This window comes from Natrialba hulunbeirensis JCM 10989 (genome assembly GCF_000337575.1).
GTDB lineage: Archaea > Halobacteriota > Halobacteria > Halobacteriales > Natrialbaceae > Natrialba > Natrialba hulunbeirensis.
The window spans coordinates 1-47,543 of the sequence record NZ_AOIM01000023.1; the positions used below are offsets into that span (position 1 = coordinate 1).

39 protein-coding genes are annotated in these 47,543 nt (G+C 62.6%); 26 read left to right on the top strand and 13 right to left on the bottom strand.

The window, feature by feature from the left end:
- Positions 1-371: 371 nt before the first annotated feature.
- Together C483_RS08405 and C483_RS08410 are read left to right on the top strand one after the other, a co-directional pair.
- Entirely contained in the window at positions 372-896 is a 525-nt protein-coding gene (locus C483_RS08405; RefSeq protein ID WP_006652927.1) for a GNAT family N-acetyltransferase, read from the top strand.
- 101 nt (positions 897-997) lie between these two features.
- Positions 998-2,362 carry an aspartate aminotransferase family protein gene (locus C483_RS08410; protein WP_006652928.1) on the top strand — a complete coding sequence of 455 codons (1,365 nt, stop codon included), beginning with the start codon at positions 998-1,000 and terminating at the stop codon, positions 2,360-2,362.
- Between the two features lie 133 nt (positions 2,363-2,495).
- On the opposite strand, the gene C483_RS08415 is transcribed toward C483_RS08410, so the two are convergent.
- Both C483_RS08415 and C483_RS08420 read right to left on the bottom strand, forming a co-directional pair.
- Positions 2,496-3,917 carry an MATE family efflux transporter gene (locus C483_RS08415; protein ID WP_006652929.1) on the bottom strand — a complete coding sequence of 474 codons (1,422 nt, stop codon included), beginning with the start codon at positions 3,915-3,917 and terminating at the stop codon, positions 2,496-2,498.
- A 150-nt stretch (positions 3,918-4,067) separates the two neighbouring features.
- Complete coding sequence (locus tag C483_RS08420) at positions 4,068-5,420, bottom strand: M28 family peptidase (protein ID WP_006652930.1); 1,353 nt, start codon at positions 5,418-5,420, stop codon at positions 4,068-4,070.
- Between the two features lie 171 nt (positions 5,421-5,591).
- Between C483_RS08420 and C483_RS08425 the strand changes: the two genes are divergently transcribed.
- The 7 genes from C483_RS08425 (at position 5,592) to C483_RS08455 (ending at position 16,279) form a co-directional block, all read left to right on the top strand.
- A complete protein-coding gene (locus C483_RS08425) occupies positions 5,592-7,514 on the top strand; it encodes a S9 family peptidase (RefSeq protein WP_049912513.1) in 1,923 nt (640 codons plus the stop codon).
- 329 nt (positions 7,515-7,843) lie between these two features.
- Entirely contained in the window at positions 7,844-9,067 is a 1,224-nt protein-coding gene (locus tag C483_RS08430) for a Zn-dependent hydrolase (protein ID WP_006652932.1), read from the top strand.
- Positions 9,068-9,380: 313 nt separating this feature from the next.
- A complete protein-coding gene (locus C483_RS08435) occupies positions 9,381-10,271 on the top strand; it encodes a DUF4129 domain-containing protein (protein ID WP_006652933.1) in 891 nt (296 codons plus the stop codon).
- Positions 10,264-12,471, top strand: a complete 2,208-nt coding sequence (locus C483_RS08440; RefSeq protein WP_006652934.1) for a DUF58 domain-containing protein — start codon at positions 10,264-10,266, stop codon at positions 12,469-12,471. The genes C483_RS08435 and C483_RS08440 overlap by 8 nt, the downstream gene beginning before the upstream one ends.
- Positions 12,471-13,031 carry a DUF7519 family protein gene (locus C483_RS08445; RefSeq protein WP_006652935.1) on the top strand — a complete coding sequence of 187 codons (561 nt, stop codon included), beginning with the start codon at positions 12,471-12,473 and terminating at the stop codon, positions 13,029-13,031. Before C483_RS08440 ends, C483_RS08445 begins: the two co-directional genes overlap by 1 nt.
- A gap of 326 nt (positions 13,032-13,357) precedes the next feature.
- Positions 13,358-14,236 (top strand): TAXI family TRAP transporter solute-binding subunit, encoded by an 879-nt coding sequence (locus C483_RS08450; protein WP_006652936.1) that lies wholly within the window; start codon positions 13,358-13,360, stop codon positions 14,234-14,236.
- A 30-nt stretch (positions 14,237-14,266) separates the two neighbouring features.
- A complete protein-coding gene (locus C483_RS08455; RefSeq protein ID WP_006652937.1) occupies positions 14,267-16,279 on the top strand; it encodes a TRAP transporter permease in 2,013 nt (670 codons plus the stop codon).
- Positions 16,280-16,608: 329 nt separating this feature from the next.
- Here the strand turns inward: C483_RS08455 and C483_RS08460 are convergent, their stop codons facing one another.
- Positions 16,609-17,637, bottom strand: a complete 1,029-nt coding sequence (locus C483_RS08460) for an ornithine cyclodeaminase family protein (protein ID WP_006652938.1) — start codon at positions 17,635-17,637, stop codon at positions 16,609-16,611.
- Positions 17,638-17,820: 183 nt separating this feature from the next.
- Between C483_RS08460 and C483_RS08465 the strand changes: the two genes are divergently transcribed.
- Complete coding sequence (locus C483_RS08465; protein WP_006652939.1) at positions 17,821-18,228, top strand: hypothetical protein; 408 nt, start codon at positions 17,821-17,823, stop codon at positions 18,226-18,228.
- Positions 18,229-18,263: 35 nt separating this feature from the next.
- On the opposite strand, the gene C483_RS08470 is transcribed toward C483_RS08465, so the two are convergent.
- A complete protein-coding gene (locus C483_RS08470; RefSeq protein WP_006652940.1) occupies positions 18,264-19,034 on the bottom strand; it encodes an IclR family transcriptional regulator in 771 nt (256 codons plus the stop codon).
- Positions 19,035-19,551: 517 nt separating this feature from the next.
- Here C483_RS08470 and C483_RS08475 point away from each other — a divergent pair.
- A complete protein-coding gene (locus tag C483_RS08475; RefSeq protein WP_006652941.1) occupies positions 19,552-20,775 on the top strand; it encodes an MFS transporter in 1,224 nt (407 codons plus the stop codon).
- Between the two features lie 93 nt (positions 20,776-20,868).
- Positions 20,869-22,071, top strand: a complete 1,203-nt coding sequence (locus tag C483_RS08480; RefSeq protein ID WP_006652942.1) for a CaiB/BaiF CoA transferase family protein — start codon at positions 20,869-20,871, stop codon at positions 22,069-22,071.
- Positions 22,072-22,122: 51 nt separating this feature from the next.
- On the opposite strand, the gene C483_RS08485 is transcribed toward C483_RS08480, so the two are convergent.
- From C483_RS08485 to C483_RS08495, 3 genes are all read right to left on the bottom strand, one after another.
- Positions 22,123-22,623, bottom strand: coding sequence for an Lrp/AsnC family transcriptional regulator (locus C483_RS08485; protein WP_006652943.1), 501 nt, complete (start codon positions 22,621-22,623; stop codon positions 22,123-22,125).
- Positions 22,624-22,712: 89 nt separating this feature from the next.
- The gene (locus C483_RS08490) at positions 22,713-23,945 is read right to left on the bottom strand and encodes a mandelate racemase/muconate lactonizing enzyme family protein (protein ID WP_006652944.1); all 1,233 of its coding nucleotides are present in this window, start codon (positions 23,943-23,945) and stop codon (positions 22,713-22,715) included.
- Between the two features lie 161 nt (positions 23,946-24,106).
- Entirely contained in the window at positions 24,107-25,504 is a 1,398-nt protein-coding gene (locus C483_RS08495; protein WP_006652945.1) for an FAD-binding oxidoreductase, read from the bottom strand.
- A 164-nt stretch (positions 25,505-25,668) separates the two neighbouring features.
- Between C483_RS08495 and C483_RS08500 the strand changes: the two genes are divergently transcribed.
- Positions 25,669-26,103 (top strand): universal stress protein, encoded by a 435-nt coding sequence (locus C483_RS08500; RefSeq protein WP_006652946.1) that lies wholly within the window; start codon positions 25,669-25,671, stop codon positions 26,101-26,103.
- On the opposite strand, the gene C483_RS08505 is transcribed toward C483_RS08500, so the two are convergent.
- The 4 genes from C483_RS08505 to C483_RS08520 all read right to left on the bottom strand — a co-directional run bounded on the left by C483_RS08505 (position 26,100) and on the right by C483_RS08520 (position 30,715).
- The gene (locus C483_RS08505) at positions 26,100-27,569 is read right to left on the bottom strand and encodes a M20/M25/M40 family metallo-hydrolase (RefSeq protein WP_006652947.1); all 1,470 of its coding nucleotides are present in this window, start codon (positions 27,567-27,569) and stop codon (positions 26,100-26,102) included. The two genes, C483_RS08500 and C483_RS08505, sit on opposite strands and share 4 nt — an antisense overlap.
- Positions 27,570-27,663: 94 nt before the next feature.
- Positions 27,664-28,074: a Zn-ribbon domain-containing OB-fold protein gene (locus C483_RS08510; protein WP_006652948.1), complete on the bottom strand. Its 411-nt coding sequence runs from the start codon at positions 28,072-28,074 to the stop codon at positions 27,664-27,666.
- A gap of 2 nt (positions 28,075-28,076) precedes the next feature.
- Complete coding sequence (locus C483_RS08515; protein WP_006652949.1) at positions 28,077-29,270, bottom strand: thiolase family protein; 1,194 nt, start codon at positions 29,268-29,270, stop codon at positions 28,077-28,079.
- Between the two features lie 269 nt (positions 29,271-29,539).
- Positions 29,540-30,715 carry an MFS transporter gene (locus C483_RS08520; protein ID WP_083860414.1) on the bottom strand — a complete coding sequence of 392 codons (1,176 nt, stop codon included), beginning with the start codon at positions 30,713-30,715 and terminating at the stop codon, positions 29,540-29,542.
- Between the two features lie 220 nt (positions 30,716-30,935).
- Here C483_RS08520 and C483_RS08525 point away from each other — a divergent pair, with 220 nt between their 5' ends.
- Entirely contained in the window at positions 30,936-32,096 is a 1,161-nt protein-coding gene (locus C483_RS08525; protein ID WP_006652951.1) for an NAD(P)/FAD-dependent oxidoreductase, read from the top strand.
- Between the two features lie 50 nt (positions 32,097-32,146).
- Here the strand turns inward: C483_RS08525 and C483_RS08530 are convergent, their stop codons facing one another.
- Entirely contained in the window at positions 32,147-33,433 is a 1,287-nt protein-coding gene (locus C483_RS08530) for an MFS transporter (RefSeq protein WP_006652952.1), read from the bottom strand.
- A gap of 250 nt (positions 33,434-33,683) precedes the next feature.
- Between C483_RS08530 and C483_RS08535 the strand changes: the two genes are divergently transcribed.
- From C483_RS08535 to C483_RS08570, 8 genes are all read left to right on the top strand, one after another.
- Complete coding sequence (locus C483_RS08535) at positions 33,684-34,223, top strand: GNAT family N-acetyltransferase (protein ID WP_006652953.1); 540 nt, start codon at positions 33,684-33,686, stop codon at positions 34,221-34,223.
- A 244-nt stretch (positions 34,224-34,467) separates the two neighbouring features.
- Positions 34,468-35,697, top strand: a complete 1,230-nt coding sequence (locus C483_RS08540) for an enolase C-terminal domain-like protein (protein ID WP_006652954.1) — start codon at positions 34,468-34,470, stop codon at positions 35,695-35,697.
- Between the two features lie 141 nt (positions 35,698-35,838).
- The gene (locus C483_RS08545; protein WP_006652955.1) at positions 35,839-37,005 is read left to right on the top strand and encodes an enolase C-terminal domain-like protein; all 1,167 of its coding nucleotides are present in this window, start codon (positions 35,839-35,841) and stop codon (positions 37,003-37,005) included.
- 186 nt (positions 37,006-37,191) lie between these two features.
- Entirely contained in the window at positions 37,192-37,989 is a 798-nt protein-coding gene (locus C483_RS08550; RefSeq protein WP_006652956.1) for an HpcH/HpaI aldolase family protein, read from the top strand.
- A 184-nt stretch (positions 37,990-38,173) separates the two neighbouring features.
- Complete coding sequence (locus C483_RS08555; protein ID WP_241431488.1) at positions 38,174-39,088, top strand: CoA transferase subunit A; 915 nt, start codon at positions 38,174-38,176, stop codon at positions 39,086-39,088.
- Positions 39,085-39,894 carry a CoA-transferase subunit beta gene (locus C483_RS08560; protein WP_006652958.1) on the top strand — a complete coding sequence of 270 codons (810 nt, stop codon included), beginning with the start codon at positions 39,085-39,087 and terminating at the stop codon, positions 39,892-39,894. Before C483_RS08555 ends, C483_RS08560 begins: the two co-directional genes overlap by 4 nt.
- 232 nt (positions 39,895-40,126) lie before the next feature.
- Complete coding sequence (locus C483_RS08565; protein WP_006652959.1) at positions 40,127-40,867, top strand: SDR family NAD(P)-dependent oxidoreductase; 741 nt, start codon at positions 40,127-40,129, stop codon at positions 40,865-40,867.
- A gap of 139 nt (positions 40,868-41,006) precedes the next feature.
- Entirely contained in the window at positions 41,007-42,071 is a 1,065-nt protein-coding gene (locus C483_RS08570) for a 3-hydroxyacyl-CoA dehydrogenase family protein (protein WP_006652960.1), read from the top strand.
- Positions 42,072-42,123: 52 nt separating this feature from the next.
- Here the strand turns inward: C483_RS08570 and C483_RS08575 are convergent, their stop codons facing one another.
- On the bottom strand, positions 42,124-43,689 hold the full coding sequence (locus tag C483_RS08575; protein WP_006652961.1) for a class I adenylate-forming enzyme family protein: 1,566 nt from the start codon (positions 43,687-43,689) through the stop codon (positions 42,124-42,126).
- Between the two features lie 224 nt (positions 43,690-43,913).
- Between C483_RS08575 and C483_RS08580 the strand changes: the two genes are divergently transcribed.
- The 4 genes from C483_RS08580 to C483_RS08595 all read left to right on the top strand — a co-directional run.
- Positions 43,914-45,068: an acyl-CoA dehydrogenase family protein gene (locus tag C483_RS08580; protein WP_006652962.1), complete on the top strand. Its 1,155-nt coding sequence runs from the start codon at positions 43,914-43,916 to the stop codon at positions 45,066-45,068.
- A gap of 84 nt (positions 45,069-45,152) precedes the next feature.
- The gene (locus C483_RS08585; RefSeq protein WP_006652963.1) at positions 45,153-45,878 is read left to right on the top strand and encodes a cyclase family protein; all 726 of its coding nucleotides are present in this window, start codon (positions 45,153-45,155) and stop codon (positions 45,876-45,878) included.
- A 77-nt stretch (positions 45,879-45,955) separates the two neighbouring features.
- Complete coding sequence (locus C483_RS08590) at positions 45,956-46,489, top strand: helix-turn-helix transcriptional regulator (protein WP_006652964.1); 534 nt, start codon at positions 45,956-45,958, stop codon at positions 46,487-46,489.
- A gap of 508 nt (positions 46,490-46,997) precedes the next feature.
- On the top strand, positions 46,998-47,543 hold a 546-nt coding region (locus C483_RS08595), incomplete at its 3' end, for a surface glycoprotein (RefSeq protein ID WP_006652965.1).

Sequence of the window (47,543 nt, forward strand, 5' to 3'; positions counted from 1 at the left end):
GTTGTTGTTGCGGTCCTAGGTTCACGTCTCTCCTCTCCTCTCCTCTCCTCTCCTCTCCGTGTCCCACCGCAGCGCTCGCCACCCACCTCCCGCTAACACACTAACTCACTACCTACCCACCACACCGACCGCCTCGATCTGCCCACCACAAACTGCCCTACTCGAGTAGCCCGACCCCGCACATTACAGCACTCCTGCTCGCACACCACAGCACTGTTACCCACACATCCAGCAGCTCCGCCCGCTCGCTCACAGCACCGCTGCCCACAGCGGGGTACACGCTCCGACACGTGTCTCCGCAGCGTCGCACCGCTTTGCCGTTCGTGTCGGCAAGTCGCGACGTTTTTGGCCGCCTGCGATGACGAATGGATATGGCTGATACCCCCGCGTGCGCCTCGCTTACGATCCGCCGCGTCGACCAGTCCGATGCGCCGGCGCTTGCATCCCTCTACCGTCGTGCATACCAGACCGCTGCCGACAACGGCTTTCCGTCGAGCATGGTCGATATCGAAGCCGAAACTGTCTCCTCGTGGCTCGAGCGTGACGCGACGACCATCCTCGCCGAAACCGCGGACGACGAACCGGCTGGGACCGCCCGCCTGCTCGAAGAACGCGACGTTCCCTACGCCGAACGCCTCGCAGTCCACCCCGACTGGCAGGGCCAGGGCGTCGGCAGCCACCTGATGGACCGACTCGAGTCCATCGCCAGCGAGCAGGGCTACGACCGCATCCAGCTCTCGACCTACACCGGTCATCCGTTCCTCCTCGAATGGTACCGTGATCGGGGCTACGAGCGGACGGGTACTCGAGAGATTACGGATCGACCGTACGATATGTGTTCGATGGAGAAGTCACTCTACGCACCTCGCAGGGAAGGTGTGAGCAGCAGTCGGTAAATCACGTTCAGTATCCAATCGATATACTAGCCAAAAGACTACGAACGCTCATTGGGGGAGATGTGAGTCAATTATATGTGCGGCGGTGCGAATACTCTGGTATGACCGTAGGACCAGCGATTGACGACCTTCACTTCAGTCAGGAACCCGACGTGGACGAGGTACCGGGGCCGAAATCGAACGAACTCCGCGAGCGCCAGCGAAACGTCGACAGCAACGCCGTTGCGTATCCCCGACGCGTTCCGATCGCTCTCGACGAAGCGCGGGGCGCGACGATTCGGGACGTCGACGGCAACACGTTTCTCGACTTCTTCGCAGGAATTGGCGTCCTGAACGTCGGCCACTCGAACCCGTACGTGCTCGACGCCGTCAAGTCACAGCTGGACGATGTTGCGCATACGATCGACTTCCCGACAGAGGCGCGAATCGACCTGATCGACAAGCTACGCGAGATCGCACCGGGTGGCCTCCAGGGTTCGAGTAACGTCGTCTTTGGCGGCCCGAGCGGGAGCGACGCGATTGAGGGCTCGATCAAGCTCGCAAAGCACAACACCGGTCGCCACGGTATGCTGGCGTTCGAAGGTGCGTACCACGGCACGACGGCCGGTGCGCTCAGCCTCACCGCCGGCAAGAAGTACAAAAAGAACTACAGCCCGCTGCTCGCGGATGCCGTCCACGTCCCGTATCCGGACCCGGAGGGAACTGAGGGCGGAATTTCCGTTGATCGCGCGCTCGACGCCGTCAAGCGGAAGTTCGAGGACCCCTACGGCGGCCACGAGTCGCCGGCGGGGATCTGGGTCGAGCCGATTCAGGGCGAGGGCGGCATCAACGTCCCGCCGCAGGGCTTCCTGCAGGGGCTGCGCGATATCGCAGACGACAACGACGCGCTGCTCGTCGTCGACGAGATTCAGACTGGTTTCGGCCGCACCGGTGAGTGGTTCGCCTCGGATCACTACGACGTAACGCCGGACGCGATCACGATGGCGAAGGCGCTCGGTGGCTCCGGACTCCCGATCGGCGGCATGCTCTACCACGAGAAGTTCGACACCTGGGGCCCCGGTGGCCACGTCGGGACCTTCCGCGGCAACGCACCCGCCATGGTCGGCGGCATCCGCGCGATCGACTACATCGAGTCGCACGACCTGCTCTCCCACGCGACCGAACTCGGCGAGTACATCCGCGGCCGCTTCGCCGAAGTCGCGGAAACGACGCCCGAAATCGCGGACGTTCGTGGCAAGGGACTGTTCGTCGGCGTCGAGTTCGTCGACGAGGACGGCGCACCGGCCGACGACCTCGTCGAGGAGATCCAGACGCGCTGTTACGAGAACGGCGTCCTCGTCTGGAGCGCCGGCCGCCACGGCAACGTCCTCCGTCTCATCCCGCCGCTCGTGCTCACCGAGCAGCAGGCCGAGATCGGGACTGACATCATCTGTGCGGCGATCGACTCGAGTACGAGTTCGAACTGATCCCGATTCGGTTCGGGTTCTCGAGTACTGATTTACTTTCTTGTCAGCCGGCAGGTCGGTGGCTGACCGGAGACTGGTGGGTAGCTGATCGCATGTTGGTCAGTAGCTGTCCAAGGCTGATCGGATTGGCTGGCTAGTCCTCGGCCGACTGCTCTTCGAAACTCCCTCGTTCTCGCATCATCGAGGTCCCCCGTTCGACCCAGCGGCGGCGATAGAAGACGACGCTGAGGTAGCTAACCCGGAACACGAAGTCGAGGACGACGGCGACGTACGCCGCAGCGACGCCGTATCCGAGGACGACGCCGAACACGTAGGTGAAGCCGAGCAGGAACACGAACGTCCCGATAACGCGGGAGACGAACGGAACGACCGTTTCACTCCCGCCCCGCAGAGAGCCTGCGAGCGTGAGATACGCCGCGATAAACAGCGCGGCGATCGCGTACGCCTGCGCGAAGCCGACCGCGTAGCCGATCGTCTCCGGTTCGCGCGTGAACACGAGGACGAACTGCTCGGCGAAGAAGAATAGCAGGCCGCAGAGTCCGCCGATGGTGAGCACGCTCAGCGACGTTGCGGCGATCCCGTTGTAGTAGGCGGTAGACGCCTCGTTGCGCCCGAGTGACTGGCCTACCATGATGTTCGCCGCGACGCCGTAACCCCGCGCTAGCGGTGAGGCGACCTGCTGGTACATCCGCCGCCCGATGTGGTAGGCGGCGTTGACCTCGGTGCCGAACGCGAGCAGAATGGCGTTGAACGGGAACTCGGCGATCATTTCCGTGATGCCCTCGGCGATTCGGGGCCAGCTGATGAGCACCAACTGCTTCGTGATGACGAGTTCGCGCGGGGCGACGAACTGGATTTCGCTGCGTGGCGACCAGAGTATCGCGAGGAAGGTCAGCGCGCCGAGCGTGTCGGCGATCGCGGTCGCGACGGCGATTCCGATGACGGTCAGCTCCGGCAGCGGGCCGAGGCCGAAGGCGAGGGTAACCGTAAGGGCGATATTCAGTGCGTTAACGGCACCGTTGACGTACATCGGCGTCTTGGTGTCGCCGGTCCCCTGGATCGACCGGGCGGCGATAAAGTTGGTGTGGATCGCCGGGGCCGAGATCATGATGATCATGAGGTAGGTGCTACCGTAGTTGATCACGGCCTCCATCGCGCTTTCTTCGGTGAGCGCCCCGAGTACGCCGATCGCGTACTCGTTGAGCAAGAGGCCGAACAGGATGAACGGGATGCCGCCGAGGAGCCCGATCAGCACCGCCTGCGAGACCGCCTGGTTTCGATTCGCCGTCGCGTCGGCGCTCGTGTCCTGACTCGAGAGGGCGATCGCTCCGTCGCCGATTCCGATCCCGAATCGGAGCGGGAATCGCGCGTAGATATCCGCGAGGCCGACGGCTGCGACCGCGGCGGGAGAGAAAAAGCCCGCGACGATCAGGTCCGTCGTCCGCATCAGCGTCCGCAACACCTGTTCGGCCATCACTGGCCACGAGAGGCTAAACACGCGCCGCCAGACGCGCCAGAACCGGCGTTCAGCCAGCGACAGCAGAACGATAAACACAGACCGATTTCCCACCTTCGGGAATTAAACGTTGAGTTGTCGGAAACGTGACCCGGATCGTCTGTATCTCGGGTGTCGGTCCGCTGCGTGTCTCGGTCGGTGAGCCCAGGGCCTGGGTCTGACCGGGTCGAGACGAGTGCCCTCCCGAGCCTATTCGTTGCCGTCGTCGTACGGCCACCGCCCGCCGATCTTCAGCTCCTGTACGTACCCATCGTCGATCATCGTTTTCGTCTCTTCTTGAGTTCGCTGTGGGAACTCGCGGTCAGCCTCCGCAGCCGTGAGCGCCGCTGAGGCGATAAGTACCGACAGCTCTCGCAGGTCGCGAACGTCTAGCTTGTCCAGCGTGTCGGCGTGCGTGTGTCCCCAGCCGCGGCCACTCGAGTCGGATGTCGACGACGTCATCGACGCTGGCACGCCCTCCTGGACGAACGCCCACTGGTCCCCGTGCGGGCTGATGGTGTCGCTCGTCGACAGCGGCACGTCGAACTCGTCCGCGATTTCCTCGAACAGCGTTTCAAGCGCACTGAACTCGTTGGCGTTGACCCGGAGATTCCGGGAGTTCCCGGCACCGTCGATGTTGATAACGCACTTGACGTTCGCGAGATCTTGCGTCGTCGCGGAGTGATAGGCACCCTGCAGTCCGATCTCCTCCGAGCCGAACGGGACGAACCGAACGCGGGTCTCGAGTTCGTCTTCGATCTGTGTGAGCAGCCGTGCGATCTCACAGACCAGCGCAGTGCCCGCGCCGTTGTCGTTGGCTCCCTCCGAGATGTCGTGGGCGTCGACGTGGGAGGTCACCATCACGACCTCCTCGGTGTCCGGCCCGGCTTCGCCGACGACGTTTACCGAGTCGGTTGGCTCGTTGCGGGCTTCGACATCGAGTTCGACGGTCAGCGGTTCCGACGCCGAATGGCGCAACAGTCGCTGGCCAACTTCTTTCGAGACGCCTACGGCCGGGATGGGTCCGGGACGGTTGTCGTAGCCGATTTCGCCGGTCGCCGGCAAGCAGCCCTCGACGTGATTGCGGAAGACGAAACCGACCGCGCCGCCCTCGACTGCACTGACGTACTTTTCCATTCGGTGAAGCCTGCGGCCGTAATCGCTGGGCGTCTCGCTCGAGGCCATCGCCACCTTCCCCTCGAGTTCGGCATCTTCGAAGTCTTCCGGATGTCCGTAGCCGACGTCGACGAGTTCTGCCGCCACCATATCGCTCGGCGTCCCCGGCAGGGAGAGTACCTGATAGTCGGCCGCGAACGTTTCCTCGTGTGTGCCGCTCGTCGACAGCGTGGCAGGGCCGCGCCACCAGCCGTCGATCTCGAACTCGTCCAGGTGGACATTTCGCAGCCCGATTGTTTCGAAGGCGTCCCGAACGCGCTCGGCGCCCTGGCGTTCGCCTTCCTGTCCGGCCATTCGATTTCCAACGTCGACCAGATCTTCCAGGATCTCCCAGTGGAAGGTACTGGTGTGTGCGTCGCCGATCACTTCGGTGGGGAGTGTCGTCATGAGTAGGTGCCTGTAGGGCTGTCAAAAGAAGCTGTGGAATGCGGAAGTCTCACACGGAGTTCGCCCGGCTTCGTTGTGTTCGAATCGGACCGGATCACAGTCCGCCTGTCGGTCCACGTCGATGGTTCCGGGATCCATACGTTCAAACGAACGGCGTTGCTGAACCAGAGTATGACACGAACTGTTGGACGCTATCTGAACGCTCGCGGAACGAGAGGAGCGACAGTTGCTCCTGATGGTAGTCTGGCCTTTCGCGCTGACACCACCGGGACGATGCAGGTCTGGACGCTCGAGGAACCGGGCGGCTGGCCGACCCAGCAGACGTTCTACGACGAGCGGGTTTCGTTCGTCGACTGGTCGCCGAGCGGCGACGTGATCGCGTTCGGCAAGGACGCCGGTGCCGACGAGCACGACCAACTGTACCAACTCGATCCCAACGACCGCACGATCGACCAACTGACGGACCGGCCGGATGCGATCCACGAATGGGGCGGCTGGAGTCCCGACGGTGACCGGATCGCGTTCACTGCCAACCGCCGCTCCACCGCCGACTTCGACGTGTACGTGATGGATATCGACACCGGTGAGGACGGGACTGCCCACGGAGACGCGGCCGACGCCACCGAACCGACGCTCGTCTGTGAGGGCGACGGTCGCATCAGCGTCGTCGGCTGGAGTCCGTCCGGCGACCGACTCCTCATCAGAAACGCCCACGCCAGTTCGGACATCGACCTCTCCGTCGTCGACATCGATAGCGGCGACCGTCGACACGTCACCCCGCACGAGGACGCTGCTCGATACGGCCACCCCACCTTCGGCCCGGACGGCGAGGCGATCTACTGTACCAGCGATCGCTTCGGCAACACCCTGGAACTGATCCGCATCGATCTGGGGACACTCGAGTGCGACCCAGTCGCTGTCGGGGATCAGGAACGAAACGGGAACGGGAACGGGAGCTGGAGTATCGACGAGTTCGAACTCGATGCGGCCACTGGCCGGATCGCGTACGCGCGCAATGTCGACGGCTACTCGGAGCTATTCGTTGGCCGGCTTCGAACACCAGTCGAGGCAGACACCGTCCCGGTCGAGGTGCCGGACGGCGTCGTCTCTGGGCTGACGATCGGCCCTGCAGGAACCCGAGCGGCGATGACGGTTTCGTCGACCAACCTGAACTACTCGATCTATGCCGTCGAGTTGGAGACGCTCGCTGACGGTGGGACACCAGCGGTGGAGCGCTGGACGGTTCCCTCCGCCGGTGGCGTCCCGCTCGAGCAGTACCACGAGCCAGAACTGATTCGATACGAGACGTTCGACGACAGGGACATTCCGGCGTTCTTCACCCTTCCTGACGACATGGAAGCGGGAGCGAGAGCCGGGAAGGGAGAGGGAGATGGGAATGGAACGGGGAAGACGCCAGTAATCGTCGACATCCACGGCGGCCCACACTCCCAGCGACGCCCGTCGTGGCGAAACCGCCCCATCCGCCAGTACTTCCTCGACGCGGGATACGCCATTTTCGAGCCGAACGTCCGCGGTTCCTCGGGCTACGGGAGCGAGTACGCCGCGCTCGACGACGTCGAGAAACGGATGGATTCCGTTCGGGATATTGCACACGGAGTCGAGTGGCTCCGCGACCACCCGGCGATCGACGCCGACTCGGTCGTCTGCTACGGCCGGTCCTACGGCGGCTTCATGGTGCTCGCGTGTATCACCGAATATCCCGATATCTGGGCGGCCGCCGTCGACTTCGTCGGCATCTCGAACTGGGTGACGTTCCTCGAGAACACCGGCGACTACCGCCGACCCCATCGCGAGGCAGAGTATGGGTCACTCGAGTCCGACCGCGAGTTCCTCGAATCGATCAGCCCAATTCACCAGGTCGATCAAATTTCGTGCCCGCTGTTCGTCCAGCACGGCGCGAACGACCCGCGTGTTCCGGTCGATGAGGCCCGACAGATCGCCGACGCCGTCGAAGAACAGGGTATCCCTGTCGAAACCTGCATCTTCGAGGACGAAGGCCATCACACGACCAAACTCGAGAACCGCATCGAGCAGTTCGAACGGATCGGTTCGTTCCTCGCGGAACACGTCTAATTTCGGATCGACGCGTCGTCTTCACCAACCGCGGAACCGTTCTCGACCCATATTCTTCGGCCCCCGTCGAGCACTACGACAATTTGTGGAGCGAAAGCGAGCACCACGCCGGCTGCTGACACTCGATGTTCGCCCGCCATCCAAAAGTACCTATGCAGAATACTGTTACAGATTTAGGTACTTCTGGACTTCTCTACTCGAGAGCAGCCTCTACGGCGAGAGCAACGAGTGCAGAACTGCACCAACGCCAATACTCCTCCCACACGTCGGCCAAGCGCTAGCCCTACCCATAGCTATTCGACTGTGGACCGACAACCCCACGACGAGCAATGACAAGCATCGACGCAGATCGGTTTCGAGAGACGTTCGAAACGTACTCCGACATCGGTCGCACCGACAACGACGGTCTCCACAGGCTCACGCTCTCGGACGCCGACGTTCGCGTTCGTGACCAGTTCGTCAACGATCTCGAGTCGCTCGGACTCGACGTTCGTATCGACGAGATTGGGAATATATTCGGCCGGCGAGCGGGAACCGATCCCGACGCCGCGCCGGTACTGATCGGCTCCCACCTCGATTCCCAGCCCTACGGCGGGCGATTCGACGGCCAACTCGGCGTTTTGAGCGCACTCGAGACGCTGCGCGCGTTCGACGAACACGACGTCGAGCACCGCCGTCCCATCGAACTCGTCAACTGGACCAACGAGGAAGGATCGCGATTCAAGCCGGCGTTGATGGGCAGCGGGACCTTCGTCGGCGAGTTCAGCGTCGAGGAGACACTTGCCCGGACCGACGCCGATGGGACGACTGTCGAGGAGGCACTCGAGTCGGCCGGCTATCGCGGCGACGCCGAGTGCGGGCCGCGCGAACCGATCCACAGCTATCTCGAACTCCACGTCGAGCAGGGACCGGTACTCGAGGAGCACGGCCAGTCGGTCGCGGTCGTCGACGGAATCTACGGTATGTCGTGGCTCGAGGCCACGATCGAGGGAACGGCCGACCACGCCGGGCCGTCGCCGATGCACTCGAGACGCGACGCGTTGGTTGCGGCGACCGACGTGGTACAGGGAATCCGTCGACTCTCAAATCGCTACGACGACGTGGTGACGACCGTGGGTGAGCTAACGGTCGAACCGGGTTCGATCAACGTCATTCCGTCCGAGGTGACGTTTACCGCGGACGTCCGCAGCTACGACGACACTATCGTTGCTGAACTCGTCGAGCGCGTCGAGTCCGAACTCGAGGCGGCCTGTGCGCGCGAGGGTACCGAGTACGAACTCGAAGAAATCTGGCGGATCAAGCACACGGAGTTCGCCGAGTCAGTCCGGACTGCTGCCCGCGAGGCGGCCGAGGAGGCGGGTGTTTCCCACCGGTCCATGGTCGGTGGCGCCGGCCACGATGCGAACTATCTGACCGAGGTGACGGATGCGGGGATGCTCTTCGTTCCAAGCGTCGACGGCCGGACTCACAACGAGGACGAGTTCACGGAGTGGGAGGATGTGGTCGCGGGAGCGAATACGTTCGCGGAGACGACGCGTCGGCTGTCGCAGTAGCTTCGGATCCACCTCGTTTCACAGCGCGAGCGAGTCCACGCAGTACATATACTATAACTGACCTATGTGTCTTTATTTCTGCGTGCTGTTATATTTGTACACGTCGTCCTCCTCGAGTACGGTGCACCTGAACGGAGTCGGTATCGCGGTCGGAACTTGGTCCTGAAGTGCAGTGGAGGGTGGGGACACGAGTGAAGTCGACAGTCCGCTGCCGTCAGCTTGGTCGGTCTGTTACTGTTTGCGTTCGCCGGCAAACCCGAACCCGAAAGCAATCACTATCCGTGGTGCGTTCGTGTCGTGCGGACAGAGAGCAATGGATCGACGCGCCGTCTGGCTTCTCTGTCTCGGTCTCGTCGGCATGCTGGCCGTCTCAGTGGCCGCTCCGGCGCTGCCGACGGCCGTTTCGATCGTCGACGACGATGCCGTCGATTCGCCAGAGCCGAGTGACGAAGCCGAATCGATCCTCGACGACCAGTTCGGCGAACCGGAGGAAGCCGACGATGTCGAGAACCCGCTGCCGGTCGAATGGCTCCTCCTCGGTGCCGGCCTCGTCTCGCTGCTAGTCCTGGGTCGTGCGTTCGTCACCAATCCGGAACAGGGGCGAACGATTCTTGCAAGCACAGTCCTCATCGTCGTCGTGATCGGCGTGCTGTTCGTCTTCGATCGATCCGGGCAGATCGGTGAGACGGCCACCACCGGTCTCGTTCCCGAGTCGTTCCCGCTCGCCGTCGGGGCACTCGTCGCGTGTTTGACTGTCCTCGCAGCAGCATTCGTCTTCTCGCGTGACGACGACCCGGTCCTCGACAGTCCGGATCGGATGGACACCCCCGTCCCGTTGCAGTCACCGACCCAGCGGACCGCGAGCGTGTCCGACTCAGTCTCCATCTCGCACGCCGCTGCGGACAACGACGTGTATCGAACCTGGCTGCTGGTCGCTGAGACGGTCGGAACGGACAGCGATGCCGCCGCGACGCCGGGCGAAATCCGTGATCGGGCGATCGAACGCGGCCTCAACCGCTCGGCGGTCGACGAACTGACTCGCCTGTTCGAAGCCAGCAGGTACGACCACCGTTCCCCGACGCCGGACCAGGAACGTCAAGCACGTGCGCTGGCAGCGGACCTTGCACTCGAGTCGAGTGGCGCAGGCGATTCACTCGAGACGGAACTCGAGATCGAACCATCAGTGGAGGAGTCCAATGAGTGAGATGGCCGACGGAACGGTCAGATACGTTCGATTCGCGATGGTTCTACTCGCCACTGTTGCGATTGCCGGTGGTGGTACCGTGTTGCTCGCGACCGACGTTGTGCTGGCTGTCCTCCCCTACGAGGCGGTCGTCGCGCTCGAGGTGTTCGGCCAGTTGGGCTTCTATCTGGTGTTGCTCGCCTTGTTAATACAGAGTTACCGCATCGTCCACCACCGGCTTCGGGCCGGTGAGTCAGCGGCGACGCCGCCGGACCGCGACGCTGCGAGTCGGGTTCCGACGCCCGGTGACGAGGTGTACCATCAGCTCACGTCGGTATCGGACCGTTCGGATCCGGTGTACGAGGCGATCAGAGATCGATTGCGAGCACGTGTCCGTGCCACACTGGTGGCTACCGAGGACCAGACGGACCTCGATTCGGCCGAGGCAGTTGCAACCGGTGACTGGACGGCCGACGACGGTGCTGCGGCCGTGCTTGCCGAGGATGAGAGTCCACAACCGACGTCGTTCGAGGACCGTGTGCTCGCCGCTCTGGGTGTTACAGACGTTCTCGCGCGCCGTGAGCTTCGTCGGGCAATGACTGCCGTCGGAGCGCTCGCAGGGGCGGCACCTGAGTCCCGGCGACCAACAGCTGTTTCACCACTTGATCCGACAGCACAGTCCGAAACTGCGGATCGGGCTGGGGGATCGACCACGAATGACGAGACGAGCGACGATGCCGAACCGACGCCGGCTGTGACGACTCGCGAGACGGGACGCTGGGTGGGTATCACCGTCGTTGCACTCGTCGGAATCGTCGTCGGTGTGCTCTACCAGCAGCCCGCAGTGATCATGTCGGCTGGCGTTGGAATCGGCTTTGCGGCCTATTCGCGGCTCGGTTCGGTCAGCGTGGATCCTCCGGACATTGCAGTCGAGCGCAGCGTCAGTGACACCCAGCCCGAACCAGGCGACTCGGTTTCGGTGACGACGGTGGTTCGAAACGAGGGCGAGCGTCGCCTCGCCGACGTACGGATTATCGACGGCGTGCCGCCCGAACTGGCCGTCGAATCCGGCTCGTCACGGGCGGCGACGACGCTTGCACCGGGTGCGACGGCGTCGGTACGGTATACGGTAACTGCCCGCCGCGGACGCCATCAGTTCGATCCGGTGCAGGTTTGCTGCAGAAACGCGAGCGGATCGGTCGAAACGGACGTTCGGGTTTCGCCGTCGACTAACCAACCGACCGCAGATACGACGACCGCAGACACGACGATCACGTGCCTTCCGACGCTGCAGTCGCTTTCGTCGGGCGTCGACCAACTGCTCGCTCACCGCGGTTCAACGCCGTCCGGCCCGCTACAGACGAACGATCCAGGCCCTGGAGTCGAATTCCACAGCGTCCGCGAGTACCGTTCTGGCGATCCGATGCAACGAATCGACTGGAACCGCTACGCACGAAGCGGCTCACTGGCGACGGTTTCGTTCCGCGACGAGCAGTCGGCGACGGTCGTCGTCGTTATCGACGCCCGCGATAGCGCCTATCGAGCACCCGACGAGACGACACCGACACACGCCGTCGACCGGGCTGTCGACGGTGGGGCTGCCATCTTCGGTGCGCTACTCGATGCGGGACACGCTGTCGGCCTCGCGTCTGTCGGCCCCGAACCACTCTGGCTCAAACCGGGAACCGGTCGTGAACACCGGATCACTGGCCGCACTCTGCTCGGCACGGCTCCGGGAGTCAGTCCACAGCCGCCCGAGACCCGGTCTGTCGCTGGGATGGCTGCGAATGCGGATGCGGAGGCGGAGACGGGGACGGAGACCGAGGCGGAAACTGATACTGATACTGATACTGATACTGATACTGACACTGACAATGACATTGACACCGGCGCTCTCGACACCGACACCGACACCGATACCACATCGAACCTCGATACCGACCTCTCCCAGTTCAACCGCATCTCCGCAGTATCGACACAACTCATCTTCGTCTCACCCCTCTGTGACGATGGTGCGCTCGACCTCGTTCGCTCACTGCACTCGAGTGGATTCGCGCTGTCAGTCGTTGCGCCGGATCCGACGACGGTGGATGGGCCGTCGAGGGCGCTTGCGCGGGTCGAACGCAGGGAGCGAGTGCAACGGCTCCGGTCGGAGGGAGTTACCGTGGTCGATTGGAGCTGGGATGATGACCTTCTGACTGCGCTGGGGGGTGGCCGGTGATGAGCCGGAAGGCCGATTCGCCGGCGACGGTGAGTTCGTGGAGTGCGATCTGTTTTGCGGGCGTCGGCTGGAGCGTTGCGGTTCCGTACTCGATCCATGCGACGGCTCTTTCGACGGTGGGCTGGCTTGTGCTCGGACTGGCGCTACTCGCTGGCGACCGGACGACGCTAACGACGGGTGCCGGCGTGCTCGTCCTCGGTGGGTTCGTCGCCGCTGGAAACGGTGCGTCTATTTCAGCTGTTCTCGTTGCGGTAACGGCGTCGATCCTCGCGTGGGACAGCGGTCAGAACGCGATTAGTATCGGCCGTCAACTGGGTCCGTCCGCTCCGACCGTTCGGGCTGAACTCGGTCACATTCTTGCAAGCCTCACCGTTGGGAGCGCCCTCGTTCTGGTTGGGCTCGTTACAACCCGTCTGGCAGGCGACGTCCAGCCGTTGATCGCGGTCGTTCTCTTCCTCCTCGCAGCGAGTGTCGTCACGCTCGTCCTCGGCCCGGAAGCAGTACTCGACGTGACTCGGTTCGGGAGTGAGGATGCTACGTCTGATGCGAGCGAGCGATAGTCATCACTGCGCTTCTGGACCTGCTTCTCCACTAAATGAAAATTTTACGAAATACCTAGTTATAATCGTACTTAGTGTGAAAGTACGCGCCAACTCTCGGTTTTTGACCTACTTATGGGAAAGATTTATATATCGCCTCTGTATCTTGTATGATGATGTCTTGCAAGGACGGTGTTTCACGACGAGACGCATTAAAGCTAGCTGGAGGGGTCGGGCTTGTTGGTCTCGCTGGGTGTCTCGGTGATGGTGATCAGACCGATATCACAGTTGGCTCGTCGTCGTCCGGTTCGACGACGTACGACAACTCACAGGCAATCCAGCGAGTTGTGAGCGAACAATCCGATTCGATCAACTTCATTACACAGGACGCCGGCGGTGACCCGCAGTCGATGCGACTGTACGCCGACGACGAACTGAACGCCTACTCGACGGGGAACTTCATCCTCAATCAGGCGTTGACGGACTCGGGGCCGTTCGAGGAGCCGGACAACATCGATACGTTCCCACTGCACGGCTTTTCACACCTCTCGCTGAACCTCTATTGGGTTGCACTGGAGGACAGCGGGATCGAGACCACCGACGACCTGTTCGGTGCCGATATCTACGCGCTCCCTGCTGGCTGGGGGCTTCGGGATCTGACCGAACAGATGTACGGTGAAGTCGGTCTCTGGGAGGAACTCGAGGAAGGGGTCGTCAACTTCGAAACCAGTGAGGCGGCGAGTGCGATGGAAGAGGGTCGCGTCGATGCAGCGGTCGTCTACACGTCGAACTACGATGCACTGCCCGCCTGGGCCGTCGAAGTCGACGCGCGGAACGACATCCAGATGGTCGAGATGACCGACGAGTTCGCCGAGGCAGCAAACGAGTTCGCAGGCGCGGGATACGAGGAACTCGATGAGGCACCGGGCGGTTGGGATCAGGATGTCGACATCGGCGCAGATTCCTACCCGACGTGGACGGAGACATACCCGTACATGTTCGACCCAGACATTTCGGACGAGGTCGTCTACGACCTCATGGAGATCTGCCACGAACACTACCAATCGATGCAGGACGCACAGCCTGCAATCCTCGACTACTCTGATCCAGAGAACTTCACGTTCGCTCTCACCCACACCGACGAAGTCGGTGTCCACCCCGGCGCCGCCGACTGGTACGAAGACAACGGCGTCTGGAACGACGACTGGACTCGAGGCGAAATCTAACCGAGTGACGACGGGACGAACACGGAATATATGGTTTATTCAACAGCTGATAAGAACCGGCTCGATATCGCTCGCGATGCGATCACGCTCTTTGCGATCGTTACCTGGGTGTGGATCCTCTACTACGCGTTTACCCAGCAGATGGATCGCATCCTCTTTACCGTCATCTTCCTCGGTGCGATCATGCTCGTCTACCTGGGAGACGAACTGATCGACGCGATCGAGGACGGAAACACACTCGACATCGTTCTGATGAGCGTCTCGAGTATCGTGACGATCGGGACGACGGTGTACATGTATACGTTCTACGAGACACTGCTCTCGATCCGAGTCGGGACCGCCCTGACTCACGAGTACGCGATCGCTGCGGCGTTCGTCCTCGTAGTGTTGTACCTCTCGTACCGCGCCTACGGGCTGACGTTCCTCGCAGTCATCGTCGCTGCGATCCTGTATGGAGTCTACGGGAACTACGCACCCGGTATCCTTCGCCACGGCGGATTCAGCCTCAACCGCACGGCGAACATTATGGTGCTCGACTTCCAGGGAGTCTACGGCTCGATCTCCCGGATCATCGCGACCTGGGTCGCGTTGTTCCTGCTGTATGCAGGACTGATGCGCGGCTTCGGTGCGTTCGACCTCATCATGCGGCTTGCACTGCGTGCCGCAGAACTCGTCCGGTCGGGTGTTGCACTCTCTGCGGTCACCGCGAGCATCATCATTGGCTCGATTACCGGGAGCCAGGCCGCGAACACGGCGATCACTGGCTCGTTCACGATTCCGCTGATGAAGGAGAGTGGGATCGACTCAGAGGTGGCCGGCGGCATCGAATCTGTCGCGTCGACCGGCGGACAGATCATGCCGCCAGTGATGGGCGCAGCGGCGTTCGTGATGGCGTCGTTGCTCGGCATCACGTATCTGGACGTGCTCGTCGCCGGTCTCATCCCGGCTGCGATCTTCTACGGGTCCGTCATCATCGCCGTCCACTACACGGGAACCGAACAGCTCCGCGGGCAGGACCTCGACGTCGCAGTGACGAATCACTTCGACGAACGGCTGACCCGTCGCCAGCTCGCAGTTCAGGGCGCTCGCTTCGGAATCCCGTTCGCGATCCTGATCTGGACACTCGGTGTCCTGCAGTGGACGGTGCTCACATCCGCGCTCTACACCGTCGTTGCGATGCTGCTCACCGGCTTTGGCTTCCCACTCGTTGCGACGGTTGCCAACGGTGGCGACATCAAAGCGGAGTTCGTTGATCTCCTCGGGCAGGCCGCCTTCGGCTTCCGCGAGGGGGCGATTATCCTCGCACCGATCGCGATCATCATCGCCTCGATCAACGGCGTCGTCGACATCCTCGAGGCGTCGGGCGTTCCGGGCGTGCTCTCGCTCGCCCTGCTCGACCTCTCCGGTGGCGTGATGATCGTCGCGGTCATACTCGCGATGATCATCTCGATCATCCTCGGGCTCGGCATGCCGACGGTGGCAGCCTACGTCGTCGTCGCAGCGCTGATCGCCCCGGCGCTCGTCCAGCAGTTCTTCGTGCCGGATCTCGCCGCGCACTACTTCGTCCTGTACGCGGCGATTCTGTCGGGTCTAACGCCGCCGATCGCGATTGCCGTTGTCGTCGCGACCGGGATCGCCGACAGTAACTTCTGGCGCACCTGCTTCGAGGCGCTGAAGATCTCGGCACCGATCTACATCCTGCCGTTCGCGTTCATCTACAACCCCGAACTCGTCGTCGGCGGCTGGGGGCTCTGGACGTTCGCGTCGGGACTGATCGCGCTGATCGGCGCGTTTGGCGTCTCTCACGGGCTCAACTACCACGGTAAGTTCTTCCACCCGAGCCCGGCCGTGGTCTACCCCGTGAAGGGCGTCTACTTCGTCGCAGGACTGTTGGCCATGGTGTTCCCGAACACCGCGGTCCGCCTGGCCTGTGTCGCGCTCATCCTCGTGCTCGTCACAGCCCAGCTTCGCGAGCCGATCCTTGCCCGGTTCGGCAGCGGCTCGACCGCTGACTCCGAACCCGTCTCCGGAACGAAAGACTAGCGACCCCACTCCCTTTTCCGGCGTGTCTCACGCCGTCCGTTCGTCCGTTTCGCTGTTGCTTGTCGTGAGTCGGTTACCTGCTTCAGTTCCCTCTCTATCCCGTCTGCTTCGTCCGGTTCACGAGATCTGCCTGACCGTCTGAGCCGCTCAGTCCACTCAATACGTCCGATTTGCCTGGGCCGCCTGATCCGCCTAATCGGTCTGATCCACCTGATCACCCGGATCCACCCGAGTCACTCGAGTCACCCGAGTCACTCCATCCGTTTCCCTGCCCTCCCTCCCCCATCAAAAATCAGTTCACACCGCAGTCGAAACGCTACTCTAGCACGCTACGGCAACCGACCAGTCAACGCCTCACTCGCCGGCGCAAACGAAATCGTCGATCCACTATCGTTCTCGAGTGCCCGCTCGTAGAGCATGTACGCCGCGGCGACGGTCTCGATCCCCGTCCCGCCGCTGTCGAACACCGTAATCTCCTCGTCGCTCGTCCTGCCGGGCGCTTCGCCAGCAACGACCTCGCCCAACTCGGCGTGGACGTGGTCCTCCGTGATCGCGCCTTCCTCGAGTGCGGCGAGAAATGCACCGGCGTCATAGGTGGCTCGCTCGCGTAGATCGGGGACGTAGGTGGCCCGTTCGATCGTCGCCGTATCGAGTTCGCGACTCCCCTCCTGGTACTGCCCCATCGCCGTTACGTGGGTGCCTGGCTCGAGATCGTCACCGTCGAAGACCGGTTCGCTCGCTTTCGTCGCCGTGATGACGATATCCGCGCCGTCGAGCGCGGCGGTACTCGAGTCCACCGCACGAACGTCGGCCGAGAGCTGATCGTCGAACTCGTCGGCGAACGCCTCGCGGTTTGCCTGTGTCGGTGAGAAGACGCGAACGTCGCTGAGGTCACGGACGGTTGCGGTGGTATGGAGTTGGCCGCGTGCTTGCGAACCGCTGCCGATGACGGCGAGCGTCGTGGCATCGTCGCGGGCGAGTTCGTCGACGGCGACGGCACCCGCAGCGCCGGTTTTGAACGGGTTCATGCTCGCGCCGTCGAGGACGGCCAGCGGTTCGCCGCTCTCGGCGTCGAATACGGGTGTCATGAACCAGGCGTTGCCGGCACCGAAGCCGGAGCTGTACATGTAGCCGCCCATCGCGCCGGTGTCGGGGAGCAAGGCGGCGTAGCTCGTGAACATCCCGTCCGGATCGGTTCGGTTGAACTTCTGGCGGGGGTAAGCCGGTGCACCCTCACCGACCTGCCGGTAGCCGTCTCGAACGGCGGCGACGTAGTCTCCTGGTGATGCGAGTCCGTCGATCTGTTCGCTGGTGAGAAACAGGGTCTCTGCTCCCGTCTCTGCTTGGGTCTCGGTCATACACAGAGTCTCTCATCCCGCATAAAAAAAGGCGCGTGATCCGGCGACAACGGCTCACGTTGTTCCGTTCCCAACGCTTCGGTGATATCGGACGAACTGTGTCGTGTCAGTTCCTGCCATCGCGACTCCGGTACTGCTGTCGTTCCCAGATAGGATTTTGTTGTAGCACGGCTTGCAGACAATATGACGACAGCAAAATGGCTGCTTTCAGCACTTCTGCTACTACAGACCCACTTTGCAGCGTCGTATCTCGTGCCGCTAGACCGGGATGCCCAGCAAGAGTTTGGCGGCCTCTTGCGGTGGGTCTGGCCGTGGAGTGATGGCGACAGTGGGCTGTTCGGCCAGCTTGTGGTGTCGGCCGACTTACCGCTTATCGGGCTGTTCCTTGCGCTAACCGCGGCAACGCTCTCCTTTTGTGCTGCGCTAGCGGTGGTCGAGTTCTGGGTGCCGTTCAGCTGGTGGCGGATACTGGCTGGCAGCGGGGCCATCCTCTCGCTCGTCCTGATGGTGGGCTTCTTCAGCGCGCCGAAGCTGTTGCCGATCGCCCTCAACACCGTCATTTTGTGGACTGTCATCGTCGAGTGGCTGTAGGTCTGCCCGCCCGACCCAAAACCGTCTCGTCAGAATCAGTGATACGTCAGCTTGAGCTCGATTTCGTTTGCTGCACCCAGCAACAGATTCGGCAACTCCTCTCGGAAATACGTCTCCGTCAACCGCCTGGCCGGTCCCGCCACGGCGACAGCCCCGTAAATATCGTCACCCAGAACGATCGGTGCGGCCACGCCACGAACTCGCTCGTGTGACTCACAATCGTTGAACGCCACGCCGCGCTCACGAACCGTCTCGAGGTCCGCCTCGAGTTCCTCGCGCGTCGTGATCGTCTGTTCAGTGACCGCCGGCAGGCCACGGTCGTCGATGATTTCGTCTCGCTGCTCTGCGGAGCGGTGTGCGAGCATCACTTTCCCCGCAGCCATCGTGTGCAGCGGCTTTTGCTTTCCAATCCAGGCGTTCGTCGGCACTCCCTGCTCACCAACCCGCCGATCGACGTACACCGCCTGATTGTTCTCCTGGGCGAGCAGCCCGATCGTTTCACCCGTCTCCTCGACCAACTGCTCGAGCACCGGCTCGGCGCACTCGAGTAGCCCGTCGTAGTGACGTTTGGCCCTGATACCGATGTCCATGAATTTGAGGCCGAGCCGGTAGCCCGCTTCGTCCTCGACGACGTAGCCGCTCGCTTTGAGTGTCGCGAGGTGTTCGGAGGCGGTGCTGTTTGCGATACCGACTGCTGTCGCGAGCTCCGTCAGCCGCGCGTGGTCACGCTCGGCGAGCGTTTCGATGAGGGCGAATGTGGTCTCTGTCGCCCGGATCCCCCCTCCAGCCTCGGTATTGTGTGACATTCTCTCGGAACATGTGGTAACAGGACCATAATTCTGCCGGTGCCGCCAGTCGTGTATAAACAACACGTTGAGAGTGTATTCGGACTACTGCTTGCGGTCCCACTTGTATCATGTTCACAGTTATTCCGCTGTTTCGACGATGGCGAATACCTCATTGACGCCCTCCCGATCCTATCACGCTGTATGGCGAGCGAGCCAGACTGTGCTACCCTATGACGGACAGAAATTACAGACGTACATCCGTAATACATGCTCGCTGCCATGTTATGACTAGACATACACTGTACCGATGCTCACTGAAGTTGTGTCTATTCCACACGTCCGCCCAGAACACGCCTCGGTCTGGTTCCGATACGATCGTTTTCCGCACTGTTCGTTCGAATATGACGTCCAACCGACTATCACTGACACATTTCGGCTCTGGCGAAACAAGCCTATCGTTGAATCTGACCCGAAATGGAGTCGTTTTCGGGGGTATACCAATCTTTAATTGCTCGTACTGCTATCGTAGGGCCACGTGGTACCCGATCCGTCGCGTTCCCTGACCGCACTCTCCGAGACAGTCGCTGCACTCCGTAAGGACGGCCGCGGGTCGATCCTGCTCGCGCTCGCGGGTGGCTGGTTCCTCTCGATGGGCGTTCGAATGATCTATCCGGTACTGCTGCCCCACCTTCGGGAGGCTTACGGGCTCGATTTGACGACCTCCGGCCTGCTGTTGACGGTTCTCTTTCTCGCGTACGCGATCGGACAGTTGCCCGGTGGAATGCTCGCCGACCGAATCGGTGAGCGAACCGTATTGACGCTCAGTACGGTCGTCGCCGCGATCACGCTCGGCCTCGTCATCACGGCGAACTCGCCGGCGATCCTCTTCGCTGCGACGGCGCTCTTCGGGTTCGGGACAGCGTTGTACGCCGTCGCACGGTACACGATCTTGCCGAAACTGTACCCCGAACGCATCGGCGCAGCAAACGGCGTCACTGCGGCCTCACAGGACGCCGGCCAGTCCGTACTCCCGCCGCTCGCCGGCGTCATCGCGTCGCTGTTCCTCTGGCAGCTTGGGTTCGGGTTCGTCATCCCCCTGTTCTTGCTGATGGGTGTCATCCTCTGGTTCACTGTCCCGGTCCAGGAACCGGCAGCGGACGACGAGGACGAGTCTGGTCCCCTGTCCGAACGCATCCGCAACCTCCTTGCCGTGCTCGGACAGCGGGCCGTCATCTACCCCACTGCCGTGCTGGTGCTCGGCCTCTGCGTCTGGCAGGCCTTCACGAGCTTCTATCCTACCTACCTCATCGAGGTGAAAGACCTCTCGACCACCGTTTCCTCGACGCTGTTCGGACTCTTCTTCGCACTCGGGATCCTCATCAAACCGCTCGCGGGCGGCGCGTACGACCGCATCGGCATTCGTCGTTCGCTTGTTATCGTCGCAAGCGGCCCCGCAATCGCACTCCTCGCGTTACCGTTTGTCGAGGGGTTCTGGCCGCTGGTCGGGGTGACCGCACTCGTGAGTACACTCCTCGGGTTCGCGACCGTGACTGAGCCGTACCTCCTCGAGACGTTGCCCGAGGAAATCAGGGGTACCGGCTTCGGGATCCTTCGAACGATCGCGTTCATGGTCGCAGCCCTGAGTCCTGTCGCGTTCGGTGCGGCCGCCGACAACGACTTCTTCGATCAGGCGTTTATGGCCCTGGCCGTTCTCGCGGGTGTTATGCTGCTGCTCGCTGCTCGTATCCCAAAACAGTGAGTCGGCTTCACCCGGCCGTCGCCGACTGCTGACTCGTCTCGTCGTGTGTATTGTTCCCAAAGGTCTTTCTCGGTTCACTCACATCCCCTGACTATGCAGCCACAGCCGCTGGACGACCTCACCGTCGTCGACATGACACAGTCGGTCGCCGGGCCTGTCTGTACGCAACTGCTCGGCGAAATGGGTGCCACCGTCATCAAGGTCGAACCGCCCGCAGGCGACAACTTCAGACACCTCATGGGCGGCAGTATGTTCACGCCGTTCAATCACGGTAAGCAGAGCCTCTGCGTCGACCTCAAGTCCGAAGACGGCCACGAAATCGTCACCGAACTGGTCGACGAAGCCGACGTCTTCGTCGAGAGCTTTCGCCCTGGCGTTCTCGAACAGTACGACCTCGACTATGAGTCCGTCACCGAGCGAAACGAGGACGTGATCTATTGCTCGCTGTCGGGCTTCGGCCGCACTGGTCCCTACAGCTCCTACCCCGGCTACGATCCGTGTATTCAGGCAGTCTCCGGACTCATGGCGACGACCGGCTACAGCGACCGTCCGCCGGTCCGCATCCGCGCGAGCCTCATCGACTGCGGAACGGGTGCGAACGCCGCCTTCGCGATCCTGGCGGCCGTCCGCCACCGCGACCGTCACGGCGAGGGGACCGAGATCGACATCTCGCTGTTCGACGTCGCCGTCGCCTGGATGTCCTACTGGGTCTCGCGCTACGACCGCACTGGCGATCTTCCCGAACGCGCCGGCGGCCGCGGAATCGGCAGCGCTCCGAACGGCGTCTTCCCGGCCGGCGAAGATCGGACGGACTACATCTACGTCGCGACGCTCTCCGAAGCGATGTACGAGCGTCTCTGTCATCTCCTCGGCCGCAAGGACCTTCTCGAGGACGAGCGCTTCCAGACCATCGAGGATCGCATGGACCACCGCGAAACCCTTCGCGACGAGTTCACCGCCGAGTTCGAACAGTACGACGTCTGGGAACTCGAGTCGGAACTGCTCGACGCGGGCGTCCCATCGGGTGCGGTTCGAACCGTCGCGGATCTCGTCGACCGCGATCCACACGTCGAGGAGCGCGAGATGCTCGTTGAGTCGTACAATCCGGAGACCGACGAGGCCGTTGTCGCTCCAGCGCTTCCGTTCCGCTTTAGCGCGGGTATTCACGACGGCGGCTTCTCTTCGCGACCGCCGGCGAAGGGTGAGCAGACGGCCGAGATTCTCGAGGCGCTCTCGTATTCGGCGGCTGATATCGACCGGTTGCACGAACAGGACGTGGTCTTTTCGGAGGCGTAGCTGCTGTCTGACTCTCTGTCTCTGTGTTAGCGCTCACACTCGCACTCGCACTCAGTCGGACTCGAGTACAGTCCCAATCATCTCGTCGGACATGTTCGCGATCACGCGACCGTCTGTTTTCACCTCCTGGATCACGAACTGCGAGGAGGTCTCGTTGACGCCGTCGATCTCGACGATGTCGTCGATGAGCGCGTGGAGCTGGTCGTGGGTTTGCACCCGTGAGATGACGATGAAGTCGATGTCTCCCATCACGTAGTAGACCTGCGAGACACCGTCGATTTCGGAGAGTATCTCGCCGATCTCTTCGGCGTAACCGCTCTCGTGGGAGACGGTGACGTCCGTGAACACGAGCATGTCGAGTCCCAGTGCATGCGGATCGATCGTCGCCGACAGCCTGGTGATTACCTCGCTGTCTTTCAGTTTGGACAGTCGGTAGTGGATCGTCGACTTCGAAAGCCCGAGTTCTGCAGCGAGTTCCTCGAGATTCATCTCGCTCGATTGCTCTACTCGCGCGAGGATTTCGACGTCGGTTTCGTCGAGATCGGCTGCCATATCGTCTGTTCGGCGAACTGCGGCTAAAAACCTCGCGATCAGGCCCTGATCGGACTGGACGGCACTGGCGTTCAATCCGACAGCGCTAGCTACGCGCGGTGCGCTTCGACGACGTCCCAGTCCAGTTCGATTCCCAGCCCCGGCGTATCCGGCACCTCGATGTACCCGTCCTGAATCAGCGGCTCCTCGCGCGCCACCAGGTCGTCCCACCACGGCACGTCACGCGCGTGGAACTCGAGTGCCAGGAAGTTCGGCACGGTTGCGCCGACGTGGACCCCAGCCATCGTCGCGACGGGGCTGCCGATGTTGTGGGGTGCGAGCGTCATGTAGTAGGTGTCGGCGAGTTCGGCGATCTTCTTGGTCTCGGCGATGCCGCCGGTCTTCGGGATGTCGGGGGCGACGAACGAGACGGCTTCTTGTTCGACGAGGTCGCGGAAGCCGTGGCGGCCGTAGCGGTTCTCGCCGGTGAGCAGGGGCTGGTCGACGCTGCGGTTGAGCGTCGCCATCGCGTCGCCGTTCTCCGGCGGGAGGGGGTCTTCGACCCAGGCGAGGTCGTAGGGCTCGAGTGCGTGACAGAGTTTCCGGGCCGCGTCGGAACTGAAGTTCCAGTGGAGGTCGACAGCGACCTCGGCCTCGGCACCGACTTCGTCGGTGACGGCCTCGACGAGGCGGCGTTTGTGCTCAATTTCGGGACTGTCGAAGTGCCGCGAGAGCGTGTCGATGTCCCGACCAGAGGGCACGTCCAGGTCGAACTTGATGATCTCGAAGCCGTCGTCGACGGCGGCGCGGGCGGCGCGAGCGTAGGCCTCGGGCTTGTAGACGCCGTGTTCTTCGCCCTCGTTGAGCGCTGATTCGACCATTCCCTCGCCCGCGTGGCAGTCCGCGTACATCCGGACTTCCTCGCGCATCTTGCCGCCCAGGAGCTGGTAGACCGGCTGGTCGAGGATCTTTCCGGCGGCGTCCCACAGCGCGAGTTCGACGCCGCTGATCGCGATGGTGCCGATACCGTCCTGCGAGCCGCGACCGGAGAGCGCTTCGCGCATGAGGTGGTAGAGCCGTTCGACGTCGAGCGGGTTCTCATCCTCCAGTACGGGTCCGAAGAAGTCGGTAATGACCTCGTGGGCGCCGGGGGAGGGGTAGGCCTCGCCGATGCCGGTGACGCCCGCGTCGGTCTCGACGGTGACGATGGTCCACGGGAAGTTGCCGTCGACGACGACCGTCTCCACGTCGGTGATCGCTGGCGTATCGGTCGACCGGGATGGCGTTCGATCGAAATCCGGCCAGATACTCGTTGCTAACCGCGCCGCAAAGTCTGTATACATGGTATCACGTGGCACCGTTGCGAGCCGAGCGTATCAATCTACTGGTACTGGCGATTTCGTGTAGCTGGCAGCGTCTGCGAAGAATTGTTTGCACCTGTCTCTGTCGCAGTGATCGACGACAACAACGATACCGATGGCAACAACGACAACAACGACGACAACTATTCCCGCTCCGGCAACACCTTCCCCGGATTCAGAATCCCGTTCGGATCCATCGTCTCCTTGACCGACTGCATCAACTCGAGTGCGGCCCCGTGCTCGTCGGCCATGAACTTGCGCTTCCCGATGCCGACCCCGTGCTCGCCGGTGGCAGTTCCACCGAGTTCGATCGCTCGAGTGACGACCCGCTCGTTGAGTTCGTGAGCACGCTCGACCATCTCCTCGTCGTCCGGATCTACCAGTGGTGTGAAGTGCAGGTTGCCGTCGCCCGCGTGGCCCACGCAGGACGTAACGAGGTCGAGGTCGTCGCTGATCTCTTTGACCGCACCGACGATCTCGGGATACGACGAGATCGGTACCACCACGTCGCCGACGAGCGCGATCTCCCACTCCTCGCGGTAACTCCGCGTCGCAAAGAGCTTGTCCCGGCGCGCCTGCCAAATCTCGTCGATGTTCTCCTGTCCTGCTGCCTCCCAGGTGGTCATGCCGTGATCTTCGCAGATCGCCTTCGCGAACGACAGATCCTCCTCGATTCCGTCGTTGTTCGCGTGCAACTCGATGAGCAACGTCGGCTGCTCCGTAAATGGCGCGTCGTCCCGGTAGGCGTTCAGCATCTTCGTCGACAGCTCGTCGATGAACTCGAGTGCACCCGGCACGAGTGCGGAGCCGATGGCGTCGGCGACGGCTCGGGAGGCCGATTCGCGGTCCGGGAAGGTGACGAGGGCCGCCCGACGGTGTTCCGGAATGCCGACGAGGCCGACTGTAACTTCCGTCACGACGCCCAGGGTGCCCTCACTGCCGACGAGCAGGTCTTTCAGGCTGTAGCCCGCAGAGGTCTTGACGACGCCGCGGCCACACTCGACCACGCGGCCGTCGGCGGTGACGACCTCGAGCCGGCGGACGTGATCGCGCGTCTCGCCGTAGCGGACGGCGTTGAAGCCGCTCGCGTTCGTCGCGACCATGCCGCCCATCGTGGCGACTTCGCCACTCGAGATGCCCGGTGCGAACCGGAGTCCGTATGCGGCGAGTTCATCGTTCAGATCGTCGTAGACGACGCCCGCGCCGACGGTCGCCTGCATATCTGCGGGGGAGACGGAGATATCCGTTAGTTCGGCTGTGTTGAGAACGATGCCGCCGTCGACTGGAACGGCGTTGCCCTCGAGTCCGGAGCCGCCGGACCAGGGAGTGACGGGAATCCCTCGGTCGTTGGCCGCGGCGAGAACGGCCGAGACGTCGTCCGTCGAGGCTGCCCAGACGACTGCCTCCGGTAATCGGCCGACGTGGGCGCTCTCGTCGGAGACGTACCGCTTGCGAACGCTCTCCTCGAACCGCACCTGACCGTCGAGAGAGAGTTCTTCGAGGAAGCGACAGGCTGACCCAGACCCGGTTTCGTGTGCCATAGTCACATATGGTGTGTGAACGAGCACAAAACAGCTCCGGTTGCGGAAGGGACCCGCTGGCGCAGAATTGTTGCTCGTCGCGAACACTGGTTCTTTTTAGCCAACACCTGCTGAGTCGGAAGCTACATACGGAGCTGTCCACATTCTTCCCAACAGAGATTCCGATGTACCAGATTGTTATTCCGGTCGACTCGGAGCAAGATCGCGGCACGAAAGCAGCACAGCACGTGATCGACCTCGTTGGTGAGGACGGTCCGATCGATGACCCTGACACTGTCGCTGTATCGATCCTGAACGTGTTCAAGGAGTTCGAAGCGAGGGACGAGGGAATCGCTCGGTCGGAGGACCTCTACGACGAAGACGAGTTCCCTGATTCCGTCCTCGCCGTTCGTGACGAACTGACGGCCGCCGGCATCGAACCGGATCTCGTTCGTCGCCACGGCGATCCGGCCGCTGAGATTATCGACTACGCGAACGACGTTCCGGCCGACGCGATCGTCCTTGCCGGCCGCAAGCGCTCGGCCGTCGGCAAGGCCGTCTTCGGGAGCGTCACGCAGGACGTTATTCTCAACGCAGACCAGGCCGTGACGGTCGTCTAGGTCGAAGTTGAGGCCGAGGATGAAGGATCCGAAAGGTCTGCCTCGGCAAACTCCGAAAGGAGCGCTACCGTGGTCCGCGCCCCTGCGCGGAAGCAGGAGAGTTTGAGGTTCTCGTTCGGCGCGTGGTTACGCTCGTCCTCGTTTGCGTAGGGAATCACGAGACACGGTACGTCCAGATTATCCGCGAAGACGTACGTCGGAACCGACCCGCCGAGTGTCGGCTTCAGAATCGGCTCGGTGCCCCACCCGTCGCGCGTCGCTCGCATTGCCGGCTCGACGACTGGACTGTCAGCCGGCGTTCGCTGCGGTGCCATCGCGGCGACGCGAGAGAGTTCGATTTCGACGCCCGCCGGCACGTGTGCCTCAGCGTAGTCGACGAGCGCCTCGTAGATCGCGTCCGGGTCCTGGTCGGCGACCAGTCGGAAGTCGATCTTCGCGCTCGCTTTCGATGGGAGTACCGTCTTCATCCCGTCGCCGTGGTAGCCCGCGTCGAGCCCCGCGACGTTGAGGTTCGGACGCGTGAGCAACCGCTCGACGTAGTTCTCGTCCGCGTCGGTTTCGAACGCGTCGAGTGCGAGTTCGTCCCGGATCTCGTCCTCGTCGACCGGAATCTCCGCGACGATTTCCTGACCACGATCGGTTAGCGGCCGCACGTCGTCGTAGAATCCGTCGAGGGTCACGCGCCCGTCGTCCTCGAGTGAGGCGAGCAGGTCCGTGAGCGCGGCGGCCGGGTTCGGCACCGGGCCGCCGAAGTTGCCCGAGTGGAGATCCTGGTTCGCCCCGCGCAGTTCGAGATCGACGTACAGGAGCCCGCGCGCGCCGAGCAGGACGTGGGGTCGACCCGAGGAGTCGATCGGCCCATCTGCGACGACGGCAACGTCGCAGGCAAGTTCGTCCCGGTGCTCGCGAACGAGCCACTCGAGATGCTCGCTGCCGCTTTCCTCTTCGCCCTCGATCAGAAGGACGACGTTCGCGGGGAGACCAGTGGTCTCGCGCAGCGCGCGGACGGCACAGACGTGGGCGAACCACTGGCCCTTGTTGTCGCCCGCGCCGCGGGCGTAGAGGCGCTGCTCGCCGTCGGGTCCCTCGCGGACGGTCGGCTCGAACGGCGGTGAGTCCCACTCCTCGGGTGTCGCGGGCTGGACGTCGTAGTGGCCGTAGAGGAGGATGGTCGGTGCGTCCTGGCTGTTATCGTCATCGTCAGCCGCTTCTTCTCGCGCCTCCCCGCCACGGTTGGCCGCCGCATGCGCGATGACCGCCGGCTGTCCCGGCGTCTTCACGGTCTCTGCCTCGTCGAAGCCGTACTCGAGACACAGCTCCTGGACCATCGAGGCGCACTCCGTGACACCCTCGTCGGTCGCGCTGATCGAGGGCTGGGCGAGCAACGACTCGAGATCGGTGCGGAACGTTTCGTCGCGTGTTTCGAGCACCTCTCGTGGGTCTGTCGTCTCCGTCGAGTCGGTCACGAACGGAACCCCTCGTGTGATGATCGCGGTTGCTTGTGTGGCATGCTGTCTGGACTCACGATTCGTGTCCGGATACAAAGCTCTACTGACGACGTCAGTCCGTGCTGTCGTCGCGCAGTCGAGCAACGAAGAACGGGTCGTCGGCGCGCCGGCCGCGGTCGTACTCGTGCGGGTACGCACGTGGCTCGATCACGACGGCGTCACCGATCGCGAGTTCGTCGTATGGGGCATCGACCTCGGCGAGCACTCGCGGCTCCTCCTCGAGTGCCACGAGTCCGACGACGAGTTCGTCGGGGAACCCGTCGGCGGTCGCGTGCTGGCGGGTAACCGAGTACAGGGTTCCCCGTCCCGGCGAGCCGGCCCAGTCGACGGCTGTCGAGTAACAGTGCGGACAGCTCGGTGCTGGTGGGAAAAAGTACTCGCCACACTCCTCGCAGTGGGGAACGACGAATCGTCCGTCGGCGAGTGCCTCCCAGAACGGGTCGGTAAACGCGGTTTCGGTCATCGTTACGAACCCCTCGCTCTCTCGAAGACGGTGGCAGTCGCACCGTTGACGTGGCCGTGCTCTGCGGTCGTCATGACGTGCTCGGCGTCTGCAATCTGCGTCGAGGCCGTTCCCCTGAGCTGGCGGACGGCCTCGACGTAGTTGTACAGCGGCGTCACCATCGGCGGGTGGCCCCGGCCGAGACAGCCGCCGGAGGGACTGATCGGAAACGCGCCGTCGGGTTGCGTTCGGCCGTCGAGACACGCTGTGACGCCCTCACCGCGGTCGACCAGTCCGAGTTCCTCGGTGATGATCGCCTCGATGTGCGGAAACGGCGCGTACGGCTCGTAGATGTCCATCTCATCGGGCTCCAGCCCGGCTTCCTCGCTCGCGGTCCGGGCTGCTCGCCGAACCGCTGGGAGTTCGGTGATCGGTTCGCCGTGGGTCTGCAGGAAGTGACTCGCCGCGTGGTGGCTGCCGACTCCGGCGATTGTGACCGGTGGTTCCCTCCCGTCCTCAGATTCCGCGTTCGTCTCCCCACCGTCGTCGGCCGTCACCACCAGCGCCGCCGCCCCATCACACGGTGCCGGGCAGTCGTACAGCCGAATCGGCTCCGCGATCGGACGGGACTCGAGTACCGCCTCCCGATCGACCCCGTCGCTGAACAAGGTGTCCGGATCGTCGGCCGCGTTCTCGCGGTTCTTCACGACGATGTCGGCGAAATCGTCGCGGTCGATATCGTGTTCGTAGCAGTATCGCTGCATGCTCTGGGCGTAGGCACCCGGTACCGACAGCCCGATCGGTGATTCGAACTCTGCGTCAAACGTGCTGAGGATGTACTCGAAGTAGGGGCCGGTCGTCTCGACGATCGAACTACGCTCAGCGGCGAGGACGACCGCCGTATCGACGACGCCGTGTCGAACGTCGTGGACGGCGGTCTGGAACGCGTTCGCGCTACTCGAGCCGCCGGTCGAGACCTCGAGAGTTCGGTCGGGTTCGATACCGAGTCTGTGGACGAGCGTGGTCGAGACGAACTTCTGCTCCGCCCACGGTCGTGGCGCTGGCATGTAGAGCCCATCGATCGCTGCGGGCGACAGTCCCGCATCCGCCAGCACGTCACGGACGACAGTCAAGGCGAGTTCTCGTTCGGGACTCGAGTGCGTCCCGTTCGGGAGGAGTCCGATACCGGTTACCTGTGCTGTGCGTGAACGTCCCATGCAATGGCTGTCTGTTACGAGTGCAGTACTATACGTCTAGGTGTCGGCTGCGTGGGTGTGCAGGGCCGACGGTTCGGATGGGATGGATGGTGCGGATAGAACGGGGGTGGGAAGGGATAGGATGGATGATGCAGACGAGATGGAGGGTACGATAGGATGGCACGCATACTGGCTAGCAACTACAGCTCCAGCGAGAANGGGAAGGGATAGGATGGATGATGCAGACGAGATGGAGGGTACGATAGGATGGCACGCATACTGGCTAGCAACTACAGCTCCAGCGAGAACAGCCAGTTCAGCGCGAACGCGATGACTGCGAGGAGCAACAGGCCAGCGAGGAACGCGAAGGAGGCGCCCCAGCCGAAGCCGTCGGCGACGAGACCGACGATGACCGAGCCGAGCGAGGCCGTGATGACGTAGACGGTCCGGACGAGCCCGAAGCCCGTTCCGCGCTCCTCGTCCCCGAGCGCGTCGAGAAATCGCGGCAGCAGCGACGCCTCGAAGCTCATTCCGATTCCGAGGAGAAGCACGCCCACTGCAGCACTGACGAGACCGGGCCCGGCGACGAGCAGCCAGAGGCCGATCGCACCGAGGAGGAGACAGCCGGCTGTCGCCCGGTCGCGTCCGAACCGGTCTGAGACCGCCCCGACTCCGACCTGTGCGATTCCCTGCGCGACGAAGTACGCCGAGAAGCCGGTCGCCGCGACGGTCGGCGAGTACTCGCGGTGTTCAATGAGAAAGACCGGCAGGAACGACGCCGCGCCCTGCCAGACAAACTCGCCGACGATGGCGACGAACAGCGTGAACGCGATGACGGGCCGCGAGAGGATCTCGAGGAGCGACGCCAGGTCGAATTGGTCGCGCATCGACTGCTCCGGCCGCCGTGGCTCGGTCGGGCTGACGAACAGCGCGAACAGCGCGAACGCCGGAACCCCGACGACAGCGGTGGTGACGATCGCTGCCCGCCAGCCGTAGGTGACGCCAACCCAGGCGACGATCAGCGGCGCGACCAGGCCGGCGATCGTCGCCCCCGAGTTGTGGATGCCAATCGCGGTGCCGACGTTGTCGTGAATCCGCGACAGCAGCGTCGTCGCAACGCTGTAGTGCAACCCCGCGACTGCGCCGAGGATCACCGTCGCGACGACGAAGATGCTGAAGACGGGAGCCACGGCGATGAGCACGCTCGCGACCGCAGTTCCGCCGAGTGCAACGAGGATGACAACTCGCTCACCGTACCGATCGCCGAGGACGCCGCTCGGGAACTGCGACAGCCCGTAGGCGAGCCACATCCCCGTCAGTGCCACGCCGATGACGGCGTTCGACACGCCGAACTCCTCCGTGATCGACGGCACGACCGGGCTGATCGCGACCCGGCCGTACATCGTCACGAAAAACGCGAGCGTACACAGGGCAAGCACCGTCTCTCGATATCGCCAGCGCATCATCGTACTCCGACCGGTCGACCCAACAGTCGTCCGCTCGCACCCCGCCTACATCTCGACTCGGTGGAGTTCGAGAGGGGTGTACTCGAGTCGACTCGCTCTGCGTGATACTCATCCGTCGATACCAAGAATGTAGGGGATTCTGAGACGACGTTGAACGAGAATCGGAATCGTTCATACGGCGAACGAAAATGGTATGTTGGTGTTCGAACGATAGTGTTCTATGTGTGCATCCACCAAGGAACGCGATCATATTGTGGTTGTCGGTGCCGGCGTCGCCGGCTGTCACGCCGCCAGAAACCTCGCCGTCGACCACGAGGTCACGGTACTGGACCGAAGCGGTATCGCGGCCGAAGCGACGGGCCTCTCTGCGGGGATCATCGCCCCGACGCTCTTCTACAGCGACGCGCCCGCCGTCGCTCGGTACGCAAACGACTTCTTCCGCGAGTTCGACGGTTCGCACGGCTTTTCGTTCACGAAACGGGATCGGATCGACGTGATGACCGAGGCTGAGGCGGCAGAGGCGCAGGAGCTCGCCGCCCGACTGTCGGACGAGGGGTTCCCAGTTGCGTACCGGGACTCGAGTGTGGTCACGGAGCACTACCCGCAGTTCAACCTCGAGGCGTTTGCGGGCGCAGTGGTGTACGAGGATACCGGTTGGGTCGATCCGTACACGTACACGACGGCGCTCCAAAGTGCGGCACGTGAGCGAGGTGCGACGTTCGATCTGGGTGCGGAAGTAACTGATCTGGTGATCGACGATGGCGATGTGTCCGGTGTCGAAACGGCGTCCGAAACTATCGATGCGGACGCGGTCGTGGTCGCGGCCGGCTGGCGAACGAGTAGTCTGTTGCCCGATGGTGTCGACGTTCAGATTCGCCCGTACCGGACGCAGGTCGTCGTCCTCGAACCCGAGGAGCCGCTCTCGAGGGAGTTCCCGCTCGGACGCGTCGGGAGCGAACACGTCTACTTCCGCCCGGAGCACAACGGCGACCTGTTGATCGGCGGCGGCCACTACCCGATCGACGATCCGGCGTCGTACACGACGGACGTCGACGAGTCGTTCCGGCTCGACATCGCTGATTTCGTCCCCGAGTTCGTCGACGGCTTCGACGATGCCGGCTTTGTCAACGGCTGGGCGGGGATCGATACCGCGTCGCCGGATACGCGCCCGATTATCGACACGCCGCGGGATGCGCCCGACGGCCTGCTCGTCGCAACCGGGTTCAACGGGCTCGGGATCATGACCTCGCCGGTCGTCGGCCCGACGGTTCGTGAGCGGCTGACGGGCGAATCGGCGTCGTTTTCGACCGACCTGTTCGCGGCGGACCGCTTTGCGGATGTCTCCGAGTCGTTCGAGTACGTTTCGACCTCGGACGTATAGCGTATCGAATCTGTAGAACGAGTCTGCGGCGCGTTTTCGTACGTTCGTACTCAGCTCCGTCTGTCGCCAGTTTTCGAGAGCGCAATCGCGAGGATAGCGCCCGCTGCGGGGAAGACGGCGAGGATGACGAACGTCTGCCAGACGGAGCCGATCGAGAGGAGGAAGCCAGCGATCGCCGCGCCGGCAGCGCCGATGCCGAAGACTCCCAGATACGTGTAGCCGTAGGAGAGGCCACGTTCTCCGGGCGGGCTGTACTCCGCGATGGTCGCCTGGTACATCGGCTGCAGGGAGAACAGCAGGAAGCCAAGCAGCGCGCTGACGAGTAAGAGCGTCGCCAGCCCGGCCTGTGCGGCGGGCACGAACAGGACGGCGACGACGGTGAGCGAGGCGAAGATGACGGCGAGTCCGGTCTCGGTCCGAATGCGGTCGGTGAGTTTCCCGCCGACGTACTGGCCGGCCATGCCGACCATCAAGAGCCCGGCGTAGAGATAGGATGCAGGATTGAACTCCTCTGCCATGGGACTATCTGGATCGAACAGTTGTAACTGCTGGGCGATGTCGGGCATGAAGTCGCTCAGTACGTCCGGCAGGAACGTCAGGGTGCCGCGATAGAACAGCCCGTTCATCATCACGACCGCGATGGCGACGGTGAAGCCGAGCGTGAACAGCGCGCGACTGTCCGCGACGAATCGTGAGAGCGTCATCTGTCCCTCGGCGTTCTCGTCGATGTCTCCGCCATCGGTTTCGGCCTGCACGGCCGCTCGCTCGTCGAAGCTCGCCGTCAAGGCGTATGCAATCGCGATACCCGCGGGGATGACGAGCAGCGCGGTAACGAGTCGCCAGTCGAAGAACAACAGGAGAACCGCCGTTAGCAACGGCCCGAAGGCGATACCGAAGTTACCAGCCATCCCGTGATAGGCGAAGCCGGTCCCGCGCTGTTCGACGCCAGTCGAAATCAGTGAAAGCCCTGCTGGATGGTAAATGCTCGCTGCAACACCCCACAGACAGAGTGCGATCGTGATCGTGACGATTCCCTGTGCAGCACTCAACAGGAGGAACGAGGCACCCATTCCGGCCAGACAGGCCAACACGAGTTCGCGTGATCCAAAGCGATCGACGAGAATGCCCGCGGGCAACGCCCCGAGCCCGAACAACCCGTACCCAACTGCGACGACGGTGCCGAGAATCGCCGTACTCACGCTGAACTCCGCGAGCCAGATCACCATCAGGATCGGAATCGAGAGCTCGTACGTGTGGACGACCGCGTGGGAAATCATCGCAAACCCCGTGATCGATTTATCGTTGTCGTTCATCCGACCGGACTGCGCCGTGCTCATTGACAGTTCACACACGAACCCCCTCCGTCATAACGATTGCTACCTGTGTGTACCAGGGACGAAGTTTTTCCGTGTTGTAGAATCCTGTCCTTGATTGGGGTGTGGTGGCTGAACAAAGTTAAAATAGTCTCCGTTCGATGTCTCTCCTGACGCACTGTGACTGGCTCATCCTCCACTGTCGATGGCAGTCTCGAACTGCGTACAGTGAGAGCCGCGATTGCCATGTTACGTACACTCCCGTACTCGAGTAATGACTGACCACAACCCAGATTCCGAGAGCGAGATGGATAGCGTCCCACCGAAGGAACAGCCGAGTGAGCCCCTCCGAACCGACGGCGGGAACGACGACAGCGATACTGGAAGCACGATCGATATCCGCGAACTCGAGTCGCTCGCCGATGTCCGCGATGTCTTCCCCATTCTCGTCGAGCTCCGCGATCATCTCGATGAGGAGCAGTACCTAGAACAGTACGTCGAGATGGCCGGAGACGGCTACACGATGTTCGCTTGCGACGTTGACGGTGAGGCCGTCGCGGTCGCCGGCGTCAAGATCACGACCAACTTCTACCTCGGTCGCCACGCCTACGTCTACGACCTCGTGACAACCGAGGCAGAACGGTCGAACGGCTACGGCCGCCGGCTACTCGAGTACGTCCACGAGTGGGCGGCCGACCACGGCTGTGAGGCGGTCGAACTCGAGTCGGGGCTGTGGCGAGACGAGGCCCACGCCTTCTACGAGGACCTGGGCTACGAGAAGTACTGTTACTCGTTTACATACGACCTCTCCTGATTGGACGGGCCAGGTCCGTTCGAGTATCCTGTTCTGGGGCCGACTCCGTTTGAGCACCCTGTTCCGGGATGTCCTACTCGCGTACCCGAACTGTTATGTTTGATATTGCTGTGTGTTCACGCATGTCAATTAAGTGTGTAGCTCACTCTACGAACCTGCCGGCTGGCCGTCGGTGCCAGCTCCGTCCCGCTCGCGTCGTTGACCGACGGACCGTGCCTGCCCGCCGAAAGCGGAGGGAGCAGCCGTGAAGATCACCGGCTACGAGTGCGTCGAACTGACGGGGACACTCGAGGGCTACGACGATGCGCGAACGTTCTACGAGGAGCGGCTGGCGATTCCACTCGACATCTACGACGAGTTCCGCTCGATCGGCGCGGAGTACCTGATGGGGACGGACGACGTGATGACGCCCTACGTCGACGAGGAGCGAGACGAGATCCGCGTCACGCAGACGTTCCTTCGGCTCACGACCGATGCAGGAATCGAGGGTGTCGCGGGGCCGATCGACCGCGAGTGGGCTCGTCTGGTCGATTCCGTCGCCGGCCTGCTGGTCGGTCGGGACGCACTCGCAACCGAGAAGCTCTGGGATCTCATGTACCGAAACGAGATCCACGGCCGAAAGGGCAAGACGATGAAGGCGATCAGCGCAATCGACTGTGCGCTCTGGGACCTGAAGGGGAAGTACTACGACGAGCCGGTCTACCGGCTGCTCGGCGGGCCGACACGGACGGAGATACCCGCCTACGCCTCGATGCTGGGCTACTCGGTCGATCCCGCCGACGTTCGCGAGCGCGCGACGACAATGAAGGCGGCCGGTTACGACGCCCAGAAGTGGTTCTTCCGACACGGTCCCGGCTCCGGTGCGGACGGGCTGGAACAGAACCTCGAACTCGCCGAGGCAGCACGCAATGCGGTCGGCGACGGCTACGACCTCATGTTCGACTGCTGGATGAGCTGGACTCGCAGCTACGCCGAGCGGGCGATTCCGAAGCTCGCTGACTACGACCCGCGCTGGATCGAGGAACCAGTCCACCCCGACCGACTCGACCAGCTCGCGCGCCTCCGCGAAACCTCCCCCGTCCCCATTGCGGGCGGCGAACACGAGTACACCCGCTGGGGTATCCACCAGCTCCTCCAGCGCGAGGCCCTCGACGTCGTCCAGGCCGACACGTTCTGGGCCGGTGGCATCACGGAGCTTCAGCGGATCTGCACGCTCGGTTCCGTCCACGACGTACCCGTGATTCCCCACGGCCACTCCGTCTCGGCGAACTTGCATCTCACCGCCGCACAGTCGCCCGACGTCTCGCCGGTACTCGAGTACCTCGTAAAGTGGAACGAGGGGTTCCAGTTCTTCCTGGAGGAGCCGCCAGAGCCCGAGGATGGGGTGATTTCGCTCGACGACCGACCGGGGTTGGGGATCGTGATCGACGAGTCGGTGGTGGCGTCGCGGACGCAGGTTTGTTCGTTCTCGTAGGCGGTTTCGCTGTTTCGTTGCTCGTTTCGCCGTCGTCCCCGTCAGCGTCCTGCTGAAATCACCGCGGTCGTCGCTGTTAGCAGCCAGCCGGAATCTCCGCGGGGGAAAGAGATTAGGTAACAGTCGACAATGCGCCGGTAGATGCCTCCCGAGATCACGCGCATCGAGTCCGTCGAGTTCGGCTACGAGTTACCGGATGTCGGCTACGCGCCGAACGGCTTCAGTATCGTCTACGAGCCCGGAACGACCACGGAGCGGAAACTGTTCGCGCTTCGCGTCGAAACCGACGCTGGGGTCACTGGTGAGTACGTCGGCGGCAACTCGCCCGCCGCCGCACAGCTCAACATGGTTGCCGACTACCTCGTCGGGAAGAACCCGCTCGACCGCGAACAACACTGGAGCGCGCTCAAGCGCGCACTCCGGAAGTACGACTGGATGGGTATGGGACCGATCGACATCGCCCTCTGGGACTTCGCTGGCAAGTACCGCGACGCGCCGGTTCACGAACTGCTCGGCACCTACCGGCGATCGTTCCCCAGCTACGCCTCGACCTATCAGGGCGACCGTAACGGCGGTCTCGACTCCCCCGAAGCGTACGCCGACTTCGCCGAGGACTGCCTCGAGATGGGGTATCAGGGCTTCAAAATCCACGACTGGGGCGGCGACTGGACCGACGCCGAGGAGTCGGCCGAGACGGTCCGCGAAGTCGGCCGCCGCGTCGGCGACGAGATGGACCTGATGATCGACCCTGCCTGCAACCCGGTCACGTTCGCGGACGCGCTGAAAATCGGAAAAGCCTGTGACGAAATGGACTACCTCTGGTACGAAGATCCCTACCGGGACGGCGGCATCTCCCAGCACGGCCACCGCAAGCTTCGCGAGCAACTCGAGACGCCGCTGTTGCAGACCGAGCACGTTCGTGGTCTCGAGCCCCACACTGATTTCATCGCGGCGGACGCGACGGACTTCGTCCGCGCGGATCCGGAGTACGACGGCGGTATCACGGGTGCGATGAAAATCGCTCGCGTCGCGGAGGGCTTCGGACTGGACGTGGAGTACCACGCGCCGGGGCCGGCTCAGCGACACTGTCTGGCGGCGACGCGCAACAGCAACTACTACGAGGTTGCGCTGGTCCATCCCGACTGTCCGAACACCCAGCCGCCGGTGTACGCCGACGACTACTCGGACATGCTCGATACGGTCGACGAGGACGGCCACGTCCAGGTTCCGGAGGGGCCGGGCCTCGGCGTCGAGTACGACTGGGACGAGATTTACGACCGTGAGATTGGCCGCCGGACCTACGAGTGACCTGGTCGAAACTGAGCGTGACTATCAACGCGACAATGAACACGAATACGCACCGACGGCGAACGGACAGAGACACCACTAACCAGCGTACAGAGGCACCACCAACCAACGTACAGAGATACGTCCCATCAACGTGCAGAGACGTCACCCCCACCAACCCGCAGGATCACGGAGGGCTCGCTGCCGATGACTGGTGATGCCGCCAGTAGCGATCTTGCAGCACAGCTCACCTCGGAGAACGCACTCGGAATGTGGGTCTCGATTGGCCATCCCGCGATCGTCGAAGCGGCTGCCAGCGCGGGATTCGACTTCGTGCTGATCGACACCGAACACACGGCGATGAGTCTCGAGACCGTCGCATCGCTCGCGCGAGCGGCGACGGCTGCGTCGGACGACCTCTCGGTTGTCGTCCGGCCGGCCTGGAACGATCCGGTCCGAATCAAGCGCATTCTCGACATTGGTGTCGACGGAATCATGGTGCCGATGATCGACGACGCCGGGGACGCACGGGAACTCGTCCAGGCGACGCGCTACCCGCCCGACGGCGACCGCGGCGTCGCATCGGGTCGCGCAGCGGACTACGGGGAGAACTTCGTCGAGTACGTCGAATCCGGCCACCGCTCGCTGTGTGTTATCGGCCAGATCGAGACCGAAGCGGGCGTCGAGAACGCCGAGGAAATCGCCGCAGTCGACGGCCTCGACGCGCTGTTCGTCGGCCCGGCGGATCTCTCGGCGTCGCTCGACGTCTTCTACGACTGGGACGCGCCAGAACTGGAGACAGCGATGACCTCCGTCATCGAAACGGCGAACGATGCGGGGCTCGTGGTCGGCACGCTTTCGGTCCGTGCAGACGATGTCGACAGAGCTGTCGAACGCGGTTTCGACTGGCAGATCGCGGGTAAGGACATGACGAGTCTCATCGAAACGGGACGGGACGTGTGTGCGGCCTACGAGGAGAGTCTGGAACGACACGGTGGGCGCTGACTCGCGTCTCGCTCTTCTCGCTCTTCTCGTTCGCTATTTGCACTCGTCCGCTACTCGTACTCGATCCGCTCTCTTTCTCTGTACTCTAAACAGGTTCCCACTATTGGGCCGATGTGATGAAATCGGTATGCATAACAACGCTTATGGCTGCTATTGACTACCACTCAACTATCCAGCCTCATCCATGAGCAAAGTGACCAGTATGCACGACGCCGTCGCGACAGCCGTCGACGACGGAGATAGTCTCTACCTCGCGGGATTCACTCACCTCATCCCGTTCGCCGCGGGGCACGAAATCATTAGACAGGGCCGTACGGACCTCGAACTCATCCGCGCTACGCCGGACCTGATCTACGATCAACTGATCGCCGCCGGCTGTGCGCGAAAGGTAACCTTCTCCTGGGCAGGCAACCCCGGTGTCGGTAGCCTCCCCGCGTTCCGGCGCGCAGCCGAAGAGGGGTATCCCACGGAAATCGAACTCGAGGAGTACACGCACTTCGGGATGATTGCGGCACTCGAGGCCGGCGCATCGAACCTGCCGTTCATGCCACTTCGGGGGTTCATCGGTTCGGATCTGCCCGACCACAACGACAACATCGCGCGGGTCGAGAGTCCGTTTGGGGACGACTACGTTTACGCGGTCGCTCCGATCGAACCCGACGTTGCGGTCGTTCGCGCCCAGCGAGCGGACGAGAACGGCAACGCCCACCTCTGGGGGATCCAGGGCGAGGTCAAACTCGCCGCGCTGGCAGCGGACACGGTGATCCTCTCCGTCGAGGAGCAGTGTTCCGAGGAGACGATCCGGAGCGATCCGAACCGGACCGTCATCACGGCCGACGAGGTCGACCACGTCGTCGTCGAGCCCTACGGCTCGCACCCCTCCTACGCGCAGGGCTACTACGGTCGGGACAACGAGGCGTACCTCTCGTGGGCTGAGACCGCGGCCGATCGCGATACGGTCGAGGAATGGCTCGACGAGTGGGTCTACGGCGTCGACGACAGACGCGAGTACGTCGAACAGCTTGGCACCGAACGCATCTTCGACCTCGAACCGGAGACGGCCTACGCGACGCCGGTCAATATGGGTGAGTACCGATGACGACGGACGAGACGGAGACCACTACTGAAACCGACACCGAACGCGCATACACGAACAGCGAACTGATGGTCGTCGCCGCAGCGCGGGAACTCGAGTCCGACGATTCCGTGCTCGTCGGAATCGGGAAGCCGAATCTCGCCTGCAACGTGGCGAAGCGGACGCACGCACCAGAACTGCGGATGGTCTACGAGTCGGGGACGATCGGCTCGAACCCGAAGACGCCGCCGCTGTCGATCGGCGATCCGGGACTCGCCGCCGGCGCGCTCTCGATCGAACCGATGCGCAACGGGTTCAACTACTACCTGCAGGCCGGCCGCCTCGACGTTGGCTTCCTCGGTGGGGCACAGATCGACCGGTACGGAAACATCAACTCGACGGTTATCGGCGATTACGACGATCCGATCGTTCGGTTGCCTGGAAGCGGTGGGGCCTGCGAAATCGCCTGCCACGTCAATCGAACGATGATCATCACGCCGCACACGGAACGCCGGTTCCCCGAGGAAGTGGACTTCATCACGAGCCCGGGCTACGTCGGCGGCCGCGAGGGCCGAGCAGAACTCGGACTCGACGGCGGCCCGGAGGCGGTGATCACTGATCTTGGCGTGTATCGATTCAACGACGACGGTGAACTGTACGTTGACTCGCTCCACCCGTCCGCAACTCGCGACGAGATCCAGTCGAAGACCGGGTGGGAGATCGAGTTCGCCGACGACCTGCAGCAAACGGCTGAGCCCACCGACGAGGAACTCCGCCTTATTCGCGAGGAGCTCGATCCGGAGGAACTCTACACCGACCAGGCAGAGTAGTCGCTGTCTCTCCGTCCGTCCCTTCCCACCCGTTCCAATCCCACTCTCGGACGCAACTCTACCCCAACTCTCGAACTCGAGCTCCCTCCGACCCGGGAAGGACCGGACAGTGATCGACATGTTCGACACTTAATGATCAGGTTCCGACTTTTTCGGCTATACCTCACACACCGGTCGAAAATAATGAAGGTATGACAAAAACGTTAGGTACTCCCTCGCAAAATGGAGTGGTATGCCAACGACACTCGTGACTGGTGCGTCCCGCGGAATCGGCCGTGGGATCGCCGAGCGATTCGCCAGGGATGGATACGACGTTGCCGTCAACTACTACAGCAGCGAGGACGCCGCTACCGCGGTCGTCGACACGATCCGCGATGAAACGGACAGCGACGCCGTCGCCCTGCAGGCTGACGTGGGCGACCCTGAAGCGGTCACTGGCCTCGTCGACGCAACGGTCGACCGATTCGGCGGCATCGACCACGTCGTCAACAACGCGGGAATCAACCAGCACAAACACACCCCCGAACTGTCCGCCGAGGAGTTCAGTCAGATACTCGAGGTCAACGCAACCAGCGCCTTCTCCGTGACGAAGTCTGCACGGGAGCACCTACTCGAGTCCACCGTGCCCGAAGGCCCGTCCGTCATCAATCTCTCCTCGCGACTCGCCCACGCGGGGGCGGCGTACGAACCGCACTACGCGACGGCGAAGGCGGGAATCATCGCGCTGACGAAGAGCCACGCGAGCGAGTTCGCACCGGATATTCGAGTGAACGCGATCGCACCGGGGTACATCGAGACGGATATGACGGATCAGACGAACACGGACGCAGACAAGCGCGAGCGCCGCGAGCAGATACCCCTCGAAAAGCTCGGGCAGCCGTCGGAAATCGGGCAGGCGGCGGCGTTCCTCCGGGATGCGACGTTCGTGACGGGTGAGACGGTGAACGTCAACGGCGGGCAACGGATGCAGTGACTTGTTGTTCTATCGCTGTTCCATCGCCGTTCTATGCCGTTCTATGCCGTTCTATCGCGGCGACTCGAGCGACGGAGCACATGTCGGACAACGGAGCACAGTTGTTGATAGGTACTGACCGAGATTGTAACTGTAACACATGGACACTGAATTAGATCGCCGATCTGATCCGCAGTCGGATTCGGAGACGCCGTCAACCGTCACCATCATCGGTGCCGGTTCGATGGGTCACGGCTTCGTCGTCCAGTTCCTGCGGTCGGGACTGTCCGTCAGGCTGGTCGACCACCGCGAATCGAACCTCGAGCGGGCACGAGAGCGAGCCCGAAACGCCGCGAATTTTCTGGCCGAACAGGACCTCGCCGCACTCGAGCCGGCCGCCGTCGAAGGGGACGTAACGTACACGATTGACCGCGCTCGTGCTGTCGCCGACGCTGACGTGGTACTCGAGACGATCTCTGAAGACCTCGACGCCAAGCGCGAGCTATTCAGTGCGCTCGCAGACGAAGCCGACGGGGATGCGTTGCTGGCGTCGAATACGTCGGGCCTGCCGATCACCGACATCGCCGCCGGTGCGCCGGACGCGGCAGCCCGAATTATCGGCTGTCACTGGTGGTATCCGCCGTATCTGCTCCGTCCGGTCGAGGTTATTCCGGGGGAGCAGACGAGCGAGCGAACGGTCGAGCGGCTCCGGTCGTTCCTCGCGGCTGTCGACCGCGACCCGATTATGGTCGAGCGTGACGTGCCAGGCTTCGTCTGGAACCGCGTGCAGCACGCCGTTATCCGGGAGTGTCTCCATATCGTCGAGGAAGGGATCGCCTCCGCTGAAGACGTGAATCGTGCGATTCGGGACGGCTACGCGACCCGGACGGCTGCGATCGGGCCACTCGAGACGGTCGACATCGCGGGACTCGAGTTGTTCCAGACGAGTGCGAACGACATCTATCCCGACCTGACGGATCGAGACGATGCGAACCCGCTGTACGGCGAGCGAATCGACGAGGGTCGGACGGGGATCGAAGCCGGTGCGGGATTCTTTGACTACGACCGCGAGCCGGACGAGATTACGGGCCGCCGAGACGAGCGAGTTGCGGCGATTCGGCGAGCACTCGGCGCTTTCGGAGATGGTTCAGACGCAACAAGGGACACGGACACTTCTGTAGCCGACTTTGGCGGCGATCCTACAGAACCAGGACAGCCGGAATAACGCTGAGGAGAGTACTATGGCGTTACAGTGCTATGGAAGAACTACTGGGACACTACTCGTCGGCAACCGACTCGAGTAGCGCCTGGCGATCGATCTTGTCGCTCTGGGTCATCGGCAGTTCGTCGCGGAACTCGTAGCGGCGCGGGCGCTTGTAGGATTCGATGGCGTCGGACGCTGTGAAGTGCGATTCGAGTTTGTCAGCCGTCAGCGACTCGTCGCCGGGAACGACGAAGGCGGTCACGACCGCGCCCCACTCCTCGTCGGGGACGCCGACGACTGCGCCGGCGGTGACATCGGAGTGGTCGTGGAGTACGTCCTCAACTTCCGCCGGATAGATGTTCTCGCCGCCGGAGACGATCATGTCGTCCTTCCGGTCGACGAAGTAGAGGAAGTCGTCCTCGTCGCGTCGTCCCAGGTCGCCGGTCCGGTACCAGCCGTCGACGATCGCGTCCGCCGTCGCCTCGGGGTTGCGCCAGTACTCGCGCATACAACTCGGTGTCTTCACGAGGAGTTCGCCGACCTCGTTGCTCGGCAGTACGGCGTCGGGTTCCGGGTTTTCGGGGTCCACAACCCGAACCTCGGCCTTCGGCACCGCACGGCCGATACTCCCCAATTTGTCGTCGTGAAACTCGGGGAACAGCACCGTCCCGAAGACGATTTCGGTCGTCCCGTAGGCGTTGACGAATTCACAGCCCGGCACGTGCTCGCGACAGCGCCGGGCGACGACTTCCGGCATCGCCGCACCGGAGTACTGGAGCATTCGGAGGTGGGAAATGTCACGGCCCGAAATCGACTCGTCGTCGACGAGCGCGCGATAGTGCGTCGGCACTCCCCACATCGCGGTGATCCCTTCGGACTCGATCCACTCGAGTGTCGTTCCCGGATCGAACTCCTGCTGGACGACCGTGGTCGCGCCCATCGAGAGCCCCGGCAGGATGTTACAGAGCAGCGGCCCGACGTGGTACATCGGGCCGAGCGCGAGGTTGACATCGGTCGGTCGGAAGCGGTTGTACGGCAGGCTGGCGTACGTGGCCTCGACGACGTTGCGATGGGTGTGGAGGACGCCCTTCGGCTGGCCGGTCGTGCCGGAGGTATAGAGGAGTAGTGCCGGATCGGACTCGTCGATACTGACGTGATACTCGCGGCCGGACTCGAGTACCTCGGGCGCGGCATCCTGCCCGAGCGAACTGTACGCGTGATCTGCGAGTGAGTCGTCGGTGCGAACGCCGATCAGCGTCGAGGGGCGGTCCTCGGCGGCGACTTCGGCGACGGTTCCCTGGCAGTGGGTATCGAAGACGAGGCCTGCAGATTCGGCGTGGTCGAGGACGTACGCCAGTCGCTCAGGAGCCATGCGAGAGGAGATAGGGTTGAAAACGAGTCCGGCGTGAGCGCAGGCGAACATGAGTTCGAGGAATTCGACGGAGTCCACGAGTATCGCCGTGAGGTGGTCGCCGGGTTCGAATCCGAGTTCTCGGAGGCCGACGGCGACGCGTTTAGCGCCATCGTCGAGGTCGGCAAACGAGCGAGTAACGTCTCGGTCCGGATCGCGGATCGCGGTCTGGTCGGGATACTTCGCGGCGGCCTGGCTAAGCACGTCGCTCCCGGTGGGCTGGCTCATATGCCGGCTATCGAAGGGGACCGTAATAATGGTAGTGACTGTCACCCATTTTCTCGTCACCCTCGTATCGCGCATCTCACGTGTCTCCCATGCCTCCCTCTCGTTTCATCCATTGCGTTTCGCTCGTCGTTTGCTGACAGCACCGTGTCTGCCCCAGCCCCGAGAGTTATGGTCTCCGGCGCGAACTGTGCAGACGATCAGCCGACCGCGTGAGCACTGATAGCATGACAGGGCACTTCGAGCTAACCGAGGCACACCACGAGCACCGCGAGGAAGTACGACAGTTCTGCGAGGCGGAGATCGATCCGCACGTCGAAACACACGAATCCGAGGGGACGTTCCCGTTCGAAATCGTCGAGAAAGTCGGCGAAGCCGGCTTCAATGGCGTCCAGTACGGCACGGAGTACAACGGCCTCGGCCTCGACTACCGGTCGTACGCGGTCACGATCGAGGAACTCGCCCGAAGCTGGAAGTTTCTCGCCGGCACCGCCTCCATCTGCGGGAGCCTCGTCGGCTATCCGATCCACGAGTTCGGCGCGGAGTGGCAGCGCGAGGAGTGGCTCGGCTCTATCTGTGCCGGCGACTGGATTCCCGCACTCTCGCTGACCGAACCTGATGCAGGTAGCGACGCGGCGGCACTCGAGACCACCGCCGCACGCGACGGGGACGAGTACGTGATCGACGGCCACAAGGTCTGGACCACGAACGGAGAGGTCGCTGATTTCGTCGTCGTTGCCGCTCGAACTGGCGACGAGGATGAGGGGGCTGGCGGCGTCAGTCTCATCGGCGTGCCGAATCCACAGGAGCGAGACGGCTTCGAGGTCGTCCGCGATATTCCATCGATGGAGGGTGAGGCGGCAATCGAGAGCGAAATCAAGTACGACGGCCTTCGCGTGCCCGTCGAGAACGTCATCGGCGAGGAAGGCCGCGGCTTCCGGTACGTGATGGAGGGGCTCGACATCGGTCGGATCGGCACCGCCGCGCAAGGCGTCGGCGTCGCGCAGGCTGCCTTCGAGGCCAGCCGCGATTTCGCGGACGAGCGCGAGCAGTTCGGTCAGCCGATCCGGGAGTTCCAGGGCGTCTCGTTCAAGCTGGCGGATATGGCGACGGAGGTGCAGGCCTCACGACTCCTGACACTCCAGGCGGCTGCCAAACGCGACCAGGGCGAGCGCGTCACCCAGGAAGCTGCGATGGCGAAGGCGAAAGCGACCGACGTGGCGATGGATGCTGCCACCGAGGCCGTCCAGATTCACGGCTCGCGGGGATACTCCAAGGACCGGCCGATCGAACGGTACATGCGCGTCGCGAAGGGTATGCAAATCTACGAGGGAACGAACGAGATCAACCGGCTTGTCGTTGCCAACCAGTTGTACGAGTAATACTCTTGGCAGACACCTCGAGTCTCGAGCGACCGCCTTGCCCCGAGCGCCAACTGTTATATGATACCCACTCACACGTCGGATATGGCCGAGCTGATAGACCTGACTGCACCGATCACCGAGGAGATGGCGAACCACCCGAGTCACGGCCGGAGCCCGGTCTTTCTCACGGGGACACGACTGAACCACGACGACGCGGAAGACCTCTGGCGTGGCAAGGGCGTCGAGGACCTCTCGCTGATCAACGGCTTCGTTCTCTTGGCCGAACACAACGGCACGCACATCGACGCACCGTTTCACCTTCACCCAGAGGGGTCGACCACTGAGGAAATCGCACTCGAGGAGTGCTACGGATCTGCTGTCTGGCTCGACGTCTCGGACGCCGGCGCGAAGGGTGAAATCGGACCGGAGCTACTCGAGCGTGCGGCCGCTGACGCCGGGGTTGAGGTCCAACCGGGTGACTCAGTCTTGCTCTACACTGGCTGGGACTCGTACCTGCCAGACGACGAGGAGACGTACCTCGAGGAGCACCCGGGTCTGTCAGCGGCGGGTGCGGAGTGGTTGCTCGAGCGCTCGGTTAGCGTCGTTGGCATCGACTGCGGCAACGTCGACGTGGCAGGTGACGTATCGTTCCCCGCACACCGCGTGCTACTTCGGGATGGCGCACCGGAGGAGTACGTCCTCGTCGTCGAACACCTCCGCGGCGTCGACGAGATTCCTGCCCACCGGTTTACGTTCAACGCGGCACCGCTCCCACTCGAGGGCGCGACGGCGAGTCCGATTCGGGCGTTTGCCGTCGTAGACGACTAACGACTCGTCGCGTTCGGCACGAACGCCGAGGTTTCGTTGCACTCCAGTTTTAAGATACCCGACCCGCTAGAGTGGGTATGGAACAACGGGAACTTGCGAGTATCGGCGTGCTCGGAATCCTCGCCGAAGAAGACCGAGCATCGGTCGAAACGGTTCACGAGCGACTGCAGCACAACTTCGGTCGGTACTGGGGTGCGAGTACCGGCATCCTCGTCCCCACGATCGATCACCTCGAGGAGGAAGGCCACGTCGAACTGACGGCCAGTACGCCAGTTGCGACGTACAAACTGACCGATTCGGGCCACGATCGGTTGCAGTCTCTGCTCACTGAGCCGGTCGAAGACGTTTCGCATCCGTCCTTCCGTCCGCATCTCATGCTCAAACTCGGCTTTTTACATCATCTTCCGACCGACCGACAGCGCGACGAACTCAATCAGTTCAAAGACCAACTGCACACCGCCCGCGAGGCCCTGCTCGATATCGACGAGACGCACGAAACCGCCGTCGAGGACCGTGAATCAGTCGGATACCGGCGTGATCTCATCGATCTCCGTGTTCGGATTATCGACGCGTTCCTCGCGTGGCTCGATGTCGTTGAGCCGCCACGCTAAACCGAGACCGAGACCGAGACCGATCACCGGTCGCAGTTTTCACGCGTTCGCCCGTACTCGAGTACCCTAATACAGTCGTTCGTACACATCATATTCCCATCCATTCGAAGATATTTAAAATAAATGCCACTATTCTTATTGTTGTTCTGTGAGGTATCCCGTACAGTGTCAGTAGATTGATTTTATACGTATATCTTGTGGCCACTACGAACCGGCTATTCTGCCGTTCAAGCTGCGGTGTTTGATTGATCGAACACCCTCATTCACCTGTTCTACTCTGAATATATCTATTACCAACTTCTGATGTACTCTGTACTTCGATAGCTATACATACGAATTTCCGATCCTGCTTGGCACTACCAATCACCGTTAATTATATAGTCTCCTTCATTATTGGATAGTAATGTGATCAAACAGTGTGAAATAACAGCATTGTTTGGTTACTAAACTGTCGAAACGGTACGCGCGGTCTGCGTAGTCACAACAATCGCTTAGACAATACTATCCAATGACAGACACACGAGAACAACTGACCGCCGTCCTGCTTACGGCCCTCATGGTGCTTTCGCTCGTCGCGATCGCTGGCACCGGGCTGGCAGGAAGCGCCGCGGCAACGGAGTACAGTGACGCCCAATCAGCAGTCGATGCCGACGAACCGGCGTCGATCGATGCCGAACTCGAAGAAGCGAGTGGGACAGAACAGGTATACATCGTCCTCGATCAGTACGATGGCCAACTGAGTGACGATCGCGAGCGCGCGATCGCTCAGTTGCAGGAGCACGCTGAGGTGTCGCAGGCGGCTGCGACGGAGGACATCGACGCCCTCGCCGGTGTCGACGTAGTCAACACCTACTGGATCACGAACGCGATCCGTGCCGAGGTCGACACTACTGCAGTCGACACGGCCGAACTCGCGACCATCGACGGTGCAGAGACGATTCAGCTCCGTCCGGAGTACGAGGTGCCGGAACCGGAGCCATCCGTCGAGCCAGCCGTCGAACCTGACGAAGACGACTACACCTACGGTCTCGACCAGATCAACGCCTCCGAGACC

Excerpts from the sequence above, each read along its gene's own strand:
- C483_RS08420 (WP_006652930.1), bottom strand. The coding sequence starts at position 5,420 with ATGACGACACTCCCCACCGAAGTGATCGGCGACGCACACACCAGTACC.
- C483_RS08535 (WP_006652953.1), top strand. The coding sequence starts at position 33,684 with ATGACTGACCACAACCCAGATTCCGAGAGCGAGATGGATAGCGTCCCA.
- C483_RS08585 (WP_006652963.1), top strand. The coding sequence starts at position 45,153 with ATGGCCGAGCTGATAGACCTGACTGCACCGATCACCGAGGAGATGGCG.
- C483_RS08555 (WP_241431488.1), top strand. The coding sequence starts at position 38,174 with ATGAGCAAAGTGACCAGTATGCACGACGCCGTCGCGACAGCCGTCGAC.
- C483_RS08465 (WP_006652939.1), top strand. The coding sequence starts at position 17,821 with ATGACGACAGCAAAATGGCTGCTTTCAGCACTTCTGCTACTACAGACC.
- C483_RS08545 (WP_006652955.1), top strand. The coding sequence starts at position 35,839 with ATGCCTCCCGAGATCACGCGCATCGAGTCCGTCGAGTTCGGCTACGAG.
- C483_RS08440 (WP_006652934.1), top strand. The coding sequence starts at position 10,264 with ATGAGTGAGATGGCCGACGGAACGGTCAGATACGTTCGATTCGCGATG.
- C483_RS08485 (WP_006652943.1), bottom strand. The coding sequence starts at position 22,623 with ATGGCAGCCGATCTCGACGAAACCGACGTCGAAATCCTCGCGCGAGTA.
- C483_RS08515 (WP_006652949.1), bottom strand. The coding sequence starts at position 29,270 with ATGGGACGTTCACGCACAGCACAGGTAACCGGTATCGGACTCCTCCCG.
- C483_RS08490 (WP_006652944.1), bottom strand. The coding sequence starts at position 23,945 with ATGTATACAGACTTTGCGGCGCGGTTAGCAACGAGTATCTGGCCGGAT.
- C483_RS08565 (WP_006652959.1), top strand. The coding sequence starts at position 40,127 with ATGCCAACGACACTCGTGACTGGTGCGTCCCGCGGAATCGGCCGTGGG.
- C483_RS08435 (WP_006652933.1), top strand. The coding sequence starts at position 9,381 with ATGGATCGACGCGCCGTCTGGCTTCTCTGTCTCGGTCTCGTCGGCATG.
- C483_RS08570 (WP_006652960.1), top strand. The coding sequence starts at position 41,007 with ATGGACACTGAATTAGATCGCCGATCTGATCCGCAGTCGGATTCGGAG.
- C483_RS08580 (WP_006652962.1), top strand. The coding sequence starts at position 43,914 with ATGACAGGGCACTTCGAGCTAACCGAGGCACACCACGAGCACCGCGAG.
- C483_RS08425 (WP_049912513.1), top strand. The coding sequence starts at position 5,592 with ATGACACGAACTGTTGGACGCTATCTGAACGCTCGCGGAACGAGAGGA.
- C483_RS08495 (WP_006652945.1), bottom strand. The coding sequence starts at position 25,504 with ATGGCACACGAAACCGGGTCTGGGTCAGCCTGTCGCTTCCTCGAAGAA.
- C483_RS08445 (WP_006652935.1), top strand. The coding sequence starts at position 12,471 with ATGAGCCGGAAGGCCGATTCGCCGGCGACGGTGAGTTCGTGGAGTGCG.
- C483_RS08530 (WP_006652952.1), bottom strand. The coding sequence starts at position 33,433 with ATGAGCACGGCGCAGTCCGGTCGGATGAACGACAACGATAAATCGATC.
- C483_RS08500 (WP_006652946.1), top strand. The coding sequence starts at position 25,669 with ATGTACCAGATTGTTATTCCGGTCGACTCGGAGCAAGATCGCGGCACG.
- C483_RS08480 (WP_006652942.1), top strand. The coding sequence starts at position 20,869 with ATGCAGCCACAGCCGCTGGACGACCTCACCGTCGTCGACATGACACAG.
- C483_RS08455 (WP_006652937.1), top strand. The coding sequence starts at position 14,267 with ATGGTTTATTCAACAGCTGATAAGAACCGGCTCGATATCGCTCGCGAT.
- C483_RS08525 (WP_006652951.1), top strand. The coding sequence starts at position 30,936 with ATGTGTGCATCCACCAAGGAACGCGATCATATTGTGGTTGTCGGTGCC.
- C483_RS08405 (WP_006652927.1), top strand. The coding sequence starts at position 372 with ATGGCTGATACCCCCGCGTGCGCCTCGCTTACGATCCGCCGCGTCGAC.
- C483_RS08430 (WP_006652932.1), top strand. The coding sequence starts at position 7,844 with ATGACAAGCATCGACGCAGATCGGTTTCGAGAGACGTTCGAAACGTAC.
- C483_RS08575 (WP_006652961.1), bottom strand. The coding sequence starts at position 43,689 with ATGAGCCAGCCCACCGGGAGCGACGTGCTTAGCCAGGCCGCCGCGAAG.
- C483_RS08460 (WP_006652938.1), bottom strand. The coding sequence starts at position 17,637 with ATGACCGAGACCCAAGCAGAGACGGGAGCAGAGACCCTGTTTCTCACC.
- C483_RS08520 (WP_083860414.1), bottom strand. The coding sequence starts at position 30,715 with ATGATGCGCTGGCGATATCGAGAGACGGTGCTTGCCCTGTGTACGCTC.
- C483_RS08470 (WP_006652940.1), bottom strand. The coding sequence starts at position 19,034 with ATGTCACACAATACCGAGGCTGGAGGGGGGATCCGGGCGACAGAGACC.
- C483_RS08550 (WP_006652956.1), top strand. The coding sequence starts at position 37,192 with ATGACTGGTGATGCCGCCAGTAGCGATCTTGCAGCACAGCTCACCTCG.
- C483_RS08510 (WP_006652948.1), bottom strand. The coding sequence starts at position 28,074 with ATGACCGAAACCGCGTTTACCGACCCGTTCTGGGAGGCACTCGCCGAC.
- C483_RS08590 (WP_006652964.1), top strand. The coding sequence starts at position 45,956 with ATGGAACAACGGGAACTTGCGAGTATCGGCGTGCTCGGAATCCTCGCC.
- C483_RS08410 (WP_006652928.1), top strand. The coding sequence starts at position 998 with ATGACCGTAGGACCAGCGATTGACGACCTTCACTTCAGTCAGGAACCC.
- C483_RS08560 (WP_006652958.1), top strand. The coding sequence starts at position 39,085 with ATGACGACGGACGAGACGGAGACCACTACTGAAACCGACACCGAACGC.